The following is a 56,299-nucleotide window of genomic DNA, read 5'->3' as shown; positions in this document are numbered from 1 at the left end:
GCCCGCGCAAGTCAGCCATTCCCGACGAGCAAAAGGAAGCGGCATGAGCGAAGTGCTTCTCAGCGCCAGGGGCCTCACCAAGCGATTTGGCGGGCTCGCGGCGGTCAATGACGTGTCCATCGATCTCTGGCGCGGCCGTATCCATGCGGTGATAGGTCCCAACGGCGCCGGCAAGTCCACGCTGACCAATTTGCTCTCGGGCGACCTGCCGCCAACATCGGGCACCGTCGAACTTGGCGGGCACGACATTACCGGCTGGAGCCCGGAACGGATTTCTGCTCAGGGACTCGGACGCAGCTACCAGAAAACCAACATTTTTTTGCCCTTCACTGTCTGGGAAAACGTGCGGCTGGCGTCGCAATCGCGCCAGCCGAATGCCTTCAGGTGGATGCAGCGCGCTTCTGATTTTGTAGCTATCAATGCCCGCGCAGAGAGCGCCATTGAGCTTTCCGGCTTGCAAAACAGGGCCCGGAGCATTGCCGGCACGATCAGCCACGGCGAACAGCGCCAGCTGGAAATCGCCATGACGCTGGCAACCCGGCCACTGGTGCTGCTGCTCGACGAGCCGCTGGCCGGCATGGGCGCACAGGAAGCCGAACGGATGATCGGCCTGCTGCAGCTGCTGAAAAAAGACCACGCCATGCTGCTGGTGGAACACGACATGGATGCGGTGTTCAGCCTGGCCGACCAGCTGACCGTGATGGTCAACGGCCAGGTCATCGCCAGCGGAACGCCTGCGCAAATCCGGCTGGACGCAGGCGTGCAGGCCGCCTATCTGGGCGAAGATATCGGGGAAGAAAGCGCATGACGACGCATCGCACCCATTTGCCGGAGCTGCTGGTCAATGCCCAAAATATCAACACCTATTACGGCGCCAGCCACATCCTGCGCGACCTCAGCTTTTGCGTTGCGCGCGGCGAGACCATCGGCCTGATGGGCCGCAACGGCATGGGCAAGAGCACGCTGCTCAAAAGCATCATGGGGCTGGTCAAGCCGCGCTCCGGCTCGGTCGAGATTGCAGGCCGGGTCATGACCGGGCGTTCTCCTTATGAAATTGCCCGCCTTGGTATTGCCTATGTGCCTGAAGGCCGGGGCATCTTCGGCAACCTGAGCGTGGTGGAAAACCTGAAGATGGCCGCGCGCGCCGGCACCCGGGGCCAGCGCGACTGGACCTATGAGCGGGTGCTGGACACTTTTCCCCGCCTCAAGGAACGGCTGAGCCACGGCGGCCAGCAGCTCAGCGGCGGCGAGCAGCAGATGCTGACCATTGGCCGCGCGCTCATGACCAACCCGGATGTGCTGATCCTGGACGAAGCCACCGAAGGCCTGGCGCCGCTGATCGCCCGTGAAATCTGGCGCATCTGCCAGCTGGTGCGGGAAACCGGCATCAGCAGCGTCATCGTTGACAAGAACTGGAAGCATGTCAGCCAGATCACTGACCGCAACGTGATTTTGGTCAAGGGCGAAGTGGTGTTTCAGGGCCGCTCGCAGGAACTGCATGACCGGCCGGAGTTGCTGCAGCAGTACCTCGGCGTCTAGCGCGCATTCGTCCTGAGTTGCAAAAACAGGTGCCAAGCTCATCAAGGGCAGGCTGCCCTGCTCGTCATTCCCGCGAAAGCGGGAATCCAGAGGTTCAAGAGTGGCGATGGCTTATGGCGCCTGGATTCCCGCCTTCGCGGGAATGACGGTAGCGCAAAACATGTTATTGCTATTTAATTTATAGCGTATTGTGCATGCTGGGCTTGCGCAAAAGGCCTTTTTTGATGCTGAAACGATTAATATCGCTGCAGCAGCCAAGCCTTTCAGTCAGGAGTCACCCTTCCCGTTGCGCTGCGGCGCTGCTGCAAGAATGCCGGCAACCCCTCCAGCAAGCGCCGGCCATACGACGTGTTCACCAGCCGGCGGTCGTAGCAATAGACGAAGGCGCGGTCGGTCTCCAGGCGAATGGCGCGCCCGGCCCACTGCGCCAGACGGATCGCCGTGGCCGGCACCACCAGTTCGCTGAACGGATCGCGGCCCACCGAGCGCAGCCACTCGGCACGCGCCTCGCCCACCGGATCGTCCGGCGACGCGAACGGCAGCTTGGCGATGAACACCGACTCGCACAACTGCCCGGGCAGGTCCAGGCCCTCACCGAAGGACTGCATGCCAAAGATGATTGATGCTGCGCCGGCCTCGACACGCGCGCGATGACGGCTGAGCAGCAGCGCGCGCGGCAGTTCGCCCTGCACCAGCACCGTGCCCTTCAGCACGCTTGAGAGCGCCGCCACCGCGACGCGCATCTGCTCGCGCGAGGTAAACAGGCACAGCGCGCCGTGCGCGACCAGCGCCAGATCGACCAGCAGCGACTGGACCATTTCAGCGGTGAAGGCTTCCGCCTGCCGGGGATCGGCCACGGTTTCCACTGTCACGAAGCGCCCCTGGCTGGCGTAGTCGAATGGACTGGCGACTTCCAGCACGCTGGCTGCCGGGTCCTGGTCCAGACCGGATTCACGCAGGTAAAAGTCGAACTTCCCGCAACTGGTCAGCGTGGCCGAAGTGACCACGGCCGCACGCACGCGTGACCAGAAATGCTGGCGCAGCGTGCTGCCCGGCAGGATCGGGCTGGCATGCGCCTTGATGACCACCAGGCCGCTGTCGAGCCCGCCCTGGCAGGTTTCAAAGGTGAACCATTTGGCCACCGGCACGCTGTCTTCATCATTCGCAGCGGCTTTCAGCAGCAACTCGGTCGTCGCCTGGACTTTTTCCAACCGGGGCGAGAGCATGCCCAGCTGCGCATACAGGATGGACAGCCGACGCGCCTCGTCGGGCTGGTCGCGCATCGCCGTGCGCAAGGCCTTGGCAATCGTACTCAGGATGGCCAAAAAGCTTTCGGCCAGCACATGCAGCAGCCGTAGCGGCTCGTCCAATGCTTCGGGCAGCACGCCGCGCGGCAGGCGAAAGCGCACCGGCCCCTGCTGGCTTCGCGCTTCCTGAAACGCCTGGCCGTGCAGATCCATCAGCAGGCGGCTCAGGTCGACCATGCCCTGGCGCAGTTGCGCAGCGAGGCGCGGCACGTCGGCGGATTCAGACACCGTCATCAGCCCACCGATGCGGCGTGCGCGGTTGGCCAGCGTTTCAATCCACAGCGTGCGGCTCAGGTCCATGGACGCAGCGAAATGGTCCAGCGCCACGGCCGGCAGGTGATGACCTTCATCCAGCACCAGCAGGCAGTTGTCCAGTTCCGGCAGCATGCGCGAACCGAGCGAGGACATCAGCAAGTCATGGTTCACCACGATCACCTGCGCGCCGACCAGCTCCTTGCGCTTTTCGTAATAGGTGCACTGGTTGAAGACCGGGCAATGCTTGCCGGTGCAGGAACTGGCTTCAGCCGCCACGGGCGACCACAACTCCGAATCGGGCGGCTGCACCAGGTTGTCGCGGTCGCCGTCCCAGGCGCCACTTGCCAAATCGCGCACCAGCGCGGCATAGAACACCGCGCGTGCCTCCATCACATGCAGCGGTGCAGCGGCGGCGAGTTCGTCGGCAAACAGGTCATCATCAGCCTCTACCGTATCGTCGGCATCGCCTGCATGGCGCGACAACTTGAGCTTGCAGACATAGCGCCCGCGTCCCTTGGCCAGGCCGAAGCGAAAGTCCTGCGGCAGGATAGCCGCCAGCGCAGGCAAGTCCTTGTTGACCAGCTGCTCCTGCAGAGCCACGGTGGCGGTCGAAATCATCACGCGGGTATTGCGCGTCAGGGCAGCAGCAATGGCCGGCGCGCAGTAGGCCAGCGACTTGCCCACGCCGGTGCCGGCCTGGACCACGGCAATCGCGCGAATGGGTTCATCGCTGTCGTCTTCGGTCTTGCCCAGGGTGGCAACGCTGAAGGTGTGGGCCACTTTTTCGGCCATCAGCCGCTGGCCTGGACGGTCGCGAAAGGAGCCGGAGGCGTCCACGGCGTGGTCAAAGGCAGCAAGCGCCAGCCGGGCAATGTCGTCAGGGGGCATGAAAAAGGAGGTTGAAAGCAGCGAAAACTGCCTGACCGATGAGTTTACCCCGCCTGTTTTTCAGCCCCGCATCCAGGGCGCAGGCTTGGCTCAAAGCAGCGGCCGCAATTCGCGTGCGGCGTCCAGCAGCAACGGCAGCAGCTCACGCCTTAGCGTTTCGGCCGTCAGCCGCTGCGGAGAACTCACGACATTGAGCGCCGCCACCGTGCGCCCCTGCATGTCGCGCAGCGGCACGGCCAGGGCAAGTACATCGAGCTCATGCTCTTCGCTGATCACGCTGAAATCATCAATGCGTACACGGTCAATCAGCTGGCTGAGCTGGGACGGGTCGGTCACCGTGTGCAGCGTCAACCGGGCCAGTCCGCCGTTTTCAGACCTGTTTTTGAGCCAGGCGCTCGCCTCGCCTTCAGGCTTGGCGGCCAGCAACACGCGCCCGGTCGAGGTGGCATGCGTCGGCAGGCGGGCACCCAGGTGCAGGCCGTAGGCGAGCAGTTTGGCAGAGACCGTTTTTTCATCCGGTGAACGCCGCCATTCAACATCGCTTCGGGCCACGATGACCACCTCGTCGCCATCAAGCACCACCACTGAAAAAGAAGCCCGGGTCTGCACGGCCAGCCGGTTGAGCGTCGGCTGCACCGCGCGCGGCAAGCGTGAAGTGGCCAGGTAGCTGCCTGAAAACCGCAGCACCTTGGCCGCCAGCCAGAAGTAACTGCCATCGGTTTCCAGATAGCCCAGGTGCGCCAGCGTCAGCAGATGGCGGCGCGCCGCAGCGCGCGTGATGCCCGCCCGTTCGGCGGCCAGCGTGGCATTGAGACGCTGGCGCTGTGTGTCAAAACTCTCCAGCACGGCCATGCCCTTGGCCATGCCCTCGATCATGTCGGCCTTGGCAATCGGCAAGGCGCCAGGAGATGTCAATCGTGTCGTTTTCACAGGCATTGCGCGATCATCGCACAACAATAACGCACATCGCACAAAGCTGGTCCCATGGGCTTGCGGCACGCACCATGCCGATTTAATCTCGAAGGCTGACGAATCAGCCCCAGAGGGCATTCCAGCCACTGGCAAAAATATTTATTTTCAGGAGACAAACCCATGCGTACCCAGGTTGCCATCATCGGCGCCGGCCCTTCCGGCCTGCTGCTCGGCCAGTTGCTGCACAAGGCCGGCATTGACGCCATCGTGCTTGAACGCCAGACCGGCGACTATGTGCTGACGCGCATCCGTGCCGGCGTGCTGGAGCAGGTCTGCATCGACCTGCTGGACGAGGCCGGCGTCAGCGAGCGCATGCACAAGGAAGGCCTGGTCCATGGCGGCTTTGACATGCTGTTCAAGGGCGAGCGCCACCGCATCGACATGAACCATCTCACCGGCGGCAAGAATGTCATGGTGTATGGCCAGACCGAAGTCACGCACGACCTGATGGATGCGCGCAAGGCGGCTGGACTGACCACGATTTATGAAGCAGGAAATGTCACGGTGCATGACTTTGACAGCGCCAGCCCCAAGGTTCGCTACGAAAAAGACGGCCAGACGCACGAAATCGAGTGCGACTTCATCGCCGGTTGCGACGGATTTCACGGCGTGTGCCGGGCCAGCGCGCCACGCAGCGCGATCCGGGAATACGAAAAAATCTACCCCTTTGGCTGGCTCGGCATCTTGTCGGACACGCCGCCGGTACACCACGAACTGATCTACGCCAACAGCCCGCGCGGCTTTGCGCTGTGCTCGCAACGCAGCCAGACGCGCAGCCGCTACTACCTGCAGGTGCCGCTGACCGACAAGGTCGAAGACTGGTCGGACGAGGCCTTCTGGCAGGAATTGCGCCTGCGCCTGGACCCTGAAGCCCGCGCCAGACTGGTCACCGGCCCGTCGATCGAGAAAAGCATTGCCCCGCTGCGCAGTTTTGTCACAGAGCCGATGCGCTTTGGCCGTATGTTCCTGGCCGGCGACGCCGCGCACATCGTGCCGCCGACCGGTGCCAAGGGCCTGAACCTGGCGGCCACCGACGTGAAATACCTGTCGAGTGCACTGACCGAGTTTTACCAGGAGAAAAGCGAAGCCGGCATCGACGCGTATTCTGAGCGCTGCCTGCGCCGCATCTGGCGCGCCGAGCGTTTTTCCTGGTGGTTCACCAGCCTGATGCACCGCTTTCCCGAAAACGGCGAGATTGGCCAGAAGTTCCAGGAAGCCGAACTCGACTACATCATCAACTCCGAAGCCGGCGCGCTGTCGGTGGCGGAAAACTATGTCGGCCTGCCATTGGATTTTGGCGAATAAGGCAGCGCCGGACCGGCGTCTGCCGGCTGTTCACGGGCGGCGTTGTCGCCCGTTTTTCATGGTGGATGCGCTTTTGCGGTAAATTGGATGTCGTTTAGGCCTCTTGCGCTTATCCATCCTGCACAAGCAGCTACTATTTTTATAGCACATGACACCTACCGCCATCCCCGCTTTCCTGCCCCTTCGCGGCGTTCGCATCCTGAGCCTCGCGCTCAACCTTCCCGGCCCGGCCGCGCTGATGCGACTGCGCCGGATGGGCGCGGACTGCCTGAAGCTTGAACCGCCCGGCGGCGACCCGATGGGCAGCTACAACCAGGCCGCCTATGACCAGTTGCACGAGGGCATCGCGGTGCGCAAGGCGGACCTGAAAACGGCAGAAGGCCAGGAAGTTTTGCACCATGAACTGGCTCAAACCGATGTGCTGCTGACCTCATTTCGTCCCTCGGCCTTCAAGAAGCTGGGCATTGCGTGGGAAACACTGCATGCGCGCTACCCCACCCTGTCGCAAGTCGCCATCGTGGGCAGCCCCGGCGGGCGCGCTGAAGAACCGGGTCACGACCTGACGTATCTGGCTGAAAAAGGCCTGGTTCCCGGCCTGGAACTGCCCGCCACGCTGTATGCGGACATGGGCGGCTCCCTGATGGCCACCGAAGCCGTGCTGCAGGCCTGCCTGCTACGGCACAGCGCAGATGGCGCGGTCAATGCGGCTCATGGCATGTTCATCGAAGTCGCACTGTCAGTCGCCGCCGGTTACCTGGCGCTGCCCCGGCAATGGGGACTGACGCAACCGGAGGGCTGGATTGGCGGCGCCCATGCCGGTTATCGGGTCTATGCGTGTAAGGATGGTCGCGTGGCGATGGCCGCGCTGGAGCCGCATTTTGCAGCAGCGCTGTGCACGGCAGCCGGCATGGCTTCTTGCGACATCAGGACCCTGCTGACACCGGCCTCGCGTCAGCACATCGCCGATTTCCTGCTCACGCAAACGCGTCGGGAACTTGACGCACTGGCGGTGGCAAAAGACATTCCACTGCACACCATGCGTTGAAGCACTCCATTTGCCGACAGCCATCTTTTGTTCAGCAGCCGTGCCTCATAACATGGATGGCAGGCTCAATCGGCAGGTTTTTCTTCCAAGGTTGACTAATGTCAAGGTGCGTTGATTCTTTGATTCGCGCGTGTGTACTTTTGTAAACATACGTTAAGAATATACATTATTGACTTTATATTGAGGCACAACCAAGAAAGAGACGCTCATGGAAAAATGGATCGGTCCGCTGAAAATATTCAGCCATGTCGTGGTGCTGCTGATCTTGCTCGCCATCTGCTATGCGGCCTTCATTTCGATCAAATACTGGTCCGGCATCAGTGTCTAGGAACACCGCACCATGAACAAAAAACAAACCCGGCTGTTCGCCATCGGTTCTTCGGTGATTGCTGCCGTGGCATTCATCGGCATGACCATTGACAGCCACCGTCAATTCGGCAAGCTCACCAACGCCGACAAGATCACCACCTCTGTCACGCGCGGCAAGGACGTCTGGCACAAGAACAACTGCATCAACTGCCATACGGTTTTTGGCGAAGGCGCCTACTATGCGCCCGACCTGACCAAGATCACCAAGCATCGCGGCGAAGCCTACCTGACGGCCTACATGAAGGACCCGTCGAAGTTCTACGACGAAACCCGCCATCGCCGGCTGATGCCCAAGCAGGACCTCAGCGACACCGACATCGCCGACCTGATTGCATTTCTCGACTGGATCAGCAATGTCGACAACCAGGGCTGGCCGCCGCGGCCTATCCTGGTGACGGGCGCGACGCTGGCGGGCTCCGACATGGCTGTCGGCCAGCAAGGCACTGGAGCAGGCGGCGCTGCAAGCACAACGCCGCCGGGGGCGCGACCGGTTGCAGGCGACGAAAATCCGATTGCCCTGGGTGAAAAAGTGTTTCGCAGCGCCGCGCCGGCCTGTACCGCCTGCCACTCGATTGCGCCAGGCGTGAACATGGCGGGGCCTTCGCTTTCGGGCTTGTCGGCGCGCACGGAAAAGCTGCTGGCCTCGAGTGAATACAAGGGCAAGGCCAAAGATCTGGCGGGCTATATCCATGAGTCGATCGTTGAGCCCAGTGCGCATACCGTGCCAGGGCCGATGTACTCGGCCAACGGCGTGTCGTTCATGCCGACGACCTATGCCAAGGACCTGACGCCCGCGCAGATCGACCAGCTCGCTGCCTATCTGTCGTCGCTCAAATAGTGGGCTTCGCCTTGTTGCCAAGCGCTCTTGGCGCACATTCATCCAGACAAACACCCTCCCGCCGGAGATCGCCATGAGATACAAATCCCAATCCGTCGCCTACTGGTACTTTGCCGTGGCCGTTGCCCTGTTCGGCCTGCAACTGGTGTTCGGCCTGCTGTCGGCCGCCAAGTACCTGGGCCCCGACCCGCTGCTCTACATCCTGCCGTTTGACGTCACCAAGGTCATCCATACCAATTTGCTGATTGTGTGGGTGCTGACCGGCTTCATGGGCGCGACCTACTGGATGGTGCCCGACGAATCCCGCACCGAGCTTTACAGCACGAAGCTGGCCTATTTCCAGCTTGTGTTGTGGACCGTCATGGGCGTTGCGACCGTCACCGGCTATCTGTTTCGCTACGGCACCGGCAACAAGCTGCTCGAGCAGCCCCTGCCCTCCAAGATCGTGATCGTCATCGTGATGCTGATGTTTCTCTACAACATTGCCATGACCATCAAGAAATCGGGTCGCTTCACCACCACCGAAGGCGTGCTGATGGGTGGCCTGGGACTGGCCGCGCTGCTGTACCTTCCGGCGCTGCTGGAGTTTGAAAATTACACCGTGGCGATTTTTTACCGCTGGTGGACGATTCACCTGTGGGTCGAGGGTGTGTGGGAAATGATCCAGGGCGGTTTTCTGGCCTACCTGCTGATCCGCCTGTCGGGCGCTGACCGGGAAGTGATGGAAAAGTGGCTGTATGTCATCGTCGGACTGGTGTTCATCGCAGGCATCATTGGCACTGCGCACCATTACTACTGGGTTGGCGTGCCAAGCTACTGGCTGCCCATCGGCGGCTTGTTCAGCGCGCTGGAACCACTGGCGCTGATCGGCATGGCGATTTATGCCTATTCGGCCATTCGGCGTTCGGGCCTGGCGCACCCCAACAAGCTGGCGTTGCACTGGACGGTCGGCAGCGCGGTGTTCACACTGTTTGGCGCCGGCCTGCTCGGCCTGGCACACACCTTCCCCAGCGTCAACAAATGGACGCACGGCACCCTGATCACCGCGATGCACGGCCATGCCGCGTTCTATGGCGCCTACGCGATGATCGTGCTGGCCATGATCACCTATGCCCTGCCGTCGATCACCCGCCGGCCCGAGGAAGGGACTGCGATGGGCTACGTGTCGTTCTGGATGCAGATTACCGGCATGTTCGGCATGACCTTGTCGTTTGCCACCGCCGGTATCGGCCAGGTGTACCTGGAACGCATCATGGGCATGGGCTACCTTGACGCACAGCTGAAAATCCAGATCCACTTTGTGATGCTGATCATCACGGCTTCCATTTTTGCCATTGGCGTCGCCTTGTTCATCATCGATTTTTTCCGGCACGCACCGCGCTTCGAAGTTTCGAGTGAGCCGGAGCCGGGGCTGCAACCTGTCCGCCGGGTGCGTCCCGCGATGGCTTGAGCCGCGAGGTGGCACCACACACGACGGCGCAAGCGGTACCGGCCGACGCGCCCTACTACCTGCCCACCAGCGACGAGGTGGCGGTGTTCGAGCAATGCCATGCGCGCAACCTGGCGGTCATGCTCAAAGGCCCGACCGGCTGCGGCAAGACCCGATTCATCGAGTTCATGGCCTGGCGGCTGGGTCGACCGCTGATCACCATTTCCTGCCATGACGACCTCACCGCCAGCGATCTGGTTGGCCGCTTCCTGATTCGCCATGACGGCACCGCCTGGCAGGACGGCCCGCTGACCCGCGCAGTGCGTGAAGGCGCCATCTGTTACCTCGACGAAGTGGTCGAGGCGCGCCAGGACACTGTGGTGGTGCTGCATCCCCTGACCGATTACCGGCGGATTTTGCCCATCGACAAGACCGGTGAAACGATCCACGCGGCCGAAGGTTTTCAGCTCGTGGTGTCGTACAACCCCGGCTACCAGCGCATGCTCAAAGACATGAAACCCAGCACCCGCCAGCGCTTTGTCGCGCTCGACTTCAGCTTTCCGCCGCCCGGGCGCGAAGCCGACATCGTTGCGCACGAAGGCGGGGTGGACCCCACGATTGCACGCGGCCTGGTCGGGCTGGGCCAGCGCCTGCGTGGTCTGCAGGACCGTGGCCTGGCCGAAGTGCCGAGCACGCGCCTGCTGATTGCAGCAGCACGGCTCATCACGTCAGGCATACCGGTGCCGCTGGCCTGCTACGTCGCCATCGTGTCGCCTTTGTCTGACGAGCCGTCACTGATCGGCGCCATGCGCGATCTGGTGGACGCCACGTTCGTCTGAACCCGGCGCAAGACCGGCATGGCCGAGGCAGAAGACGTCATCACCGACGCGGCGCGACACGCGACGATTTTTGCGCAGGCGCTGTGGCGGCGCCACCGTCCCCTGCCGACCGGCCCAGCGCCGCTGCAACTGGCCGATGTGGCCCAACGGCTTGACCTGCTGATTGCCGCTGTATTTGGCCGCAGCTTTGCCTTGCGTGTGGCCCAACTGCCGGCGGCGCCCTCCTGGATTGGCCGCATGCTGCTGCGCCATCAACTGCCACCGGTGCGCGACGCTGTTCCGGCCACCGACGGGCGCAGCATCTGGCTGCCCGCCCGCTTTGCAGCAGGCGAAGACCCCGCCATGGCCACCGCGCGTTTTCGCACCATGGCGCTGCAGCAGGCCATGCGCGCCCAACGCGGCAGCGCCGCGCATCTGCCTGCCGAAGCACCGCCATTGGAACGCGAGCTGTATTTATTGCTGGAAGCGCGTGCCGCCGAGGATGCGCTGGCCCGGCTTTTGCCCGGCATGGCCACCCCGCTGGCGACGCTGCGGCGTGAGGCTCTGCAACGGCGGCCCAAGCTGGGCGTCTTTACCGCGTCCTTGCAGCCAATGGAAGAATTGGTGCGTGCGCTGCTGGGCGTTGACGGTGATGCCGCATTCATCGCCAGACTGCCGGGCGGCCTGGCCTCCGCCTTATTTGCGCTGCCCGCCACGCCAGAGCAAGTCCGACAGCACGCCCGGGCGCTGTCAACGGCGCTGGGCGGCACAGCCGCCGGGGCGCTCAAGGGCACGCGGCTGTTATGGCGCGACGGCTGGACCGGCGACCTGCGCGTGCCGCCCGCCAGCGTGCGCGCGTCCGGCCAAACGTCTGAAGATGAAGACGACAGCACGGACGCCAGCAAGCCCCGCAGCGCCCGCCTGCTGCGAAGGCCCGAGGTGCGCGAAAGCGACGACGATGAGGACGACGAAAAACCCGGCGCCTGGATGATTCAAACCGCCCAGCCGCATGAACAGGCTGAAGACCCGATGGGCCTGCAGCGCCCCACTGACCGCGACCAAACCACCGCCGCCGAAGATTTTGCCGACGCCTTGTCCGAGTTGCCCGAGGCGCGGCTGGTGTCCGCCCCCGGCAAGCCCAAGGAGGTGCTGATCTCCGATGACCCACCCGATTCCCAGACGAAGCGCGCCAAGCGTGAACTGACGGGCCAACCGGGCGATGCACCGGACCGGCGGCATTACCCCGAATGGGACTGGCGCGCAGGCGCTTACCGTGATCCCGGCGCGACCGTGCTGCTGCTGCCCGCGCCCAACGGACCGCAAAAATGGGTCGATGACACGCTGGATGCACGGCGCGGCATGCTGCATGAAATCCGCCGCCGCTTCGAATTGCTGCGCGCCCAGCGCGTTCGCGTGCGCAAGCAGCTCGACGGCGAAGACATTGACCTGCAGGCCTATACCGAAAGCTATGCCGATTTTCGTGCCGGCCTGCCCATGGCGCAGCGCCTCTACCAGACCGAACGGCGCAGCCGGCGCGACATGGCCATCATGCTGCTGGTCGATGTCAGCGGCTCGACCGACGGCTGGATTGCCGCCGACCGCCGCATCATCGACGTCGAGCGCGAAGCGCTGCTGCTGGTGTGCATTGCGCTGGACGGCATGGCAGAGCCCTACAGCGTGCTGGCGTTTTCAGGCGAAGGCCCGCAAGCGGTCGTGGTGCGCAGCGTCAAGCGCTTTGACGAGCGATACGACAACGCCGTGGCGCAGCGCATCGCCGGCCTGGAGCCAGAACACTACACCCGCGCCGGTGCCGCCCTGCGTCATGCCGCTACCCTACTGATGAAAGAGCCCGCCGGGCACCGATTGTTGCTGCTGCTGTCAGACGGCAAGCCCAACGACATTGACGACTACGAAGGCCGCTATGGGGTTGAAGACCTGCGCCAGGCCGTGATTGAAGCCAAGCTGCAGGGCATTTCACCGTTTTGCCTGACCATCGACCGCCAGGCGGCCAATTACCTGCCCGCCGTGTTCGGCCCCAACCATTACGCGTTGTTGCCCCGTCCCGAATTGCTGCCGAGCGTATTGCTCGACTGGCTGCGGCGGCTGGTGGCGGCATAAGCGCAAAAGCTGGCTTGTGCAATGCGCTGCAGCGCTTTTTTCACCGGCGACAAGTTTGCTATCAAACATATAGCTGGACACGCCCATCCATCTTGCGCAGAAGGCTTTTTTCACCATTAAATGGTAGCGACTCGGTGTTTTCAGACGGCCATCGCTACGTCACTTGCTGTTTCAAGGCTCCCCCGACTTTGGGAAAGGCAGGTTTCAAGCCTCAGAACGGATAGTGGCGCGGAGCCGTCTGCATCGTGATCCAGCGTAGTTCGGTGAAGGCCTCGATGCCCGCCTTGCCGCCGAACCGGCCATAACCGGAACCCTTCATGCCGCCGAAAGGCATTTGCGCCTCGTCATGCACGGTCGGGCCGTTGATGTGGCAGATGCCGGCCTCAATGCGCGAGGCAACCTGCCAGGCGCGTGCCGTATCGCGGCCAAAAACCGCAGAAGCCAGGCCAAATTCGTTGTCGTTGGCAACAGCAATGGCTTGCTCGACCCCCTTCACGCGCACGATGGCCTTCACCGGGGCAAACGACTCTTCGCGGTAAATGAGCATCTCGGACGTGACATGGTCCAGCAGCGTGGCCGGCATCAGCGTGTTGGTCGCCTTGCCGCCGCACACCAGCGTGGCGCCCTTGGCCAGCGCGTCATCGATCAGTGCGTTGCAATGCGCCACGGTCGTCATGTCCACCACGGAACCCAGCACAACCGGACCCTGGCGCGGGTCGCCCAGCGGCAGGCTTTGTGCCTTGGCGGACAGTTTGGCGACAAACTCGTCAGCCACGGCCACATCGACCACGATGCGCTCGGTGGACATGCAGATTTGCCCCGAATTGGCAAAAGCGCCAAACGCGGCAGCGGCGACAGCTGCATCGATGTCGGCGTCGTCCAGCACCAGAAACGGCGCTTTGCCGCCCAGTTCCAGCACCGCCTGCTTGAGGTGTTTGGCGCAGGTCTGCGCGATGATCTTGCCGACGCGGGTGGAGCCGGTGAAGTTGACGCGGCGCACCGCCGGATGCGCCACCATGGCCTCGACCACAGCGCCGGCATCGGCCGGGGCGTTGGTGACAAAGTTGACCACGCCGGCCGGAAAACCGGCTTCCTGCAACGCTTCGATGATCAGGCCGTGCGTGGCGGGGCTGATTTCCGAGCCTTTGAGAACTACCGTGTTGCCGCAGGCCAGCGGCGTGGCAATGGCGCGCACCGCCAGAATGATGGGCGCGTTCCAGGGCGCAATGCCCAGCACCACGCCGGCGGGCTGGCGCACCGCCAGGGCCAGGTTGCCGGGCACATTCGACGGGATCACCTCGCCACTGATCTGCGTCGTGATGGAGGCGGCCTCCAGCAGCATGCCGGCGGCCAGATGCACGTTGAAGCCGGCCCAGAGGCCGGAGGCACCGGTTTCGGCGGCCATGGTGGCGGCAAAGGCGTCGCCTTTGGCTTCCAGCGCCTGCGCAGCTTTCATCAGCAGCGCACGCCGCTCGCCCGGACCCATGGCGGCCCAGGCAGGAAAGGCTTTGGCGGCGGCGTCCACGGCGGCCCTGGCGTCGTCTGGCGTGGCGGCCGGCGCGCGCGTGGCGACGCTCTGGTCCAGCGGGTTGCGGCGCTCGAAGGTCGCGCCATTGGAGGCGCCACGCGGGGCGCCGCCCATCAGCATTTGAATATCGTTCATGAGGGTCTTTCTCAAAAAAAGGGTTGTCGGGTCAGCCAGCCCTACCGTACGTCAAAACGGCCCGTTGATGCCGCAAAAGGCGATCAAAGGGCAGACGCGTGGCAGGACTCAGATGCGGATGCCGGATTTTCCGGGTGCCAGAATGCCGTTCGGGTCCAGCGCCCGCTTGAGCGTTTGCTCGACCTTGCGCTTCACCGGGCCGTAGCTGTCGGCCACTCGGTCCTGGAAGGCGGTGTTGACGCGGTACACCGCATAACCCTCTTTTTCAAACTCGTCCAGCAGCTCACTGAAGCAGGCATGGGCGGCCTTGGTTTCTTCAGGGTTGGTGCGGTCGTACAGCACGTCGATGACGTGGTGCATGTCGCGCCATCCGACGATGAATTCGCCCACGTAGTCCAGGCCATGCTTGTTCAGGATGGTCTTGGCAAGCTTGGCCTGCTTGTCGCACTCGCTGCCGCGCGCCTGGCTGACCGGGGCAAACCACATCGAGCCGCCGCCGCCACGCCAGTTGTAGAGGCCAAACTCCTGCAGGTTGGGCACGCCCGACATTAATTGGGCGCGGTACTTGAACGGCTGGGTGTTGCCGGCCTGCTCCTGCGTGATGATGGTGCCCTTGCCGGAGGCCTTGACCACGCTGGTGATGATGTTCCAGTTCACGTCCACCTGCTCTTGCGTGCCATACAGCGCGGCGTAGACGTTCCAGGCACCCAGGCCCTTGTCTTTCTTGATTTGCTCGACCACGCTGTCGGGCGTGGCGCCTGTGCCTTTGTAGTAATCGGTGCGCTTGACATTGGCTCCGCCGGCTTCCCACAGCGCGCCGGCAATCACCACCGCGTTGGGAATGATCTGGGCAATGCGCAGCGGGCGCAGGATTTCCACGATTTCGTTGATGTCGGCTTCGTTTTCGTACTTGATCGAAAACGGCTTGAACACCGGCGGCTTGGGCATCAGCCAGAAACCCATCTTGGTACAGATGCCGTAGTTGGACTGGGTGAAGATGCCGTCCAGCGTCGGGCCATAGCCCCACTTGAACACCTGCCAGGCCTTGTCGCCCTTGACGCTCCCCATGCCGGTGCGCAGCACATCGCCGTTGGCCAGCACCACTTCCATGCCGCACTGCATCAAAAAATGTTCGCCGTAAGGCGTGTAGCCCACGCCGCGGTCCATGGTGTTGCCGACCGGGCCGGCAATGCTTGATGGCGCAGGCATCGACAGCATCAGCGGCAGCTTGTGCTCCTCGATGTAGTCGTAGAGCTGCTGATAGGTCACGCCGGGCTCGACCAGCGCCGTGCACAGGTCCGCATCGATGTGCAGGATCTTGTTCATCTTGCGCAAATCGAGCACCACCTGGCCGCGCTCGCCGGGAGCCGCCGAGCCGTAGCCAAAATTTCGGCCGGTCGAGATGGTCCAGATCGGCACCTTGTAGGTGTTGCACACCTTGACAATGGCCTGGATCTGCTCGACCGTCGTGGCCAGCAGCACAGCGGAAGGCGCGTGCTTGGCGTCATCGACCGGCATCATGATCTTGTTGTAGGAGACCAGCCGTTCGGCGCTGGTCAGCACCTGCTCGGCGCCGACGATCTCGCGGAATTTTTGCAGGGCAGCGTCAAAATTGCGCTCGGACACGCCCTTGGGCAACACAGAATATTTGGGATTGGCCATTCATGGCTCCTTTAAATGATGCAGCAAAATGAAACGTGGGCAGTGCCGGCGGTCTGCTTGTCGCTGACGGCCGTGGCCGTGCCGGGCTGTAGCACCAGGGTGCTGCCCAGTGCCTGGACGGCCGGGCCTGCGCTCAGGTCGCTGGCGAGGCGATGGTGCCCGGTCGAGATCACGCGTCCCCCGGCCGAGCGCACCAGGTCCAGAATCAGCGTGGCGGAGGCGTCGTCCGCCAGGCCCACCAGCGTGGCGGGCTCGCCCGCTTGCAGCATGCGGCGCAGACGGCTGAACACCGCCGCATCCAGCCCGCGCAGGTGAATCACCTCGTTTTGCGCCAAACCCTGCGCTTTGGCGGCGGCTTGCACACCCGCCAGAAATTCACTGTCATGTGCGCTGCCCGTCACGAGCGGCGTCACGGCTGCCAGCGTCTGGCTTGCCGTCAGAGGAATGCCGGCGCTGCTGCCGCTGTCAGCATGGGCAAAGCGCAGGCTCGTCATGGCAAAGCCAACGGCCGCCAGACCTTTTAATACCAGGCGTCTATCGATACTCATGGCGTCTCCTCGGGTTCAGGGTTTGGCGGGTGACTTGGACAGGTAAGCGGCCAGGTCCTGCAAGGTGGCGTCGTCAATATCCGTCACGCGAAAGGCCGGCATGGCACGGTTGCCATGGCGCACGATCGTGGTGAAGACAACCGGGTCCAGGCCGCGCCCCGTGATGACCGGGCCAATGCCCGCCTCATGGCACTTGGCACACACCTTGTTGAAGAAGCGTTGTCCCTGCCCCTCTACGCTGGGGCTTGTCGGGCTGGGCTGGGCTTGGGCGGCGGCCCCACCGGCGGACAGTATCAAACCCGCGCCGAGGGCGCTGGCCAATAAAAGACGCTTGAACGCGTGCAGAGGCGATGGATGAAAGCGCGCCTCGCGAGGCGCGGCGGATTTGTCTCGAAGCATGGTTGTACCTTTCCAGGTCTGGTCTTGATGATTGACTTGCAGACAAGCTGGTTTGCAAGTGCAGTGCCAGCCTGCCGGCTTTTTTTCTTCATTGCTGACAAGCACTTGGCGCTGCCAACACTGGAAAACCCTGAGTTCAAACACAATCTTCTGATGAACTTATGATTAACATTTGATAAATACTTGATCAACAATACAGCCTCTGGAGACACGCCTTATGAAAACCCAGCCCCGCCGCCTGTCGCTGGCTGAGTTGCAACGCACCGCCGGTTTGATTCGCACCAGCGCCGACATTGATGAAGGCGCCACGCCGACACTGCGCGACCTGACCGAGACCCTGATGTTTTCACCCGGCGACGGGCGAATCTGGCTCAACGACCAGCGCATGGTCTTGCTGCGTTCGTCAACTTACGGCGCCATGCGCAGCGAGCTGATCGCCAGCATGGGTCAGGATCAGGCCCGGTCACTGCTGACGCGCGTGGGTTACTCGGCCGGCGCCCGTGATGCCGAACTGGTGCGGCGGATGTGGCCAGACAGCGACCCTGCCAACACCTACCACGCCGGGCCGCGCATGCACAAGATTGCCGGGTTTGTGCGACCCGAGACGATTCGCCTTGAATTTGACATTGAGCGTGGCGACTTTCTGGCCGAATACACCTGGAACGACTCAGTCGAAGACGAAGAACACATTGCAACCTTCGGCATTGGCACCGAAGCCGCCTGCTGGATGCAGATTGGTTATGCCAGCGGTTACGCCAGCGCCTTCATGGGCAAGATGATCATTTTTCGCGAACTCGCCTGCCAGTCAATGGGTGCCGAAGCCTGCCAGATCACCGGCCGTCCAGCGGACCAGTGGAACGATGCCGAGGACGACCTGCGCTACTTTGCACCAGCGCTGTCGGCGCAGCGCACACGCCGCAGCATTGCTCCGGCCTTCTCGGAAGTCAGCCGGATATCCGCCTCGCTTGAGGCCGCCAAACCGGTTGACACCAAAGAGCTGATTGGCATTTCAGCGGCCTTCAGCACGGCACGCCATTTGATTGAGCGCGTCGCGCCAACGCAGGCAACGGTGCTGTTCACCGGCGCATCGGGCGTTGGCAAGGAACTGTTTTCCCAAACGCTGCACAAAATCAGCCCGCGCAGGGATGCGCCTTTCATTGCACTCAATTGCGCAGCCATTCCCGAAACGCTGATCGAGTCCGAGCTGTTCGGCGTGGAGCGTGGCGCCTACACCGGCGCCACCACGTCCCGCCCGGGGCGTTTTGAGCGCGCCGACGGCGGCACGCTGTTTCTCGATGAAATTGCGTCGCTGAGTTTTGTTGCGCAAGGCAAACTGCTCCGGGCGCTTCAGGAGCGGGTGATAGAGCGCGTGGGCGGCATCAGGACCATCGCCGTCAATGTGCGGGTGGTGGCCGCCAGCAATGTCGATTTGCGCGAAGAAGTTCGTGCCGGGCGTTTTCGGGAAGACCTGTTTTTTCGCCTCAACGTGTTCCCCATCAAACTGCCCCCGCTCAAGGAGCGGCGCGACGACATTCCGCTGCTGATGGAAAGCTTTTTGCGCCGCTACTGCGAACTGCATGGTCGTGAGGTCGCCGGTTTCACCCCCCGGGCCGTGCGCACGCTGCTGCAATACGACTTCCCCGGCAATATCCGGGAACTGCAGAACCTGGTGGAGCGCGGCGTCATCATGGTCGAAGACGATGAGCCCATTGATGTACACCACCTGTTTCGCAGTGGTGAATTGCCGGTGGGCGAATCGCTGGTCTTGAACCAGGGCGGCAAACTGGCAGGCGCGTCACACCATGTCACACCGCCTGAATCATTAATTGCTACCGGTGTCAGCGGCGGACGTGAAGCCAGTGACTACCGCAAGGCGCTGGCCAATGCGCGCTACAACGTGGCCGAAGCAGCGCGAAGTCTGGGCCTGACGCGGCCCCAACTGGCGTATCGGCTGAAAAAAGCCGGAATTGTGTGATGGGGTGAAGCCACAGGCAGTGTGGCAACGGCTGGAGCCGGTTCAGGATGGCCGGTTAAGCTCCTTGAATGCAGGCGCAGGCAGCGCTTGGCGCTACCTGTAAATAGATCGCAAGACACATGAAAAAACAAGGAAAAGTCGTTCGCTGGGACAGCGCTCGCGCCTTTGGATTTATCCGCAGCCCCCAAACACCGGCCGACATTTTTTTCCATATCAGGGACTTTCGGGGTTTGGCCGCTCCTTACCAGGGCATGCCGGTGACTTTCGAGGAAATCCACGTGGGCGGAAAGAGACCGCGTGCCGTGACGGTTCTGGATGCGATGTCTTTGCAGGATGCGCCAGGCAAACGCCCCATTGAACGTGCAGCCATGCCGTCAACTCAAGCGCGCAGCCGCACGACCAGAAGCGACCAGCCGTCGAATCGCACAGTGCCGTCCAGGCCGGCGGGTCCCGCGCTGCTGTTGATGCTTGGCTGGGTCGTGCTGCTGGGCCGGGAAAGCCTGACGGGTCGTTTGCCGGTCATGCTGCTGCCTGTCGCACTGCTGCTGAACCTGGTGACATTTTTCATCTACTGGGTGGACAAGCATGCGGCGCAAACCGGCCGGTGGCGCACCGCTGAAAGCACATTGCTGGTGCTCGGCTTGCTGGGGGGCTGGCCCGGTGCCTGGTGGGCGCAAGTGCTGCTGCGGCACAAATCGAGCAAAGCCTCGTTTCTTGCCGTCTATTGGGCGACCGTGGCGCTGCATTGCATCGTGCTGGCTGGCTTTGTCTTCAGCCCGCAACTGCAAAACCTGCTCACCAATAGATAGCCATCTGAACTCGCTGGCTGTGCATCACAGGTCGATTCGGCTTCAAAAAAAAGCCCTGCGCATCCGCAGACACACAGGGCCATCCAAAACAATGAAAGTATCTCAGCGCGGCTTGCGCGCCAGTTTGCCCGAGACCTTGCCCGAACCGTTGTCCCGTGGCGGCAATCCGGTGTGCTGCGTCAGCATCCGGCCCTTGACGACGGGCGTAGCCTTGGCCGGCGTGGCGGTTGAGTTCTTGCGCCGCGCGCTGGTGTAGGTGCCATCCGTCATCGGCTGGAAGGTCGGGATCAGATGGTGCTTGCCGTTGCCAATCAGGTCGGCGCGGCCCATGGTTTTCAGCGCCTCGCGCAACACCGGCCAGTTGTTGGCATCGTGGTAGCGCAAGAACGCCTTGTGCAGGCGGCGGCGCTTGTCGCCCCGAACGATGTCCACGGTTTCACTGTCACGGGTGATGCGGCGCAGCGGGTTCTTGTTGCTGTGGTACATCGCCGTGGCCGTGGCCATCGGGCTGGGGTAGAAGGTTTGCACCTGGTCGGCACGAAAACCGTTTTTCTTCAGCCAGATTGCCAGGTTCATCATGTCTTCGTCGCTGGTGCCGGGGTGGGCGGCGATGAAGTAGGGAATCAAAAACTGCTTCTTGCCCGCTTCCAGGCTGTACTTGTCAAACAGCGTCTTGAATTTGTCGTAGTTGCCGATGCCCGGCTTCATCATCTTGGTCAGCGGGCCGGCTTCGGTATGCTCCGGCGCAATCTTCAAGTAGCCGCCGACATGGTGCTGCACCAGTTCCTTGACGTACTCGGGGCTTTGTACGGCCAGGTCGTAACGCAGCCCGGAACTGATCAGGATTTTCTTGACGCCCCTGAGTGCGCGGCCGCGCTTGTAGATCTTGATGAGCGGGCCGTGGTCGGTGGTCAGGTTCTGACAGATGCTGGGATAGACGCAACTCGGCTTGCGGCAGGCGGCTTCAATTTCGGGGCTCTTGCAGCCCAGCCGGTACATGTTGGCCGTGGGGCCGCCCAGGTCGGAAATGGTGCCGGTGAAGCCTTCCACCTTGTCGCGGATGTCTTCAATTTCGCGGATCACCGAGTCTTCAGAGCGGCTCTGGATGATGCGGCCTTCATGCTCGGTGATCGAGCAGAAGGTGCAGCCGCCAAAGCAGCCGCGCATGATGTTGATCGAAAACCGGATCATTTCCCAGGCCGGAATCTTGGTCGCGCCGTCGTGGCGTCCGTTGTCGTCGGCATAGCTCGGGTGCGGGCCGCGTGCATACGGCAAGTCGAACACATAGTCCATCTCGGCCGTGGTCAGCGGGATGGGCGGCGGCGTGATCCAGACATCGCGCGCGGTCGTGCCTTCGCCATGCGCCTGCACCAGGGCTCTAGCGTTGCCGGGATTGGTTTCCAGGTGCAGCACGCGGTTGGCGTGGGCGTACAGCACCGGGTCGGCCTTGATCTGCTCGTAGCTCGGCAGGCGGATCACGGTGCGGTCGCGTGGCGGCACCTTCAATGTGCCCTTGCCATACAGCGCCGGGTTCGGAAAGAAGGTCAGCGGCCTGATGGCCGGATTGGCCTCGGTTTTCAAGCCGGATTGGCCTGTAGCGCTTGCTGGCAGGGTGCCAGCAGCTACATTTTCAGCAGCAGCCTTCTCAGCGTCTTCCTTGGCGCAGGTGCCGCCCTGTTCGGCCGCCTGCTCGCTGGTGGTCATGTAGGGATTGATGTGCGATTCGACGCGGCCCGGCTCATCGACCTGCGTGGAGTCGATCTCGAACCAGCCCCGGCCCGTTTCGTCGTCCTGGCGTCGCACGAAGGCCGTGCCGCGCACGTCGGTGATGCTTTGCACCGGCTCGCGCGCGGCCAGGCGGTGGGCAATCTCGACCAGCGCACGTTCGGCGTTGCCGTAGAGAAGCAGGTCGCTTTTCGCATCGACGACGATGGAGCGGCGCACCTTGTCGGACCAGTAGTCGTAATGGGCGATGCGGCGCAGGCTGCCCTCGATGCCGCCCAGAATGATCGGCACGTCCTTGTACGCTTCGCGGCAGCGCTGGCTGTAGACGATGGCGGCGCGGTCGGGCCGCTTGCCACCGATGTCGCCGGGCGTGTAGGCGTCGTCGCTGCGGATCTTGCGGTCGGCCGTGTAGCGGTTGATCATCGAGTCCATGTTGCCGGCGGTCACGCCCCAGAACAGGTTGGGCTTGCCCAGCGCCTTGAAGGGTTCGGCGCTTTGCCAGTCAGGCTGGGCAATGATGCCGACGCGAAAGCCCTGGGCTTCGAGCACCCGGCCGATCACCGCCATGCCGAAGCTGGGGTGATCGACATAGGCGTCGCCGGTGACGATGATGATGTCGCAGCTGTCCCAGCCCAGCGCGTCCATCTCGGCGCGGCTGGTCGGCAGGAATTTGGCGTTGCCAAAGCGCGCAGCCCAGTACTTGCGGTAACTGGTCAGCGGCTTGGCGGCGCGGTTGAAAAAGGAGACGTCGATAGGGGCGTTCATGGCGGGCGATTCTTGGTTGAAATCGCGCGGACTGCCGAATGACAACGCCTGCGATTTTTGCTTAACCCGCGATTTTAAGGTTTTAACGGCATCAGGGTCAGCCCGCGATGACATACGCCCTGAAAATGAAAGCCCATGGCGTCCCGCCCGGAGCGATTACAGGCGCCGATGGAGCGCTGGAAGCGTTGCATGGCAGTCGTTTATGGGTAAAAACCGGCCTTTGCGCAATACCGGCGGTCGAAGGCAGCTATCAAAGCAGGAGCAGCCTGCCGGATTGTCATGAGCCGGGTATCGCCAGCCTTCAGTCGAGCTGGTCCATCAGCATCGGGCTGACTGCTTCAAGCAAGGCAATTTCGCTGTCGGGAATCTCCATGGGCAGGACGTCGAAATGGCAAAACGTGCCGTAGATCGTACCGGCCTTGCGCGACAGCGGAAGGCCGTAATAGGAATTGAGAACACCCTGGTATGGATTGCCGAGCAGCCGCACATCGTTTGCTGAATTGGCCGTATTGAAACCGTTGTCCCGGAGCACGAACTGGCAAAAACTGTCGCCCAGTGGCACTTCTGACAGGCTGGTCGGGTTTTCACCCTGGCGGTCGTATAAAAAAATATTGCGCATCATCTGCCCATCCAGCCGGTAGATGGCGGTGTAGCGAAACGAGGTGCGGGCGTTGAGGTAGTGGAGCGCACCGTGCAGGCCGCCGCACTCGAAAGCCCGATGAAACTGTGCGAGTTGCTGGTCGAGTTCTTGCTGATGTTCCTGCAATGCCATGTCGGGACTCCGGTACGGTTGAGAAATGCGGGCTTGACGGCGAAATCCTGCATGCGCGCTTGGATATACCAGGCCAGGGCTGATTTTCAAGCCATTGCGGAAAGACCCCGGCCCTGGCAGTCACCAAATCAGACGCGCGGGTTCGCACGGTCGGCGTTGTGCAGTCCCTGTCAGCAATCCGTCCTTCAGCGTCCGGACAGGAGGCATTCATGAACGCTGATGCAACCCTATTTTGTAGTAAAACAGGCCCCCAGCGCACGCTCCGCAGGTATTGTCAGCTATGTAAAAAATAGCAGAATGGAATATTCCGGATCAGTTCCGTACCATCATCTGGCCGCGAATTTCACCGCCCGGGTTGGCGGCGGTGTGGATGTTGGCATACCAGCGGCCAGCCATCAGTTCGGCTGCCTGCGCAGGGGTCAGGGTGGCGCTGCCTTCCATCGGGCTGGCGACGGGACTGGGCCACGGCAGCACCACGCCGGCATTGGCACCGGCAGCGGCCGGTCCATGGAAATGCGCCGCTGTGGCAGGACCGCTCAGGCCGGTGTAGCTGACCTTCCAGCGCAGCAGGTTGGTGTCCTTGTTCAACACGGCATCAACGCTCCCGCTTCCCTGACTGGCATTGGGCGGCACCTCGTTGGCAGCGCGCAGCTGGGTGCTCAAGGCCACCAGATTGGCGCCCGACATGGAGGTCGATGACGGTTTCATCATGCCGCAGCCGCTGATGACGGCAAGGGCAGACACGGTCAGCGTGGCAAGGGAAAGGCGGAGGGCTTGACGGCGTGGAATCATGGTGTCTCTCGATGGATAAAAAAACGATTGTGGTCCTGCGCACAGGTTGTCGCGCTAGGATAAACCCGATTATTGCCAGGTTGCAGCTTCTGGGCCTGCACGGGCTGCTTTTGCGCTTTTCTCCTACGCCATGGACCCCGGCGCGCCGACAAACAGTCCTGGCGGTGCGGATCAAAGTCAGGCCATGTTCAGCAAGAGAGGAATTCATGTCCAATCCACCACAGCACCGGCTGGGCGGCCTTTGCATTGGTATTGTGCTGACCGACGGTTTCGAGCAGGCAGAGATGACCGAGCCACGCGCGGCACTTGAAGAATCCGGCGTGCTGATTCGCATGCTGTCGGATAAAAAGGGCCGAGTCCGTGGCGTTCACCACGACCAGCCGGGGGATCTTTTCGACGTGGACACTACCTTCAACCAGGTCACGGCCGACGAATTCGATGCTCTTCTGCTGCCCGGCGGCAAAGTCAATGCCAACAGTCTGCGTAGCAATGCCGACGCGCAGGCGCTGGTCCGGCAGATCGACGCGCAGGGCAAACCGATTGCCGTGATCTGCCATGCGCCGTGGCTGCTGATTTCAGCGGGCCTGGTGCAGGGCCGCAAGATGACCAGTTCGCCCGATGTGCAGCAGGACCTTGAAAAAGCCGGCGCGCACTGGGTTGATGAAAAGGTCGTGGTGGACCGCAACTGGGTCAGCAGCCGCACGCCAGAGGACATACCCGCCTTTAACGCAGCGTTCAAGGGCATCCTGGCGCAGCGCACGCGCCAGCACACCCGGGGCACGGCCGACGACATGCCAGCGTCTGCCGGCGAAGGCGGCTGAGCCACTCTTGCAGCGTCCCGGAACAAGCCAAAAGGAAACCCCATGGCAACACGCGCTGTCTGGAAAGGTGCCATCAGCTTCGGGCTGGTGCATGTCCCGGTGGCCTTGCATTCGGCCACGGTCAACACCGGACTGGACTTTGACTGGCTGGACAAGCGCACCCTGGACCCGGTGGGCTACCGGCGCATCAACAAGGTCACAGGTGAGGAGATAGAGGCCGAGAACATCATCAAGGGCATCGAATACGAAAAAGGCCGTTACGTGGTGCTGACGGACGAGGAAATCCGCGCCGCCTACCCGAAGACGACGCAGACCATCGCCATTGACTGCTTCGTGCCGAATACCCGGATTCCCTTCGTTTACCTGGAAAAGCCGTACTACCTGGAGCCGATCAACAAGGGCGAGAAGGTCTATGCGCTGCTGCGTGACGCCTTGCTGCAGACCCGGCGGGTGGGCGTGGCGCGGATGGTGCTGCAAAACAAGCAGCACCTGGCAGCGCTGGTGGCCTCGGGCCAGGGCTTGGTGCTGAACCTGCTGCGCTGGGGCGATGAAATCCGCTCCTGGGAAGACCTGGACCTGCCGCCCGAAGGCCCGCAGGCAGCCGGGGTCAATGAGAATGAACTGGCCCTGGCCAAGGCGCTGATCGAGGACATGCGCGGCAAGTGGGACCCACACCAGTTCAGGGATTCCTTCAAGGACGAAATCCTGGCGCTGGTCGAACGCAAGGTCAAGGCCGGACAGTTGCAACCCGTGGCGCAGTCCGAAGCTGCAGCAGAAGAAGCGATTCCTTTCGGCGCGCAAATCCTGGACCTGAGCGACCTGCTGCAGCGCAGCCTGCGCAAGGATGGAACGTCCGACACCTCGCCCGACGGCGACGGCCCCAAGGAAAAATCCAGGGCGAGGGGCTTGCCCGGCAAGAAAAAAACGCCCTCGCCTGACGTGAACGATGACACGTCTCCGCACTCGCCCGGACGCCGCAAGACCGCGTAAACACACCAGGCCCGACAGCGCCAGCCATGGTCACCCCCAGAGCGCTGACTTTCCAGCCGCTGCGTTCGCCAACAACGCCCGATGAACCACCGGCGTCGAAGCGCGTGAGGCGCATCGCGCGTTGACCGGCAAGGCGAGCGTAGGCGGGCTGATTCAGCATCAGCCAGGCGATGTGGCAGCCTTTCGGGGTGACGCCAGTCAGGTCGACTGGCTTGTAGGCCTTGGCCGCAACATTGCTTTGGCATCTGGCCGGCCCGCAAATGACCGCCTATGATTTGCCACTGCAGAAGGTCTGCGCCTGGAGAACCCGATGAAGCCCCTTTTTTTAGTGCTGCCACTGGCCTGCTCAGTCCTGCTGCTTTCAGGATGTCCCGATGCAAAGCTGCCGACTCCGCCGCCGAAAGTGCCTACGCCAAAAGCGCAGGAGGCGGCACGTCACGGCTTGCCGGAAGTCTTTGCATTGCATCAGCCTTCAGGGACCCTGCGGGTCACGGCACGCCATTCATGAAACACTGCGTCCTGTGGCTGCTGGCAGTGAGCAGCCTTGGAATGAGCGGCTGCGCCATGCTTGCAGCGAATGCCGAACCCTCGGCACGCAAGGTGACCGTGAGCGGCGAAGCCTATCTCGTCAGACAGATCACCGAAAGCACCTGGACCGCCAGCGCTGCCGCAAGCCAAAAAATCGTGGCAAAAACACCCGTCACCACCGCATCCCTTCGGCAAGCGGTGGAGAGCGTTTCCGGCTGCCGCGTGACCGACAGCGATTACTCACGCCAGGGAACGCAATTTGATGCGCAGGTCAGCTGCGCAGGAGATCTGGGCAACTAAACGCCCGTCAAAAGCAAAGGGGCCGCAACAGGAAATCCCGCTGCAGCCCCTGCCTCGCCGCATCAAAAGATGACGGCTAGGCAACTGAAAAACACCGGCTTGCTCAATGCCTGGCTTTGTACGAATCGCGCAGGGCCTTGATCTCGTCATGGTTTTTCTGTGCGCCCTGGGCCTGCTTTTCGACAACGTTGCGAATGGCTGGCGGCAGGTCCTGCTTGAGCGCCTTGCGATAACTTGCCACAGCGGCATCCTCGCCGCGCTCGCATTCATCGAGCATGGCCTGGTCGCTGTGGCCGCTCAGCACGCCGCGCACCGACACCCATCCACGGTGCAGCGCGCCGGACATCGAACCACCCTCGTCAGGCTCGCCGCCAAGTTGGCGTATCAACGCCTGCAGTTCCTGGCCTGCGGTCTGGCATTCGTTGGCGTGGCGCATCAGCAGGCTTTTCAGGTCAGCCGTCTCGGTGTGTTCGGCAGAGATGGTGAATCCATATTCACCGTCGCGGCAGGATTCGAGCAGGTCGTTCAGTGTGCTGATCACGTCTTCGTTGCTGTCTGTCATGAGGTTGGCTCCATCAAATAAGGGGTTGAAAAAAGTTTGCCAAATTTGGCCCTGGCTGAAGACCTGCAAAACCAATCAGTCCGATGACCACAGCCATGCATGCAATGACTGAATACAGGAAGGCAAATTTTCAGCAGGTCTTTTCAGCTCAAGGCTCATGTTCGCCCGGATGAAAGACAGCCACGGTCAGGCAAGCACAGTCAGGGCTGTAGGCGAAAACCGTTCTGGCGTTGCGGACAACACCCAAGCCATGGCATCGCGCACACCGGATAAAACCCACCGTTTTGATGTCAAATTGACGGTTTACGCACAATCAGCATGCGCGCGCAGCTATCAAACCCGTAGCAGTCAGGGTTCAGGTGTCAAGTTCCGGGTAATGCCGGAAGATGCCGTCTTCGTTGAACGCGATGCGCCGCTCGCTCTGCAGATAAGGCGCGATGCGTTTTTGCTGCGCCACGGCGTCGTGCAGCGTGGCCACATGCGGTGCTTTTTTCAGCGCACGGCGCATGTTTTTCGGAAAGGCGTACAGCAGCCCGTCCACCAGCTGAAACAGCGACAGGTCGGCATAGCTCAGCCGCCGGCCCACCAGGTGCGTGCTGCCCTTGGGGTTGCGCAGCAGCACGTTTTCAAACCAGGCCAGGTATTTGGGCAGGCGGTTCTGGCAAAAATCCTTCGCGCGCCGGGCGGCCTCGGGCTTCTGGTCGGCGTAATACAGGCTGGTGGCGACCGGATGGTGGCTGTCATGCACCTCGGCCACCACGTCGGCAATGGTGAGCTGCAACTGATGCGTCCACAGGCGCCGGGTTTCCTTGCGGCTGACCAGCCCCAGCCGGGGGCCAAGGTAGAGCAGGATGGCAGCGGTCTGGGCCACCACCACCTTGCCATCGACCAGGAAGGGCGGCGCGAAAGGCGGCTGCGCCAGGCCCGGCTTCTGCATGAACTCCAGCAGGGCGGCAACGCCCTGCCCGTTCTGTTCGTCCCCGCGCGCCACATCGACATACGAGGCGCCAGCCGCTTCCAGCGCCAGCCGCACGAATTCGCCGCGCCCCTGAATGCCGGGCCAGTAATACAACTGGTAAGCCATGTGCTGCCTTTCAATGGTTTTGTGCAAAATGCCACTTTAGCGCATAAGCTGCCTGCGCACACAGCTATTTATTCGATAGCAAGCAAAAACCCGGACGGCTTGCCCGGGAGTCAGCTCGCCGCAGCGATCTGGCGCAGCGCCTGCTCGAACACCTCGACCGGCTGGCCGCCGGAAATCAGGTGGCGGTCGTTGATGATGACCGCCGGTACTGAATGGACGCCCTGGGTCAGGTAAAAAGACTCGCGCTCACGCACTTCCTTGGCATAGGCGTGACTTGCCAGCACTTCGGCGGCCTGCACCGGGTCAAGGCCACTCTCGCCGGCAACCCGGACCAGCACCGCATGAGAAGCAGGGCTCTGGCCGTCGGTGAAATAGGCCTTCAGCAGGCCTTCCTTCAAGGCCTTTTGCACGCCGCTGCCCTGAAGCCCGGCCCAGTGAAGCAGGCGGTGGGCGTCAAACGTGTTGTAGATGCGGCTGCGCCCTCCTCCGGGCTGGTCTGCCCGGCTGAAGACAAAGCCGACCTTTTCACCGCGCTGGCGAATGTTTTCCCGGTTGACATCGGCCTGTTCGGGCGTGATGCCGTACTTTTCGGTGATGTGTTCAGTGATTTCCTGGCCTTCGGGCGGCATCTTCGGATTGAGCTCGAAGGGCTGGAAGTGCAGTTCGGCTGTGATGTCGCCGGCCACGCGCGCCAGCGCCTGGTCCAGCGCCTTCAGGCCGATGGCGCACCAGGGGCATGAAACGTCGGAAACAAAGTCGATCTTGAGGAAGGTGGTCATGGGTTTTTGCCGTCATTCAGGTCTGGCCAGCCAGGGAACGGCCAGTTTGCTGGTTTTTGTGCGGATATGAATATTCAAGCATTGTCCACCGGCCGATGGAGTTGATGCATATCAAGCCGGAGCTTTGCCGGGCTTCCTAAACTCGGGCATGCAACTCCAGTTCCTTGGTGCGACCGACACCGTCACCGGTTCCAAGTACCTGCTTCGGCAGGGCCCGTCCAGCGTGCTGGTCGATTGCGGGCTGTTCCAGGGCTACAAGCAGTTGCGCCTGCGGAACTGGGCGCCGATGCCGGTCGATCCGGCCAGCATCGACGCCGTCATCCTCACCCATGCGCACATCGACCACAGCGGCTACCTGCCACTGCTCGCCCGGCAGGGTTTCAGGGGAAAAGTGTATTGCAGCCCCGCCACCGCAGACCTGTGCGGCATCCTGCTGCCCGACTGCGGCTACCTGCTCGAAGAGGAAGCCGAGTACCTGAACCGGCACAAACTGTCAAAACACGCGCCGGCGCTGCCGCTTTACACCCGGGACGATGCCCAGCGCTGCCTCAAGCTGTTCGAGCCCGTCGGCTACCGCACCGAATGGCAGCCTGCCGCAGGCTTGACAGCGACGCTGGCGCCGTCGGGCCACATGCCCGGCTCGTCCTTTGTCCGGCTGGACAACGGCACGCGATCGATCCTGTTTTCCGGCGACATCGGCCGGCCCAACGACCTGGTGCTGGCCGGGCCGTCGCCCATGGACGGCGCCGACTACCTGGTGGTGGAGTCCACCTACGGCGACCGCCTGCACAAGCAGACCGACGTGCTGCTGGAGCTGGCCCATGTGATCCAGCGCACGGCGGCGCGCGGCGGCGTGGTGGTGATCCCGGCGTTTGCCGTCGGGCGTGCGCAAAGCCTGCTCTACTGCATCCACCTGCTCAAGGCGCAAGGCGTCATCCCTGACCTGCCGGTCTACCTGAACAGCCCGATGGCCGCCAACGCCACGCATGTCTATGAGCGGTACCGCGCCGAGCTGCGGCTGACGCCAGCCCAATGCAGGGCCATGGCGCACACCGCGCAGATCGTGCAAACGGCCGAGGAGTCGCGCCTGCTCAATGCGCGGCACGGGCCGATGGTCATCATTTCGGCCAGCGGCATGGCCACCGGCGGGCGGGTGCTTCACCATATCAAGGCGTTTGGCCCGGACAAGCGCAACACCATCCTGTTCGCCGGTTACCAGGCCGGCGGCACGCGCGGCGCCACCATCGCCGGCGGCGCACAGACGGTGCGCATCTTTGGCAAGGACGTGCCGATTCGCGCCGAAGTGGCCATGCTGGGCAGCCTGTCGGCCCATGCAGACGGCGCGGAAATCGTCGACTGGCTGCGAAACTTCAAGTCGGCGCCGCGCCAGACCTTCATCACCCACGGCGAGCCGGCTGCGGCCGACGCGATGCGCCAGCGCATCGAGCGCGAACTCCACTGGAATTGCCACATGCCCGCCTACCTTGAATCCATCACACTGGACTGAAGCCGGGCGGCCCTAAGGCGTGACGCCTTGCTCAGGCGCGCGAACCACCAGCACGGGGACCGGCGCGTGCCGCACGATCTGCTCGGCATCGCTGCCCAGCAAAATACGGCCGACGCCATGCCGGCCATGGGAACCGACGACGATCAGGTCAGCCTTGGCCCGCATGGCCTGCGCGGCCACATGGTCGCAAATGCGCCCCGGGCCTTCGTCGATCAGCACGCTGTCCGCCTCGACGCCCTGGTCCGTGGCTTTCTTCAGGTAGTGCGCCAGCAACTTTTCCCCGGCCACGCGCATCAGCGGGATGATTTCGTTCAGGTAGTTAGCCGCCGATTCGAACCCATTGACATAGCCAAGTTCATCGACCACATGCAGCAGCCGCAGGCGGGCGCCGTTCAGCCGGGCCAGGCGAATCGCTTCATCGAGCGCCTTTTCCGACGTGGAACTGCCATCGACCGCTACAAGGATCTGGTGAAAACTGGGCATGAGGTGGCTCCTGCATTGAAAAATCCATCTTTTCGGCTTTTTGCCCGATGGCATTTGCGCAAGGTCAAGAAGAAAGCTGAAATCTTCACGCGCCGGCGGCCCCTTGCGTACCATGAGTCCATGTTGCCGACCACCATGTTCGCGATGACCGCAGACCCTTCAGGGCGCAGGCTGCTGGGCGGTTTCAAACCGGCGCCGCAGGCGGGGAAACATGACGTGGTGGTGCGCGTTCTGGCCTGCGGTGTGTGCCGCACCGACCTGCACATCATCGACGGCGACCTGCCGCCGCACCGCCCCGGCGTGGTGCCCGGCCATGAGGTGGTCGGGCAAATCATCGCCCGGGGCGCGCAGGCCAGACGCTTTGCCGTCGGCCAGCGCGTGGGCATTCCGTGGCTGGGCGGCACCTGCGGCGGCTGCGCGTTTTGCGCCATGCAGCGCGAAAACCTCTGCGACTTTCCGGTGTTCACCGGCTATGACCGCGACGGCGGCTTTGCCGAATACGCCGCCGCCGACGAGCGCTTCTGCTTCGCCCTGCCCGAGCGCTATGACGACTGCCATGCGGCGCCCCTGCTGTGCGCCGGCCTGATCGGCTTTCGCGCCTGGCGCCTCGCGGGCGAAGCTGTGCCGCGCCGGCTCGGCCTGTACGGCTTCGGTGCCGCCGCGCACATCGTCTGCCAGATCGCCGTCAGCCAGCAGCAGCAGGTCCATGCCTTCACCCAGCCAGGCGACGCGACCGGGCAGCGTTTTGCCCGCAGCCTGGGCGCGGCCTGGGTCGGCGGCTCGGACGAAATGCCGCCCGCGCCGCTGGACGCGGCACTGATCTTCGCGCCGGTCGGCGCCCTGGTGCCGGCAGCCCTGGCGGCGACCCGAAAGGGCGCAACGGTGGTCTGCGCCGGCATTCACATGAGCCCGATCCCGTCCTTTGAATACCGGCTGCTCTGGGGCGAGCGTGTCCTGAAGTCGGTGGCCAACCTCACGCGCGAGGACGGCGATGCCTTTTTCGCCCTGATCGATGAGCATCCGGTGCAAACTCACGTACAGGCCTTTGCGCTGCAGGATGCCAACACGGCCGTGCAGGCCTTGCGCGACAGCCGGGTCAACGGGGCGGCGGTGCTGGTTCCCTGAACACGGGACCAACGCACCTGCCCACTGTGCGGTGAAAAGGGCCAGGCCCTGAAATCAGTGCGCCATCAGGACCGGCAGCGTCATCGATTCCAGCACGGTGCGCGAGGTGCCGCCCAGCACCCACTCGCGCGCCCGGCTGTGGCCGTAGCAGCCCATCACCAGCAGGTCGGCACCGATGTCGAAGGAACGCGAAAGCAGCAACTCGCCCAGCGCCGACGGCTCGCTTCCCTGTTCCTGCCAATCTGCCTGGACGCCGTTCAACCGGAGGTAGCCACGCAGGTCGAGCCGCTTGCCCGCCACCTTTTCATCGTCGCCGGACCACGACAGGATGACGACGCGCCGCGCGCGCTTGAGCAATGGCATGGCCGCGCTCACGGCGCGGGCCGCTTCTCGCGACGGTTTCCAGGCAATCACCACAGTGTCGCCAATCACGGCGGGCAACCTGCCGGCGTACGGCAGGATCAGGGCCGGCTTGCCGCTCATGACCATCACGTACTCGGCAAAATCGGACGGCACGCCGGACGATGAAGCGGAGGACGGGTCATGCTGGCCCAGCACCATCAGATCGGCATACAAAGCCTGCTGCGCAAACGCCGCCATCATCGGATCGTTGTGGACCTCGGCCCAGTCAACGGCCATTCCGGGCGTTGCCAGCGTCTGGTCGAAGGCGCTGCGCGCCAGCCGCCGCTGCTGGTCGTCTATGTCGTGCAGGGAGGCAGCGATGCCGGGGCCAATTTCCGGCGCGAAAGGCAACTCCACGAAACTTGACATCACCGCGTACAGCGCCGTCACTGCAGCGCCTTGCGCCTGTCCGAGTTGCCTGGCGGCCTCCACGCGCTGCTGCGCCCGCGGCAAGGCGTCCATGTGTACCAGCAGTTGTGCAAGTGATCCGTTCATGGCGGGCTCCTTCAGGAAGTGGTGATGCTGCAACCCTACAGGCTGGCAAGCCACTGCGGCTTGACCCAGATCAAGCGGCGACTATTGCTGGCGCCTGGCAACTGCCGGCAAGTCTTTTGGCAACCGGCCTTTGCTGCCGGCCGCTTGATGCACGTCAACCCGGCAGGGCTCAGACGGGCCACAATGACCTTCCCAGTTTGAACAAGGAGCAGCCCATGTACCAGCGAATACTTGTCCCGGTCGATGGAAGTGAGAGTTCCAACAAGGCGCTGGTCACCGCGCTGCAGATAGCCAGGGAATCGGGCGGCCGGGTGCGGCTTATCCACGTGATGGAACAACTTGAATTCGTGACCGGCTACGAGCAATTCGGCAGCTATTCGGGTGAGCTGGCTTTGGCGATGCGGGAAGCCGGCACCAAGGTGCTCGACGATGCCATGGCGATTGCACGGTCGGCCGGCAGCGAAGCCGACAGCCGGCTGTACGACAAGCCAGGCGAACGGCTGGCCGAAGTGGTCGCCGAAGCCGCAGGGGAATGGAATGCCGACCTGGTGGTGGTCGGCACCCACGGACGGCGCGGCTTGGGGCGGATGCTGCTGGGCAGCGGCGCCGAGCAGATCCTGCGGCTGTCGCCCCTGCCCGTGCTGGTGGTTCGCTGAGGCGAACGGCGGCCCCACAGCTTGCGACAGGAAAACAGCCACCTGGCGGACAGACCAGGCCACTGGCGCGCGGCTACGATAGACGAATGAATCCGCCCGCACCGGCCCATCGGCTGGCGCCCTCCACCTTCCCATCAGTAACCCAGAAAAAATCTTCATGCCAAGACTCCAGAACAAGGTCAGCCTCATCACCGGCGCAGCGCAGGGTATCGGCCTGGCCACCGCGCTCAAGTTTGCCAGCGAAGGCGCCATTGTCATCCTCTGCGACATTCACCCGGCCGCGATTGACGAGGCGGTCAGCCAGTGCAAGGCGCTGGGCGCACAGGCCGTGGGCCATGTCATGGACGTGACCCAGCGCGACGTGGTCGATGCAGTCGTTGCCAAGGTCAAGGCGCAGTTCGGCCGCATCGACGTACTGGTCAACAACGCCGGCATCACGCAGGACGCGCGGCTGGTCAAGATGACGCTGGAGCAGTTCGACCGCGTCATCGACGTCAACCTGCGCGGTGTGTTTCATTGCGCGCAAGCGGTCGCGGACACCATGGTTGCGCAGGGCCAGGGTGTGATTCTCAATGCCAGTTCGGTGGTCGGCATCTACGGCAACTTTGGCCAGACCAACTACGCGGCCACCAAGTTTGGCGTCATCGGCTTCACCAAAACCTGGAGCCGCGAACTTGGCCCCAAGGGGATTCGCGTGAACGCCGTGGCACCCGGCTTCATTGCCACGCCGATTCTTGCCACCATTCCCGACAACGTGCTGAAGGAAATGGAAACCCGCGTACCGCTCAAGCGGCTGGGCCAGCCGGAAGAAATCGCCAACGTGTATGCCTTCCTGGCCAGCGACGAGGCCAGCTATGTCAATGGTGCGGTGATTGAAGTGTCGGGCGGCATGACGGTTTGACGCCAGCCCGGACAAACTGATTGGCTGCCTGCCACAAGGCGCGATGGGTGATGTCGTGAATGGCGTGGTCGGCAAGCCCCGTATGGCTCGTCCAGCCAATTTTTTCTGTTATTTTAGGCCTTTTGCGCTTGCTGGACGGGCATAAGCAGCTATCATTTTTGATTTTTGCAGTACCCCTTCAGCTCACGCCACCCCGCCCTGGTTTTCCAGGCCAGCAGCGATAATTCCTGCATGCCTTCCCTGCCGGTACAAGACCATCCGCAACCCCGATCCTTGAGCGACCTGTTCGTTTCCTTCACCTTGCTGGCGCTGCAGGGTTTCGGCGGCGTGCTGGCCGTGGTGCAACGCGAACTGGTCGAGAAAAAGCGCTGGATGACGCGCGAGGAATTCATCGAAGACTGGGCGGTGGCGCAAATCATGCCGGGGCCCAATGTGGTGAACCTTTCCTTGATGATTGGCGGGCGATACTTTGGCCTGAAGGGCGCCATGGCGGCGCTGGCCGGCATGCTGACCGTGCCGCTGATTTTGGTGTTGCTGCTGGCCCTGGCCTATGCCCAGTTTGCCGACCATCCCGGCGTGGCTGGCGCGCTGCGCGGCATGGGCGCCGTGGCGGCCGGGCTGATTGCGGCGACCGGCCTGAAACTGTTTGGCGCACTGCTGAAAAATGTGCTTGGCCTGCGTCTGTGCATCGCTTTTGGCGTGATGTGCTTTGTGGCCATCGCGCTGCTGCGCTGGCCCTTGTTTTATGTGCTGTTCGGCCTGGGCAGCGTGGCCTGCACCCTGGCCTATCAAAAGCTCAAGCGATGACTGAACCGCTCACCCTGGTGTTCGGTCTGCACGACTGGATCAACCTTTTTTTGCATTACCTGACGCTGTCCTTGCTGTCGGTGGGTGGCGCCATCACCACCGCACCCGACATGCACCGCTTTCTGGTTGACCAGCAGCACTGGCTCACCGACGCACAGTTCAATGCCTCGATTGCCATCGCCCAGGCCGCACCCGGCCCGAACGTGCTGTTTGTCGCCCTGCTCGGCTGGAATGTCGGCCTGAATGCCGGCGGCATGTTGACGGGCCTGCTCGGCGTTGTGCTGGCGCTGGCAGGCATCCTGATTCCCAGCACGGTACTCACCTACGCAGCCGCCCAATGGGGACAGCGAAACCGCGATTTGCCGGCTGTGCGCGCCTTCAAGCAGGGCATGGCGCCCATCGTCGTGGCACTGCTCATTGCCACCGGATGGATTCTGGCGAGCGCCAATGGCAGTTCACTGACAGACTGGCCGGTGTGGCTGGTGACGGTCGTCACCGCCGTGATTGTCTGGCGCACCAGGACGCACCTGCTCTGGCTGCTGGGTGCGGGCGCCCTGCTGGGCTGGTACGGCTGGATTTAATGTCAAAACCCAGCAGCCGTCCTGGTCAGGGATTGCACCTGTCGCATTGGGAAGGATCGGCATACCGTACATTGGGCCGGCGTTTTTCTTCACCATGGCCGCAATGCCAACAAGACCAGGTATCGGCCAAAGGCTGTCGGGTGGCGCGCGCACAGATGGCGCATGGCAGACCGGTGACCGTCCGGGTCATCCAGTAACCTGGCGCTGCGCAAACCGGGCAGGATGAACCGAGCTTTTGCGCCAGATTGTCTGTTGCGGAAGCAATGATCTTCTGGCGCGTCGGATTGCAATACGCGCGCAGGTCGTTTTCAACAACGACAACGCCTTTGCTCGACAGGCTGACGGCATGGTCGTAGGCTTTTTGCAGCGCAGTCCAGTCGCTGATGCCTTTGCAACTACGCGAATCGTGTTCGTCGTTTGGCATGAGAACGAGGTGATGGGACGGAAATTCAGCCTCTTCGGCAAAAGTCACCACTTCTTTCCAGTTGTTCACCGCGCGATGTCCACTTTTTGCTGGCCCCTGTGCCATACCCGTCAGTTCCAGTCCCTTGTCATCGTCGATGAAAACGACCAGCTCGACATTCCAGGGCATCAGACCGGTGTAAGGGTCGGCAACAAAAGCGCCTTCGCTTGCCAAACCGAGGCGCGAATCGGCCAGACGCATGCCGATCCGCGCTTTTTTTATGGCAGTCTCCCGTTGCGAGCCGGTGCGGGGAATATCGCGTGTGAAAGTGCCAAGTTGATCGGTATCAAAACCCCCGACAAGGTTGACATGGCAGCCGATTGCCGCCTGTAAGACAGGCCCGATGATGGCTTCCTTGCCGTGCTGGGTCAGCAAAACAGCATGTCGGCCCTGGTACATGCTGCGAGCATCTGTAAATTCATGCATTGCCTGCCCCTTCAAGAGGCGGGTGCAGCATCCGGAGCCGCCACCCAGGTTTGCCAGCGGCTGTCAAGCCAGGCCTCAACGGCACTCGATTCCGGGTCAATGCGAAAAAGATAAAGCCAGCGGTTGTCCACCAGCTGGCGTACCGTTTCATGCTTGTTCATGACCACTTCAATGCCGGCTCGCGGTGCTTCAATAAAGACCGACAGGCGCAATGGCGTGTGCATCCATTTCTCGCCGTCATGCAGCGATTGCAGAGGCAGGCCAATGCGCAAGTCGCCCCCATTGCCTTCAAACACGCCAATACGGCCGCCGACCACGTTGTGCAGCACCTTGTTGCCGCTGCCATAACGCGCGTTGTCCACCGTGGAGGCAAAGTACTGCATGTTGATCCAGTGCGTCACCACCATGGGTGCGGTCATGATGAGTTCAAGAATGCTGCCGTCGGCATCGCCCTGCCAGTCGTAGTCGTGCAGGAAGGACCGGCCGGCCAGGTTGAGGGCCTGGGTGCGCGATCGTGGCGCGACGATGAAGGCGGCATTGTTGGCCAGCCCCCATTCGGGGCGCGTTTGCGCCCAGTCATTGGCCCTTTTTTTCACGCTCTGCAGCAAGGCTTCAGGCCTGGCGCAAAGCCCCCCCAGACCGAGCAAAGGCGCGCGCTCGGCACGTGTTTTTGCTCCAGCCGCCTGCAAGGTCTGGCGCAGGCGCGTCAGGTCTTGCGCATGGCTTGCAGGAACGAGATCGACATCAAAAAGCTGCATCTCATCGGTGGTGGTGTTGTGCAGCCCGGCCAGAAAATGCGTGGTGTCGGGAACCACCAGATGGCGTTCGGCCAGGGCCTGCCGCAGCGCCGCATCGTTCAGCAGCGCCGCCAAAGCGCGGGCATTGACTTCACCCGTCTGGCCGCAGCAGGCGCCGCAGTCCAGGCCAGCTGCATGCGGGTTGTTGGCGCTTTGGCTGCCATGGCCTGCGAGCAGCACGATGCGCGCAAAGCCGGAGCGAAGGCCCATCGCTTTCAGCACCCCTTCGGCCAGAGAAACACGCTGCGCGAGCGTGTCATCAGCGCGCGCCACCAACGCTGGTCGCGCCTCGTAGCGCGAGCCCAGGCCATCATGATCGGCAGCCGGCGCTGCGCGGCTGGAGGGCAGGCTGCGCTTGAGCAGCTTGCCCAGGTAGCCCAGCCCTATCGACTCCACCAGCGTGAAGGCCGAGCCCGGCAGGCGCTGAAAAGGCTGCCACCCTTGTTTGGCGGCAAAACCTGTCTGCCTGGCCTTGACCATCGCTGCGTCCTGGCCGTCGCTGCCGCACGTTTCGGTCACGCACAGCGTGGGAGCCAGCAACCCTGGCAGCTGAGGGCGCGTAGCCGTCGTTCCCAGCGGCGTATAAGAAATGGGCAGGCCAAAAAAGCCGGCAAAACCCATGGTCTGCAAGTCGGGTGATACGCTTTCCAGCGCACGCCGGAAAACTTCGGAACGCACATCGATGCAAAACACCGCCTGAACTGCCCAAGTGCGCCCGGTTGACGCGGCGCAAGGCTGCGCCAACGCGGCGGCCAGCGGCTTTTGGTACGCAATTTCCAGCGCGCGATGCAGCAACGCGCTGTGGTCTGGTGCGCTGTCAGTGCTGTTGTTTTTGCTGGCAATGCCCGGCCTGTTCAAAGCGCGCTGCCAGCGCATCCAGAGAGATTTTTCACCGCGCAGGCCATCGTCCAGCAAATATTCCCATGAAAGCCGAATCGCCAGCAGCTCGACGATTTGGGTGTCGTCGCCGCCTTCAAGGCGCGCTTGCCAGCGCAGGTAGGCGCACCAGGACGCCCATCCGTTGATTCGATGCAAAACAGCGCACAGGAAGTCGCTCAGGCCATCAGCAGAAACGCCCAGTTTGTCGAGTACAAACGTGATCGCCTGCTGCGCATCAGCAGGCAGCGCTTGTGAACGTTGCAGCACGTCAGGCGCCTTCATCAGCAACGTGATGCCATGGTCATGCGCTATCGAATGGCGCCACCCGTCATACAGCCCACGGCTCTGCGCAGGATGCCAGTCGGCCTGCTCGGCATCAAAGTAGGCGGCACAGAACTGGCTGATCTGGTGCGTGATGGTTGAACGCCAGGCAGGCTCGCGTGCCAATTGGCGTTGTGCGTCGAGCAGGTCGGACAGCAAGGGCAGCGCAATGGACGTCGCCTGCGCACCATCCAGCGTGGCGATCACTTCCGTTGGGTTCACCGGCACCCCCGCCTCTGCCATTGCCTGCGCCAGGTGCCCGGACTGGAAAGCCTGCGTATTCCACGCATTGCGATAAAACGCCTGTGGCATGTACATGCGGCTGCCGCCGAGCTGTTCCAGCTGCGCGGCCGCCTTTTCAATCGGACGGTCGACCCATCCCCAGTAGGGATTGACCGCAATGAAACGGTCCAAAGGCCAGGTGGGCGCGATCAGGCGGCAGGCCGCATCGATGGCCAAATTGACAGCCAAATCAATGGAGGACTTGACCGGAGGGAGCAAGGAGGAAACAGCGTTCATGATTTTTCGCTCAGCAGGGCAGCAATTGGATGAGGGGACCGCAGCGAGACTGCGGGCAGCGATATCGGCCAGATACGGAACGTCAGCCGCGTGAAACGCTCGTCAAGGTAAAAACCGGCATAAGCCCATGGATAAAAGGCCTTGGCAAACTGACCGCGCGGGAAGGCGAGCAACCACACTTGCAGCAGATAAAGCAATGCAAGGCAGCCGCCGGCCCAGAGGGTCAATGGCAACGATGCAGTAGCAGCAGGCGTCTCTACCAGAGCGCCAAAAACAAGATGCCCGGCGATGTAGAACTGCCCCAGCACCAGGATGGCGATGACGCCGCGCACGGTGCCGATACCCCACCCATCGGCGCGCCACAACAAGGGAGCCAGTCCCAGCCCGACGATCAAGACGGCCACAGGTGAAATCGTCAGGCCAGGCAGGCCCATTTGCCAAACCGCAACACTGCCAGCCAGTAGCCCAATGGCCAACGGGACGCAAAGAAGACGCATCACCACGCTGGCAGCAGACGAACGCCGGGTTTCTGGCGGAAAAAACGCACGGCGGCGGCTGTCCAGCACCGCTTCGCCCGCAGCCAGAAAGGCGTAGGCCTTGTAGAGCGAATGCGCCACCAGATGCAGGAAAGCGAGTTCATAAAGGCCGAGGCCGCACTCCAGCAGCATGAAGCCCATTTGCGCGCAGGTTGACCAGGCCAGACGCACCTTGATGCTGATGCGCGTCATCATCACCAGGCCGGCCAGCACCGCACTCAGGCTGCCAACGACGACCAGCAGGGTTTGCGCCGTGGGCGAAGCCGAAAGCATCAAGGCCAGGCGAATCAGCAAAAAACCGCCTAGATTGACGATGCCCGCATGCAGCAGGGCCGACACCGGCGTGGGCGCTTCCATCACCTGAATCAGCCAGCCATGGACAGGCAACTGGGCTGACTTGAGAATCACCGCCAGCACCACCAGCGCCATGGCGGTGTTGAGTGCCGCAGACAGGGCATTGGCCGACTGAACGTGGTCGGCAATTCCTTGAAACGCCAGCGTGCCGGTTTCCAGATAAATCAGCGTCAACGCGGCCAGCAGGCACACCTCGGCAAGGCGGCTGGCAATGAATTTTTTATGCGCGACGACCAGCGCGGCAGGACGGTCGCGGTAAAAGGTCAGCAAATAGTGCAGCGCAACACTGCTGGCGATCCAGGCAAGCACCAGCACTCCGAGGTTGTGGGTCACCACCACCACGCCAATGGATGCCAGAGTCAGCAGCATGGCGAGCAGATAGCGCTTTTGCCCTGCTTCGCCGTTCAGATAGCGCCGGGAGTAGCGGAGCACCACCCAGCCCAGCAGGCTGACCAGCATCAGCATGGCAAGCCCCAGCTTGTCGGTGAGTGCGCTGCTGAATGCCTGCTGTGCAATGGCCGCCAGCGCCATCACGAGCGCAGCAAGTGCGGCGCCTTCGGCAACCGCCCATGAACGTGAAATACCGGCGCCGAGCGCGACCGGCAAGCAGGCCAGCACATAAGCCAGCGGCACACACCAAAGCAGTGCGCCATTGTTGAATTCGGTCATCCAGACCCCTCTGTTGATTGAGATGACACGACTTTGCCCGCAGTTCAACAATAAGTAAAATAGATAAATTCCTACAAATCATTCTTTAAAACAGAACCATGCCATTTTCCCGACTCAATTACCGTCATCTTTACTACTTCTGGATGGTTGCGAAGGAAGGTCACCTGACACATGCCGCCGAGCAGTTGCATGTGTCGCAGTCAGCGCTTTCCTCCCAGATCCGCCAGCTCGAAGAGCAGATGGACCATGCGCTGTTCCTGCGCCAGGGCCGGACCCTGCAGCTGACAGAAGTGGGCCGTGTGGTGTTGGGCTATGCCGACGGCATCTTTGCGCTGGGCACGGAACTGGTGGCGGCGGTGGCCGCTGGCGGGGGACAGAAAATGCAGCGGCTCAAGGTGGGTGGCGTGGCCAACGTATCGCGCAATTTCCAGGAAAACTTTCTGCGTCCCATCATGGGCATGGAAGATGTGCAACTGGTGCTGGAGTCGGGCAGCCTGGACGAATTGTTGCCGCGCCTGGCGGTACACAAGCTCGACCTCGTGTTGTCCAATCGCCCGGTCAGCGCAGATGCCGAACAGCCCTGGCATTGCCGCCGTATCGCGCGCCAGCCGGTTTGCCTGGTGGGCAAGCCGCGACCGGCTTCGCGTGCGTTTCGCTTTCCGGAAGATTTACCGGATGTGAAACTCCTGCTTCCAGGCCACAGCAGCGACATCCGCACCGAGTTCGACATGCTCTGCGAGCATCTTCAGATCAAGATCAAGGTGTTTGCGGAAGTCGATGACATGGCGATGCTGCGTTTGCTCGCCCGCGATTCGGGCGGCGTGGCACTTCTGCCGGCCGTGGTGGTGCAGGACGAGTTGCGCAGCGGTGTATTGCAGCAGTACTGCGTCGTGCCGAAAGTTTATGAAAATTTCTATGCCATCAGTGTCGAGAGGCAATTTCAGTCGGCAGTGCTGAAAAAGCTGCTGTCCAGCACTTCAGGCTAACTGCTTGCCTGGCCGTACCGCTGGCTTTCAGAGGCGCTGGCGCAGCGCTTCGTACAGGCAAACACCGCTGGCAACCGACACGTTCAGGCTTTCCACCGCGCCATTCATCGGAATGCGAACCAGCTCGTCGCAGGTCTTGCGGGTCAGCTGGCGCATGCCTTCGCCTTCCGCGCCCAGGACCAAGGCCACGGGGCCGGTCAGGTCCACGTCGTAGATCGTCTTTTCAGCGTCGTCGCTGGTGCCGATGCACCAGATGTTGCGTTCCTTCAACTCACCCAGGGTACGCGCCAAGTTGGTCACCATGAAATACGGCACGGTTTCGGCCGCGCCGCTGGCGACCTTGGACACCGTAGCATTGATGCCGGCGGCATGGTCCTTGGGCGCAATCACCGCCTGCGCTCCGGCGCCGTCAGCCACCCGCAGACAGGCGCCCAGGTTGTGCGGATCGGTCACGCCGTCAAGCACCAGCAGCAGCGGCTGGGCGGTGCCTGCAGCTTCCAGTTGCTCCAGCAACTCGTCGAGCGAGGTGACCTGGGCGACCGCATCAACCCGGGCGACGACGCCCTGGTGGCCGTGGCTACCGCACATCTTGGCCAAGCGCAGGCCGTCGCACTCGACCATGCGAACGCCGGCTTCGCGAACGCGGTCGGTGAACTGCCGCATGCGGGCATCACGGCGCGAGACATCATAAAAAACTTCAAGAACCGACTTGGGAGCAGTCTTGAGGCGGACACCGACGGCATGGAAGCCGAAAAGAACTTTTTGGGGAGAAGAAGACATCCGGCAATTATCGCTGCTCGGATTTTGAAGGATGCGCGCAGGCCAGCCGGGGCCAAATTTCCGCTGCCCTGCTTGCTATTTTATTCGTAGCGCCTAGCGTACGCCAGACAAGCGCCAGGGCCTTTTTGGCTCAAGAAACAGCGATCTGGCCTGCCTCGATGGTGATGCGCCGCTCACAGCGCGCGGCAATGGCCGGATCGTGCGTGACCAGCACCAGCGTGGTGCCGAGTTCCTGGTTCAGCTCGAACATCAGCTTCATCACGGTTTCGCCGGTGGCAAAGTCCAGGCTACCGGTCGGCTCGTCGGCCAGCAGCACCGCCGGCTTGACGACAAAGGCCCGCGCCAGCGCCACCCGCTGCTGCTCGCCGCCCGACAGCACCTTGGGATAGTGGTTAAGCCGCTCACCCAGGCCGACCCGCTTGAGCATGTCGGTTGCCAGCGCCCTGGCGTGCTTCATTCCGGACAGTTCGAGCGGCAGCATGACATTTTCCAGCGCCGTCAGGTTGGCCATAAGCTGAAAGCTCTGGAACACGAAGCCGACCTTCTGCGCCCGCAGGGCGGCGCGGTCGTCCTCGCTGATGGCAAAGATGTCCTGGCCCGCCAGCCGTACGGTTCCACTCGTGGGCGTGTCGAGCCCGGCAATGATCGTCAGCAGCGTGCTCTTGCCCGAGCCCGATGCGCCGACAATGGCGGCGGTTTCGCGCGAATTCAGCGAAAAGTCAATATCGCGCAAAATGGTCAGGGTGCCGGTCGAGTCGGTGACCGACTTGAAAACATGCTCAACGGAAACAATTGGAGAACTGGCAGGCTTCAATGACCCCGACAGCCTGGAAGCAACTTCACCCATCCCGGAAACCACAGGTTCAAACATGACAACCCTCTTTGAAAACGTTAAATCGATTGCTGCCGACTGTAGCAAGCCTGGCCTGGCAGCGAGAAACCGCTGCGCCAAGTCCTTGGGAAGCCTGTTGATGAGCGCCGTGCTGGCGGTACCCGCCTTTGCCCAGACGCCGGCCGAGGCCAGGTCGCAGCCGACCGTGCTGATCGTCGGCGACTCGCTGAGCGCCGAATACGGCCTCAAGCGCGGCACGGGTTGGGTCCCACTGCTTGAAAAGCAGCTGGCCAGCGACAACAAGAACGTCCGGGTGGTCAATGCCAGCATCAGCGGCGACACCACCTCGGGCGGGCGGTCGCGCCTGCCGGCCTTGCTGGCGCAGCATCGACCCGCCACCGTGGTGATCGAGCTGGGCGGCAACGATGCGCTGCGCGGCCTGCCGCTGGACATGACCGCGAAGAACCTGACCGCCATGACGCAGGCGTCCAAGAAAGCCGGCGCCCGCGTGCTGCTGTTGGGCATGGAGGTGCCGCCCAACTATGGCAGCGCCTACGCCGCCACCTTTTCAGGCCTGTTCTCAAAAGTTGCCAAGGAAGAAAAAGTCGCGCTGGTGCCCTTTTTCCTCAAGGGTATTGCCGATGGCGACAATGCCGCTGCCAATTTCCAGGCCGACCGCATCCACCCCAACGAGTCTTCGCAAGCCAGAATGCTGGCCAATGTCTGGCCAGAACTGAAGAAAATCATCCCGTGAGCCTTGACCGCATTTCCGCCGAAGACGCCCTGGCCAGACTGGGCCAGTTTTCCACCGTGATCGACGCCCGCTCCGAGGGCGAATACGCCGAAGACCACCTTCCCGGCGCTGTCAACTGGCCCAGCCTGCATGACGATGAGCGAAAGATCGTTGGCACGCGCTACAAGCAGATCAGCCAGTTTGAAGCCAAAAAGCTGGGCGCGGCGCTGGTCGCCAAAAACATCGCCGAGCACATCCAGCGAGAAGTGCTCGACAAGCCCCGGGAATGGCAGCCGCTGGTTTACTGCTGGCGCGGCGGCAAGCGCAGCGGTTCGCTGGCGCTCATTCTGGACCAGATCGGCTTCAAGGTGACACTGGTTGACGGCGGCTACAAGGCCTTCCGGGCGGCGCTGGTCGCGGACCTGCCGCAACTCGCCGCGCAACACCACTATCGCGTGGTGTGCGGCCCTACGGGCTCGGGCAAGACGCGGCTGCTGCAGGCGCTGGCTGCACAGGGCGCGCAGGTGCTTGACCTGGAAGCGCTGGCGAACCACCGCAGTTCAGTGCTTGGCTTGATCCCGGGCGTGGCCCAGCCCAGCCAGAAAGCCTATGACAGCCGCATCTGGACGGCACTGAGCAGCTTTGATGCAGCGCGGCCGGTCTATATTGAAAGCGAGAGCAAGAAAGTCGGCAATGTGGCCGTGCCCGAAGGGCTGATTACTGCTATGCGCACCAGCCCCTGCCTGCAGCTGGACCTGCCTGAGCGCGAGCGGGTGGCGCTGTTGCTGGAAGACTATGATTTTTTTGTCCGCGACATCGAATTTTTCTGCGACCGGCTAGGCGCCCTGACCGAGGCGCGCGGCAAGGCCACGGTGCTGGACTGGCAGGCACGCGCGCGCAGCGGCGACGTGGCTTCGGTGGTGCTCGAACTGCTGCTCAATCATTACGATCCAGGCTACCTGCAGTCGATGAAGCGCAATTTCACCCAGTACGAATCGGCGCAATCATTGTCGCCGCGCGACCACAGCGTGCAGGCCATGACCGAACTCGCCGGTTCGATGCTGGCCAAGGCTTGACGCAAAAAACCCGGCATCACCAGTGGCGGTGATGCCGGGTCAGTTGTCAATTCGCTGTTAAATCAATAGCGTCCTGCGCACATCCCTGTTGCGCCAAAAGGCTATTTTCTTGAATTCACCGCTCAGGGTGGGGAGCCGGCGGGCGGTATGCCAATCTGGGCTTCACTGATGTTGTCCTGATCCGGCACCCCGTCATTGGATGCATCGCCATCGTCCGGCTTGCCTTCGCCCTTGCGCTTGAGCTTGTCTTCTTTCTTGCGTTTTTTCGCCAGCTCCTTCTGACGCTTTTCATAGGAGTAATTGGGAGTTGCCACAGCTTGCTTTCGTGAATAGGTAACCCTTACTGTAATGCATTGCCATCGGGCAATGCGGACAAGCCGGCCAGCGCCTGGGCCAGGTCGGACTGCAGGTCGGCAACAGCTTCCAGGCCCACGGAAAAGCGCACCATACCGCCTGGGTAGGGCCAGGGGCGTACGACTCGCAGGGCCGGCATGTCATAGGGCACGCACAGGCTCATCGGGCCGGCCCAGCTGTAGCCCAGCCTGAAAAGCTGCAGGCTGTCGCAAAACCGGTCGATTTGCGCAGACGTGAATTCTGGCTTGAAGACAGCGCTGAACAGGCAGGCCGCGCCCTGGCAATCGCGCTTCCATTCGGCATGGCCTGGCGAATCGGTCAAGGCCGGGTGCAGCACGGCGGCAATCGGCGGCTGGCCCTGGAGCCAGCTGGCGAGCTGGCGCGTGGCGGCATCCTGCGCGGCATAGCGCAGGGTCATGCTGTTCAGGCCGCGCAGCACGAGTTCGGCGTCATTGCCGCTGACACCGTAGCCGACGCGCATATGGCAGAAATGCACCAGGTGGTGCAACGCTTCGCTGTTCGTCACCACCGAGCCCATCAGCACATCAGCCCCGCCGCTCGGGTATTTCGTCAGTGCCTGCACCGAGATGTCTGCGCCCAGCGTGAAGGCATTGAATGCCAGGCCCGCGCCCCAGGTGTTGTCGAGTGCCGTGATGGCGGCCTGGGGATGCGCATTGCCCGTTGCGTTGTGCGCCTTGACGGCGGCCACCAGCGCCGGAATATCGGGAAACTCCAGCGTGATCGATCCGGGCGCCTCCAGCCAGACCAGGCGCGTCCGGCCGTTCAGCCGCGCGGCCAGGTCGGCCGGGTTCATCGCGTCGTAGAACTGGCAGCTGATGCCCCAGGACGCCAGTTCGGCCTGCGCGAAGGCCTTGTTCGGGCCGTAGGCATTGTCCGGAATCAGGACTTCGTCACCGGCCTTCAGCAGGGCCATGTCCACCAGCACCACAGCGGCCAGGCCGCTCGGAACCAGCGTGCAGAACCTGCCGCCTTCCAGCGTCGCAATGCGTTCTTCCAGCGTGAAAGTGGTCGGCGTGCCATGCAGGCCGTAGGTGTAGCCGGTCTTGTGCTTCCAGTCGCGGCTGCGCAGGGCAGCCACAGAGGGGAAAAGGATCGTCGAGGCCTTGTGTACCGGAGGGGCAACCGACTCGAAGCCTGCTGGCGGCGCGTAAGGATGGTGAATCAGTGTGGTGGAGAGTTCGCTCATGCTCCAATAATAGCGACAAGCCCAAGTAGCCGAAGTGCCCTCCCGACAACCACGCAGAGTAATGCAGTGGGAGCAGGGCCTCCGGCTTCATTTCAGCAGCGGCCGCGGATCTGGCTTTGCCGGGCTGCAGGCTGAAGGCTGCGGCTCCGAGCACGCCTGCGCGTGCTTGGACAGCCTTCAGATGCGCCGCCTCTGGCGGCGTGGCGCCCTGCAAGGGCAGTGGCCCCCTCGGAGGGCAGGGAGCTGCGCGTTGTGAGCGACCGTGGGGGCAACTACACCTTCCACTTGTTCATCAGCTGCTCCGGCGAAAGTGCATCGTAGCTTTCGAAGGGCTGGTGAATCCATGGGTTGGTGCGCAGCGTGTCAACCGAGTAGTCGGCCTGGAAGGTCGAAACGCCCTTGGTCCAGATCACGGCGCTGCGCAGTTCGGTAATCGGCTGGTAGTTGTTGCGAAGCTGCTGAATCACCGCATTCAGGGTATGGCCCGAATCGGCCAGGTCATCGACCAGCAGCACCTTGCCGGCGATTTCGCCCTTGGGCGTGGTGATGTAGTGGGCAATGTCCAGCTTGCCCTGCACCGTGCCTGCGTCGGCGCGGTAGGAACTGGTGGACATGATGGCCAGCGGCTTGTCAAAGATGCGCGACAGGATGTCGCCGGGACGCATGCCGCCCCGCGCCAGGCACAGGATGGTGTCGAACTGCCACCCGGACTGATGAATCTTGATGGCCAGTTTTTCAATCAGGTTGTGGTATTCGTCATAGCTGACGTAGAGATGCTTGCCGTCTTCGGTCAACATGAAATTGCTCCTGATTTAATAGCTGCCAGCACCCGTATTCATGGCGCAAGCAGCATGTTTGGCTAAAATTTACAGGCTTCAGAGCGCGTAGGGGTTGCGCAGCAGGATGGTGTGGTCACGGTCCGGGCTGGTCGAGATCATGTGCACCGGTACGCCGGTGACTTCTTCAATCCGCTGCAGGTAGCGCTGGGCAGCGGGCGGCAGCTGATCGTATTGCGTCGCGCCCACGCTGCTCTGGCTCCAGCCCGGCAGGGTTTCGTAAATCGGCACGCAGCGGGCAATGTCGTCGGCGCCCATCGGCAAAATGTCCGTGGTCTGTCCGTCAAGCTCGTAGCCGGTGCACAGCTTCAACTCGTCCAGGCCATCAAGCACGTCAAGCTTGGTGATGCACAGGCCCGACAGGCCGTTGACCTGCGCCGAGCGCTTGAGCAGCGCCGCATCAAACCAGCCGCATCGGCGGCTGCGTCCGGTGGTCACGCCTTTTTCGGCGCCCACGGTGCTCATGTGGTAGCCCGGCGTGCCTTCGGCTTCCCAGTCGAGTTCGGTCGGGAACGGCCCGCCGCCCACGCGGGTGCAATAGGCCTTGGTGATGCCCAGGATGTAGTGCAGCATGCCCGGCCCCACACCGGCGCCGGCCGACGCATTGCCGGCGACGCAATTGCTGGAGGTCACATAAGGATAGGTGCCGTGGTCCACGTCGAGCAGCGTGCCCTGCGCGCCCTCGAACAGCAGGTTGGCGCCGGCCTGGTGCGCGTCATTCAGTTCGCGCGAGACGTCGGCCATCATCGGTTTGAGCATTTCGGCATGGCGCATGGCTTCCTCGTACACCGTGTCGAAGTCAACAGCCGGTGCGTGCAGATAGCCGGTCAGCACGAAGTTATGCAGGTCGAGCAATTCGCGCAGCTTGGTGGCAAAGCGCTGGGGATATTTCAGGTCCTGAACGCGCAGCGCGCGGCGGGCAATCTTGTCTTCGTAAGCCGGTCCGATGCCGCGTCCGGTGGTGCCGATTTTCTCCGTTCCGCCTTTTTCGCGGAAGGCTTCGCGGGCAATGTCGATGGCCGCGTGGAACGGCAAAATCAAGGGGCAGGCTTCGCTGATGCGCAGGCGCGAGCGCACTTCGACGCCAGCTTTTTCCAGCCCTTCAATCTCCTCGAACAGTTTGGCCGCCGACAGCACCACGCCATTGCCGATATAGCACTTCACGCCGGGACGCATGATGCCGCTCGGAATCAGGTGCAGGGCGGTCTTGACACCATTGATGACCAGCGTGTGGCCGGCATTGTGGCCGCCCTGGAAACGCACCACGCCCTGTGCCATTTCGGTCAGCCAGTCGACGAGTTTTCCTTTGCCTTCGTCACCCCACTGGGTACCCACGACCACGACATTGCGTCCGGGGGCTGCGCTTGGTTTGTTTGTCATCTTCAGTTCTCGTTAAGGATCAAATGGATAAAGCCGTCGCCGGGCCAGTCCCTGCGCAGCATTGCTTGTTGATGATCAATGCGTCTCAGGCGCGGGCCTGCACCACCCAGTGGCCGGCGGTCAACGTCAATTCCCGGTCACAGTCAAATTCATTGACTTCATTTTCATGGCCGGGCAGCATGCACGTCACGGTTTCGCCGCCGGCCCGCAGCCGGGCAATGGCGGCATTGAGCGTGGCATCGTCGCCCCAGGGCGCACAAATCGCCGCCCTCAAGGGACGAGGCGGCAGCACGCTGACCAGCTCCTTCAGGTCAAGGCTGAAACCCGCAGCCGGCCGGTTACGGCCGAAGACAGCGCCTACCTCGTCGTAACGGCCACCGCGCGCAAGTTCGGCGCCCTGGCCGTAAATGGCAAACCGCGTGCCCGTGTAGTACGCATAGCCGCGCAGGTCGGCCAGGTCAAAACTGACCCGGACATCCGGTGCATGGGATGCAAGCCACTTCAAATTTTGTAGCGCCTCATGCACGCCCGGCATGCGCGGGAGGGCTTTTTCAGCCTCGAGCAAGACTTGCTCGTCGCCGTAGAGCTGAAGCAGAGCCTTCATGCCTTCACGGGCCTCTGGCGACAGGCTGCCCTGGAGTCCGGCCAGCAGCGCGTCCAGTTCGCCTGCGTCCTTGGCTGCCAGCGCGGCATGGATGCGCTCAAGCGTCGATGCACCCAGGCTGGAACCCGCGAGCAGGCTGGAAACAATGCGCACGTCGGCCATGTCCACCATCAGGTCGGTGACGCCGGAGGCCTTCAGGCAGTCCAGGGCCAGCCGCTGGGCTTCCAGATCGGCTTCCAGGCCTGCATGGCCATAAATTTCGGCGCCGAATTGCAGTGGTTCACGGGTGGCATGCGGCCGGTCGGCACGCGTATGCAGCACGGGACCGCAATAGCAAAGGCGGGCCACGCCACTGCGGTTGAGCAGGTGCGCGTCGATGCGCGCGACCTGGGGCGTGGTGTCGGCGCGCAATCCCAGGGTGCGGCCCGACAGCTGATCGACCAGCTTGAAGGTCTGCAGGCCCAGGGCTTCGCCGGTTCCGGTCAGCAGCGATTCCAGGTGTTCCAGCAGCGGCGGCATGACCAGTTCGTAGCCGTAGCTGCGGGCGGCGTCCAGAAACAGGCGGCGCAGTTCTTCGATGTGACGCGCCTCGGAAGGCAGGACATCGGCAATTTGATCAGGCAATTGCCAAGATGACGACCAGGCGGGCATTGTGGATTTCGTAGGCTGTTAAAAACAGGATTTTACCGGCACAGGATGGATCAAAAAAACAGAAAAAGGGCCGACCGCCCTTTTTCTGATGAACACCGCCTGTGGGCGAAGGGCATCCAGATCGCCTGGATGCCCCGAAGCTAACCGTTTTTAACGGGCAGCAGTACCTGATGCGCTGCCGCTGTTGGCTCCGCGCATGGCCTTGAAAAAGTCCGACGAGGGATCGACCACCATCACGTCGCTTTTCTTGCTGAAACTGGCCTTGTAGGCTTCCAGGCTGCGATAGAACTGTGCAAACTGCGGGTCCCGTCCAAAAGACTGGGCAAAGGTGCTGGCCGCCTCGGCATCACCCTCGCCCTTGATCTTCTGGGCATCACGGTAGGCGTTGGCGACAGTGATCTCGCGTTGCCGATCGGCGTCAGCGCGAATTTTTTCACCTTCTGCCGCACCGGTCGAGCGCAATTCGTTGGCCACCCGCTTGCGCTCGGCCTCCATGCGGCGATAGACCGACTCGGTAATAGCTTCTACGTAGTCGACGCGCGTAATCCGAACGTCGATCACATCAATGCCCCAGGGCTTGGCGCCCCGCACTACGCTAAGAACTTCTTTCTTGACATCAGCCATCAGTGCCTCGCGTTTGAGCGAGAGCAGATCCTTTACGGTGCGCCGGTTGATTTCTTCCTGGAACGCATTGCGAACCACGCGATTCAACTGGTTGGCACCGGCCTTTTCATCAAGCCCGACGTTGCGGATGTATTCTGAAGGATTGATGATGCGCCAGCGAACGTACCAGTCGATCACGACGCGCTGCTTTTCAGCTGTCAGCATCGGCTCGGAATCAGTGCTGTCCAGCGTCAGCAAACGCCTGTCGATGTAGGAAACGTTCTGAAACGGAGGCGGAAGCTTGAAATTCAGACCCGGCTCAAGAACCACCTCCTTGATTTGTCCAAGGGCATATACCACGCCAAACTGGCGCTGGTCCACCACGAACAGCGTGGAACTGAGCAATGCCAGAAGCACCAGCAATGAAGAAACGACGAGTCCAACTCTATTCACTTTTTTTCCTTAGCGGGTTTCACGTTCGCGGGTGCGGGAAGTATCCCGGGCCCGGGAGTCCAAAGGAACTCCATTAGGCGGGGCTTGTGCTGCAGGCACCGTCGACAGCGGCAACGTCGCATCGCTGCCTGCCGCCGTGCCGCCCGTTCCGGTCATCTGCATGATCTTGTCGAGTGGCAGGTACAGCAGGTTGGATCCCTGACGGGATTCAACCAGCACCTTGGTCACGTTGGTATAAACCTGCTGCATGGCATCGGTATACATGCGGTCGCGGGTAACCTGCGGGGCTTTCTGGTATTCGGTCAGGACCGAGGAGAAACGCTGCGCGTCACCCTGCGCCTGCGCAACGATACGGGCCTTGTAGGCATCGGCCTCTTCCTTCAGGCGCGACGCCGAACCAACGGCGCGGGGAACCACGTCATTGGCGTAGGCCTGGGCTTCATTCTTGGCGCGTTCACGCTCCTGACCAGCCTTCAGCACATCATCGAAAGCCGCCTGGACCTGTTCGGGGGGACGCACACCGCTTTGCTGCAAATTGATGGCGACCACTTCGACACCAACCTTGTAACGGTCCAGGATCGTCTGCATGAGCACCCGGACACGCGGGCCAATCTGGTCACGCTCTTCAGCAAGCGCCATGTCCATTTTCATCTTGCCGACAACTTCGCGCACGGCAGTTTCTGCAGCCTGGACCACTGCGGCGGCAGGATCCTTGCTTTCAAACAGATAGGCGCGGGCATCGTTCAGGCGGTATTGCACTGCAAACTTGATCTCGACGATATTTTCGTCTTCGGTCAACATGGCCGAATCGCGCAGGCCGGTCGCCTTGAGAACCGTGTCACGCCCCACATCGACCGAACGGATCTGGGTGACCACGACGATCTCGTGACGTTGTATCGGGTAGGGCAAACGCCAGTTGAAGCCGGCGCCGACAGTGGAGCGGTATTTGCCAAACTGGGTGATGACCGCTTGCTGACCTTCCTGAACGATGAAAAAGCCGGTGCCGAGCCAGATCAACGCCACCACGGCGGCAATCAGGCCCACGCCGATACCCGCATTTTTCATGTCAGGCTGAAAGCTGCCGCCGCCTTTGTTGCCTCCACCGCCAAAACCATCGCGGTTGCCGCCGTTCTTTGCGCCGCCAAACAAGTTGCCCAGTTTTCGGTTGAAGTCGCGCCACAACTCGTCCAGGTCGGGCGGACCCTGATTGGAGCCTTGTGGACGATTTGGCGGCTTGGGCGGCTGGCGGTCATCCCGAGGCGTGTCGGGCTTGGCGCCATCCGATGCTGACTTGTCTTCATCCCGGCCCCAGCGCGGATCATTCAGATTGAATATGCCTTGGGCGCGTTGTCTAAGCCGACCCGGAAAGTTTGTCAGCGTTTGCAGCACGGGATTCAAATTCATGAAAAAAACTCGCTTTTTTGTTACACCGACATTGTGCCTAATGAAACTACCCGGGAGGGCAATATCATTGGGGTGTTTGGGGGCTCTGGCCTGACTGGATGCGTGAACCCTGAATCGCCAGCAATTCGCGCAGAAGGTTCAGGCCTTCGCCGGTCTTGGCACTTACAAATACACGCTCGACACTCCGGCTGGCGCCTTCAAATGCATCCCTGAGCTCAAACCTATCCTGCAGGTGCAGCGGCCAACTGCTTTTTTCAATAGCGTCGAGTTTGTTGAATACGAGTATTTGCGGAACATCCTCGGCACCGATCTCGGAAAGCACGCGCTGTACCTGCTCGATCTGCTCAAGGTAGTCAGGATTGGAGGCATCGACCACATGCAGCAGCAGATCCGCATCGACCGCTTCTTTCAGGGTTGCCGCAAAGGCATCAATCAACCCATGCGGCAAGTCGCGAATGAAGCCGACGGTATCCGACAGCGATGCGAAACGTCCAGTCTCGCCCAGGTAAAGCTGGCGCGTGGTGGTGTCCAGCGTTGCAAAAAGCTGATCGGCGGTATAAGCCGTGGCCTTGACCAATGCATTGAACAGCGTGGATTTTCCGGCATTGGTGTAACCCACCAACGAAACCGAAAATGAATTGCGCCGCTCGCGCTGCTTTCGCTGCGTCTGGCGCTGCTTTTTGACCTTGGTCAGGCGTTCCTTGGTACGCTTGATGGCATCGCCAATCATGCGCTTGTCGAGTTCAATCTGTTTTTCTCCCGGACCGCCGCGCACGCCTGCACCGCCCGTCTGGCGCTCAAGATGCGACCAGCGGCGGACCAGCCGTGTTGAGACGTACTGCAAGCGGGCCAACTCCACCTGAAGCTTGCCTTCGTGACTGCGGGCGCGTTGTGCGAAGATTTCAAGAATCAGCAGCGTTCGGTCATTGACCGGCATTTCGAGATGTCGCTCAAGATTTCGCTGCTGCGCCGGGCTGAGCGACTGGTCGAACAGAACCTCTGTGGCGCCGGTGTCAAGTGCAAGCATCTTGATCTCGTCGGCTTTTCCGGAGCCGATGAATAAGGCCGCGTCTGGTGCCCTGCGTTTGCAGGTGATGCGTGCCACAGGCTCCAGGCCGGCGGTTTGCGCCAGCAGGCCCAGTTCCAGCAAATCCGTATCAAAGTTGGGCAGGCCCAGATCAACCCCTACCAGAAGGGCGAGTGCTTGTGTTTTCACCGGTGCGTTGTGGCTTCTCAGGGAGTCGGAGATTCTTCAGACTCTGCCGTCGAAAAATTCACGGCGCGGCCTGGAACAATGGTTGATATTGCGTGCTTATAAACCATCTGGGTGACGGTGTTGCGAAGCAGGACCACATACTGGTCGAACGATTCAATCTGGCCCTGAAGCTTGATGCCGTTGACCAGATAGATCGAAACAGGAACATGCTCGCGACGCAAGGTGTTGAGAAATGGATCCTGCAAAAGCTGGCCTTTATTATTGCTCACGATATTTTCCGTGTTCAAAAGTTGATAAGGGATTGACCATACCACAGCAGTTTCCATGGCCTTGTAATATTAGGTCTATTCCTTGTCCGTGAAGGGATTGTGCGAGCTTTTCAGCTGAATACGCAAAGGCGTTCCGACCAGATCAAACTCCTTGCGTATGCGGCCCTCAAGGTAGCGCTTGTAGGACTCGGTCACGTGGTCCAGAGAGTTTCCATGAATGATCACAATGGGCGGATTCATGCCTCCCTGGTGGGCGTAGCGCAGCTTGGGCCGGAAAACGCCCGAGCGCTGCGGTTGCTGGAACTGCACCGCCTCCATAAGCAAACGGGTCAGCACAGGTGTGGACATCTTGCGGTTGGCCGAAGCGTGCGCCTGAATGATGGATTTCCAGACAGGCCCCAGTCCCTGGCGCTTGATGGCCGAAATATGGTGGATGGATGCAAACTTCAGAAATCCCAGCCGCGTTTCAATCGAACGCTGCAGCAATTCACGCTGATAGGCATCAACCGCATCCCATTTGTTCACGGCCAGCACCACTGCCCGGCCGCTTTCAAGAATATACCCGGCAATGTGTGCATCCTGGTCCGTTACACCCTGGGTAGCATCGAGCAGCAGCAGCACCACATTGGCGTTCTCGATGGCCTGCAGCGTCTTGACGACGGAGAATTTCTCGATGGCCTCAAAAACCTTGCCCTTGCGTCGCAGTCCGGCAGTGTCGATGAGTTCAAACCGCTGTCCGGCATGCTCGAAGGGCACCGAGATGGCATCGCGGGTGGTCCCCGGCAGGTCAAAGGCCACCAGGCGTTCTTCGCCAAGCCAGGTATTGATCAGTGTTGATTTGCCAACGTTGGGACGGCCTGCCACCGCCAGCTTGATGACTGCAGGGTCTTCCTGCTCGATGGATTCCGACGGATCGGGCAGGTTCAGGGGCGCCAGTGCCAGGTCAACCAGCATTCTCATGCCCTGCCCGTGCGATGCGGACACCGCCAGCATTTCACCCAGCCCGAGTTCGAAGAATTCCGAAACCTGCGTGCCTTCGGGCAGGCCCTCGGCCTTGTTGGCCGCCAGCACCGTCGGTTTTCCGAGCTTGCGCAAATACTTGGCAATGTCGTAGTCCTGCGCGCTGATGCCGGCACGCGCATCGACCACGAAAATCACCACATCGGATTCGGCAACGGCCTGGCGTGTCTGCCTGGCCATTTCCTTGTAGATGCCGGTGACGGCATCCGGCTCGAAACCTCCGGTGTCGATGACGATGTACTCATGGGGGCCGAGCTTGCCGTTGCCGTAATGACGATCACGCGTCAGTCCGGCATAGTCGGCCACGATCGCATCCCGCGTCTTGGTCAGCCGGTTAAAAAGGGTTGACTTGCCCACATTCGGGCGGCCAACTAGGGCAATGACAGGTTTCATCAAAATGAGTAAATCAGTTTCTGGCGAGAGTGCCGTTATTCGGGCTGAAAACCGTAAATGCCGCCGTTGCGGGTGACGGCAACCAGGGTGTTACCCGCCAGGACTGGAGCAGCAGAAATGGGCGAGCCATCGGTGCTCAGGCGGTTGAGCAGTGAGCCGTCTTCACGCGACAGCAGATGGATGAATCCGGTGGCATCGCCGATCACCACGGAACGGCCCGCCAGCAAGGGAGCGGTCAGTCCCCGGTAGCGCAGCCGCTCGCTGGACCAGACCCGCTCGCCATCACTGCGTTTCCAGGCCAGCACGGTGCCATCGGCTTCCGTGCCGAACAGCAGCCGGTCATCGCCCTGAATACCCTGTACGCCATTGGCAGGCCGGGTCCAGAGCACATTGCCCCGGGTGGTGTTCACGCAACCAATGCTGGACTGGAACGCCCTCACGCAAACGCTGTCACCGACCCGGCTGACGCTGCCGACCAGGTCCACGAGCCGCTCGATGTCATTGATGCCGCGCGGCGTGGCAAT

52 protein-coding genes and 1 pseudogene (1 of these 53 cut by a window edge) are annotated in these 56,299 nt (G+C 62.1%); 23 read left to right on the top strand and 30 right to left on the bottom strand.

What is annotated here, in order from left to right:
* The 3 genes in view from GZ092_RS06080 to GZ092_RS06070 are tightly spaced (each overlapping or abutting the next) and all read left to right on the top strand, a layout consistent with a single transcriptional unit that may run on beyond the window.
* On the top strand, positions 1-47 hold the end of the coding sequence (locus GZ092_RS06080; RefSeq protein ID WP_293635355.1) for a branched-chain amino acid ABC transporter permease. Its footprint begins 988 nt before the window's first position; the window shows 47 of its 1,035 coding nt (coding positions 989-1,035); its start codon lies beyond the left edge, outside the window; the stop codon is at positions 45-47.
* Positions 44-808: an ABC transporter ATP-binding protein gene (locus GZ092_RS06075; RefSeq protein WP_293635353.1), complete on the top strand. Its 765-nt coding sequence runs from the start codon at positions 44-46 to the stop codon at positions 806-808. Before GZ092_RS06080 ends, GZ092_RS06075 begins: the two co-directional genes overlap by 4 nt.
* Positions 805-1,539: an ABC transporter ATP-binding protein gene (locus tag GZ092_RS06070; RefSeq protein ID WP_293635351.1), complete on the top strand. Its 735-nt coding sequence runs from the start codon at positions 805-807 to the stop codon at positions 1,537-1,539. Before GZ092_RS06075 ends, GZ092_RS06070 begins: the two co-directional genes overlap by 4 nt.
* 263 nt (positions 1,540-1,802) lie before the next feature.
* Here GZ092_RS06070 and dinG read toward each other — a convergent pair whose 3' ends face one another.
* Positions 1,803-3,989: an ATP-dependent DNA helicase DinG gene (gene dinG, locus GZ092_RS06065; protein ID WP_293635349.1), complete on the bottom strand. Its 2,187-nt coding sequence runs from the start codon at positions 3,987-3,989 to the stop codon at positions 1,803-1,805.
* A 90-nt stretch (positions 3,990-4,079) separates the two neighbouring features.
* Positions 4,080-4,886: an IclR family transcriptional regulator C-terminal domain-containing protein gene (locus GZ092_RS06060; protein ID WP_293635614.1), complete on the bottom strand. Its 807-nt coding sequence runs from the start codon at positions 4,884-4,886 to the stop codon at positions 4,080-4,082.
* 195 nt (positions 4,887-5,081) lie between these two features.
* Between GZ092_RS06060 and pobA the strand changes: the two genes are divergently transcribed.
* From pobA to GZ092_RS06030, 6 genes are all read left to right on the top strand, one after another.
* On the top strand, positions 5,082-6,266 hold the full coding sequence (gene pobA, locus GZ092_RS06055; protein WP_293635347.1) for a 4-hydroxybenzoate 3-monooxygenase: 1,185 nt from the start codon (positions 5,082-5,084) through the stop codon (positions 6,264-6,266).
* A 148-nt stretch (positions 6,267-6,414) separates the two neighbouring features.
* Complete coding sequence (locus GZ092_RS06050; RefSeq protein ID WP_293635345.1) at positions 6,415-7,311, top strand: CoA transferase; 897 nt, start codon at positions 6,415-6,417, stop codon at positions 7,309-7,311.
* Between the two features lie 340 nt (positions 7,312-7,651).
* Positions 7,652-8,518, top strand: coding sequence for a cytochrome c (locus GZ092_RS06045; protein WP_293635343.1), 867 nt, complete (start codon positions 7,652-7,654; stop codon positions 8,516-8,518).
* 73 nt (positions 8,519-8,591) lie between these two features.
* Positions 8,592-9,968: a cbb3-type cytochrome c oxidase subunit I gene (locus GZ092_RS06040; protein WP_293635341.1), complete on the top strand. Its 1,377-nt coding sequence runs from the start codon at positions 8,592-8,594 to the stop codon at positions 9,966-9,968.
* A gap of 8 nt (positions 9,969-9,976) precedes the next feature.
* On the top strand, positions 9,977-10,786 hold the full coding sequence (locus tag GZ092_RS06035) for a CbbQ/NirQ/NorQ/GpvN family protein (RefSeq protein ID WP_293635339.1): 810 nt from the start codon (positions 9,977-9,979) through the stop codon (positions 10,784-10,786).
* A gap of 18 nt (positions 10,787-10,804) precedes the next feature.
* Positions 10,805-12,883 carry a VWA domain-containing protein gene (locus tag GZ092_RS06030; RefSeq protein ID WP_293635337.1) on the top strand — a complete coding sequence of 693 codons (2,079 nt, stop codon included), beginning with the start codon at positions 10,805-10,807 and terminating at the stop codon, positions 12,881-12,883.
* Positions 12,884-13,094: 211 nt separating this feature from the next.
* Here the strand turns inward: GZ092_RS06030 and GZ092_RS06025 are convergent, their stop codons facing one another.
* The 4 genes from GZ092_RS06025 to GZ092_RS06010 all read right to left on the bottom strand — a co-directional run bounded on the left by GZ092_RS06025 (position 13,095) and on the right by GZ092_RS06010 (position 17,155).
* The gene (locus GZ092_RS06025) at positions 13,095-14,546 is read right to left on the bottom strand and encodes an aldehyde dehydrogenase (protein WP_293635335.1); all 1,452 of its coding nucleotides are present in this window, start codon (positions 14,544-14,546) and stop codon (positions 13,095-13,097) included.
* 108 nt (positions 14,547-14,654) lie between these two features.
* The gene (locus GZ092_RS06020; RefSeq protein ID WP_293635333.1) at positions 14,655-16,208 is read right to left on the bottom strand and encodes an FAD-binding oxidoreductase; all 1,554 of its coding nucleotides are present in this window, start codon (positions 16,206-16,208) and stop codon (positions 14,655-14,657) included.
* 11 nt (positions 16,209-16,219) lie between these two features.
* Positions 16,220-16,756, bottom strand: a complete 537-nt coding sequence (locus GZ092_RS06015) for a hypothetical protein (RefSeq protein WP_293635331.1) — start codon at positions 16,754-16,756, stop codon at positions 16,220-16,222.
* Between the two features lie 15 nt (positions 16,757-16,771).
* Positions 16,772-17,155 carry a cytochrome c gene (locus tag GZ092_RS06010; RefSeq protein WP_293635329.1) on the bottom strand — a complete coding sequence of 128 codons (384 nt, stop codon included), beginning with the start codon at positions 17,153-17,155 and terminating at the stop codon, positions 16,772-16,774.
* 217 nt (positions 17,156-17,372) lie between these two features.
* On the opposite strand from GZ092_RS06010, the gene GZ092_RS06005 reads away from it, so the two are divergent.
* Together GZ092_RS06005 and GZ092_RS06000 are read left to right on the top strand one after the other, a co-directional pair.
* On the top strand, positions 17,373-19,130 hold the full coding sequence (locus tag GZ092_RS06005) for a sigma-54-dependent Fis family transcriptional regulator (RefSeq protein ID WP_293635327.1): 1,758 nt from the start codon (positions 17,373-17,375) through the stop codon (positions 19,128-19,130).
* 119 nt (positions 19,131-19,249) lie between these two features.
* Positions 19,250-19,939, top strand: a complete 690-nt coding sequence (locus GZ092_RS06000; RefSeq protein WP_293635325.1) for a cold shock and DUF1294 domain-containing protein — start codon at positions 19,250-19,252, stop codon at positions 19,937-19,939.
* A gap of 102 nt (positions 19,940-20,041) precedes the next feature.
* Here the strand turns inward: GZ092_RS06000 and GZ092_RS05995 are convergent, their stop codons facing one another.
* The 3 genes from GZ092_RS05995 to GZ092_RS05985 form a co-directional block, all read right to left on the bottom strand.
* A complete protein-coding gene (locus GZ092_RS05995) occupies positions 20,042-22,429 on the bottom strand; it encodes a YgiQ family radical SAM protein (RefSeq protein WP_293635323.1) in 2,388 nt (795 codons plus the stop codon).
* Between the two features lie 301 nt (positions 22,430-22,730).
* A complete protein-coding gene (locus tag GZ092_RS05990; protein WP_293635321.1) occupies positions 22,731-23,201 on the bottom strand; it encodes a guanylate cyclase in 471 nt (156 codons plus the stop codon).
* A 312-nt stretch (positions 23,202-23,513) separates the two neighbouring features.
* A complete protein-coding gene (locus GZ092_RS05985; RefSeq protein ID WP_293635319.1) occupies positions 23,514-23,993 on the bottom strand; it encodes a CHRD domain-containing protein in 480 nt (159 codons plus the stop codon).
* Between the two features lie 206 nt (positions 23,994-24,199).
* Between GZ092_RS05985 and GZ092_RS05980 the strand changes: the two genes are divergently transcribed.
* From GZ092_RS05980 to GZ092_RS05970, 3 genes are all read left to right on the top strand, one after another.
* Positions 24,200-24,814, top strand: coding sequence for a type 1 glutamine amidotransferase domain-containing protein (locus GZ092_RS05980; RefSeq protein ID WP_293635317.1), 615 nt, complete (start codon positions 24,200-24,202; stop codon positions 24,812-24,814).
* 42 nt (positions 24,815-24,856) lie between these two features.
* Positions 24,857-25,804, top strand: a complete 948-nt coding sequence (locus tag GZ092_RS05975) for a Ku protein (protein WP_293635315.1) — start codon at positions 24,857-24,859, stop codon at positions 25,802-25,804.
* A 504-nt stretch (positions 25,805-26,308) separates the two neighbouring features.
* Positions 26,309-26,632 carry a hypothetical protein gene (locus GZ092_RS05970; protein WP_293635313.1) on the top strand — a complete coding sequence of 108 codons (324 nt, stop codon included), beginning with the start codon at positions 26,309-26,311 and terminating at the stop codon, positions 26,630-26,632.
* A gap of 103 nt (positions 26,633-26,735) precedes the next feature.
* Here the strand turns inward: GZ092_RS05970 and GZ092_RS05965 are convergent.
* From GZ092_RS05965 to GZ092_RS05955, 3 genes and pseudogenes are all read right to left on the bottom strand, one after another.
* Positions 26,736-27,182 (bottom strand): annotated as a pseudogene (locus GZ092_RS05965) (PA2169 family four-helix-bundle protein); the annotation flags it as partial.
* A 367-nt stretch (positions 27,183-27,549) separates the two neighbouring features.
* Positions 27,550-28,278: a glutathione S-transferase gene (locus GZ092_RS05960; protein ID WP_293635311.1), complete on the bottom strand. Its 729-nt coding sequence runs from the start codon at positions 28,276-28,278 to the stop codon at positions 27,550-27,552.
* Positions 28,279-28,388: 110 nt separating this feature from the next.
* Positions 28,389-29,057 carry a DsbA family oxidoreductase gene (locus GZ092_RS05955; RefSeq protein WP_293635309.1) on the bottom strand — a complete coding sequence of 223 codons (669 nt, stop codon included), beginning with the start codon at positions 29,055-29,057 and terminating at the stop codon, positions 28,389-28,391.
* Positions 29,058-29,205: 148 nt separating this feature from the next.
* On the opposite strand from GZ092_RS05955, the gene GZ092_RS05950 reads away from it, so the two are divergent.
* Positions 29,206-30,564: an MBL fold metallo-hydrolase gene (locus GZ092_RS05950; RefSeq protein ID WP_293635307.1), complete on the top strand. Its 1,359-nt coding sequence runs from the start codon at positions 29,206-29,208 to the stop codon at positions 30,562-30,564.
* A 12-nt stretch (positions 30,565-30,576) separates the two neighbouring features.
* On the opposite strand, the gene GZ092_RS05945 is transcribed toward GZ092_RS05950, so the two are convergent.
* Positions 30,577-31,047 carry a universal stress protein gene (locus tag GZ092_RS05945; protein WP_293635305.1) on the bottom strand — a complete coding sequence of 157 codons (471 nt, stop codon included), beginning with the start codon at positions 31,045-31,047 and terminating at the stop codon, positions 30,577-30,579.
* Between the two features lie 135 nt (positions 31,048-31,182).
* Here GZ092_RS05945 and GZ092_RS05940 point away from each other — a divergent pair, with 135 nt between their 5' ends.
* Positions 31,183-32,172 carry a zinc-dependent alcohol dehydrogenase family protein gene (locus GZ092_RS05940; protein WP_363254328.1) on the top strand — a complete coding sequence of 330 codons (990 nt, stop codon included), beginning with the start codon at positions 31,183-31,185 and terminating at the stop codon, positions 32,170-32,172.
* Positions 32,173-32,226: 54 nt separating this feature from the next.
* On the opposite strand, the gene GZ092_RS05935 is transcribed toward GZ092_RS05940, so the two are convergent.
* Positions 32,227-33,069 (bottom strand): universal stress protein, encoded by an 843-nt coding sequence (locus GZ092_RS05935; RefSeq protein WP_293635302.1) that lies wholly within the window; start codon positions 33,067-33,069, stop codon positions 32,227-32,229.
* Between the two features lie 215 nt (positions 33,070-33,284).
* Between GZ092_RS05935 and GZ092_RS05930 the strand changes: the two genes are divergently transcribed.
* The 4 genes from GZ092_RS05930 (at position 33,285) to GZ092_RS05915 (ending at position 36,014) form a co-directional block, all read left to right on the top strand.
* Positions 33,285-33,725: a universal stress protein gene (locus GZ092_RS05930; RefSeq protein ID WP_293635300.1), complete on the top strand. Its 441-nt coding sequence runs from the start codon at positions 33,285-33,287 to the stop codon at positions 33,723-33,725.
* A 157-nt stretch (positions 33,726-33,882) separates the two neighbouring features.
* On the top strand, positions 33,883-34,626 hold the full coding sequence (gene fabG, locus GZ092_RS05925) for a 3-oxoacyl-ACP reductase FabG (protein ID WP_293635299.1): 744 nt from the start codon (positions 33,883-33,885) through the stop codon (positions 34,624-34,626).
* A gap of 231 nt (positions 34,627-34,857) precedes the next feature.
* On the top strand, positions 34,858-35,433 hold the full coding sequence (locus tag GZ092_RS05920; protein WP_293635297.1) for a chromate transporter: 576 nt from the start codon (positions 34,858-34,860) through the stop codon (positions 35,431-35,433).
* Entirely contained in the window at positions 35,430-36,014 is a 585-nt protein-coding gene (locus GZ092_RS05915) for a chromate transporter (RefSeq protein WP_293635295.1), read from the top strand. Before GZ092_RS05920 ends, GZ092_RS05915 begins: the two co-directional genes overlap by 4 nt.
* A gap of 25 nt (positions 36,015-36,039) precedes the next feature.
* On the opposite strand, the gene GZ092_RS05910 is transcribed toward GZ092_RS05915, so the two are convergent.
* The 3 genes from GZ092_RS05910 to GZ092_RS05900 are packed head-to-tail and all read right to left on the bottom strand — an operon-like array spanning position 36,040 to position 40,978.
* Positions 36,040-36,903, bottom strand: a complete 864-nt coding sequence (locus GZ092_RS05910) for a DUF6671 family protein (protein ID WP_293635293.1) — start codon at positions 36,901-36,903, stop codon at positions 36,040-36,042.
* 11 nt (positions 36,904-36,914) lie between these two features.
* Complete coding sequence (locus GZ092_RS05905; protein WP_293635291.1) at positions 36,915-39,419, bottom strand: DUF2309 domain-containing protein; 2,505 nt, start codon at positions 39,417-39,419, stop codon at positions 36,915-36,917.
* Positions 39,416-40,978 (bottom strand): NADH-quinone oxidoreductase subunit L, encoded by a 1,563-nt coding sequence (locus tag GZ092_RS05900; RefSeq protein ID WP_293635290.1) that lies wholly within the window; start codon positions 40,976-40,978, stop codon positions 39,416-39,418. The genes GZ092_RS05905 and GZ092_RS05900 overlap by 4 nt, the downstream gene beginning before the upstream one ends.
* 98 nt (positions 40,979-41,076) lie before the next feature.
* Here GZ092_RS05900 and GZ092_RS05895 point away from each other — a divergent pair, with 98 nt between their 5' ends.
* Positions 41,077-41,964 carry a LysR family transcriptional regulator gene (locus tag GZ092_RS05895; RefSeq protein WP_293635289.1) on the top strand — a complete coding sequence of 296 codons (888 nt, stop codon included), beginning with the start codon at positions 41,077-41,079 and terminating at the stop codon, positions 41,962-41,964.
* A 27-nt stretch (positions 41,965-41,991) separates the two neighbouring features.
* Here the strand turns inward: GZ092_RS05895 and rlmB are convergent, their stop codons facing one another.
* Positions 41,992-42,744, bottom strand: a complete 753-nt coding sequence (gene rlmB / locus GZ092_RS05890) for a 23S rRNA (guanosine(2251)-2'-O)-methyltransferase RlmB (protein WP_293635287.1) — start codon at positions 42,742-42,744, stop codon at positions 41,992-41,994.
* Positions 42,745-42,874: 130 nt separating this feature from the next.
* On the bottom strand, positions 42,875-43,591 hold the full coding sequence (locus GZ092_RS05885) for an ABC transporter ATP-binding protein (protein ID WP_293635612.1): 717 nt from the start codon (positions 43,589-43,591) through the stop codon (positions 42,875-42,877).
* 124 nt (positions 43,592-43,715) lie between these two features.
* On the opposite strand from GZ092_RS05885, the gene GZ092_RS05880 reads away from it, so the two are divergent.
* Positions 43,716-44,330, top strand: a complete 615-nt coding sequence (locus GZ092_RS05880; protein WP_293635610.1) for an arylesterase — start codon at positions 43,716-43,718, stop codon at positions 44,328-44,330.
* Positions 44,327-45,385: a tRNA 2-selenouridine(34) synthase MnmH gene (gene mnmH, locus GZ092_RS05875; RefSeq protein ID WP_293635285.1), complete on the top strand. Its 1,059-nt coding sequence runs from the start codon at positions 44,327-44,329 to the stop codon at positions 45,383-45,385. Before GZ092_RS05880 ends, mnmH begins: the two co-directional genes overlap by 4 nt.
* Positions 45,386-45,507: 122 nt before the next feature.
* On the opposite strand, the gene GZ092_RS05870 is transcribed toward mnmH, so the two are convergent.
* From GZ092_RS05870 to GZ092_RS05820, 11 genes are all read right to left on the bottom strand, one after another.
* Positions 45,508-45,699, bottom strand: coding sequence for a hypothetical protein (locus GZ092_RS05870; protein WP_293635283.1), 192 nt, complete (start codon positions 45,697-45,699; stop codon positions 45,508-45,510).
* A 26-nt stretch (positions 45,700-45,725) separates the two neighbouring features.
* The gene (locus tag GZ092_RS05865) at positions 45,726-46,946 is read right to left on the bottom strand and encodes a PLP-dependent transferase (protein ID WP_293635281.1); all 1,221 of its coding nucleotides are present in this window, start codon (positions 46,944-46,946) and stop codon (positions 45,726-45,728) included.
* Between the two features lie 272 nt (positions 46,947-47,218).
* A complete protein-coding gene (locus tag GZ092_RS05860; RefSeq protein WP_293635279.1) occupies positions 47,219-47,743 on the bottom strand; it encodes a phosphoribosyltransferase in 525 nt (174 codons plus the stop codon).
* A gap of 78 nt (positions 47,744-47,821) precedes the next feature.
* Entirely contained in the window at positions 47,822-49,162 is a 1,341-nt protein-coding gene (locus GZ092_RS05855; protein ID WP_293635277.1) for an adenylosuccinate synthase, read from the bottom strand.
* 85 nt (positions 49,163-49,247) lie between these two features.
* Positions 49,248-50,417 carry an ATP phosphoribosyltransferase regulatory subunit gene (locus GZ092_RS05850; RefSeq protein WP_293635275.1) on the bottom strand — a complete coding sequence of 390 codons (1,170 nt, stop codon included), beginning with the start codon at positions 50,415-50,417 and terminating at the stop codon, positions 49,248-49,250.
* Positions 50,418-50,567: 150 nt separating this feature from the next.
* Positions 50,568-51,473, bottom strand: a complete 906-nt coding sequence (gene hflC / locus GZ092_RS05845) for a protease modulator HflC (protein WP_293635273.1) — start codon at positions 51,471-51,473, stop codon at positions 50,568-50,570.
* 9 nt (positions 51,474-51,482) lie between these two features.
* A complete protein-coding gene (gene hflK / locus GZ092_RS05840; protein ID WP_293635271.1) occupies positions 51,483-52,877 on the bottom strand; it encodes an FtsH protease activity modulator HflK in 1,395 nt (464 codons plus the stop codon).
* Between the two features lie 64 nt (positions 52,878-52,941).
* Positions 52,942-54,093 (bottom strand): GTPase HflX, encoded by a 1,152-nt coding sequence (gene hflX / locus GZ092_RS05835; protein ID WP_293635269.1) that lies wholly within the window; start codon positions 54,091-54,093, stop codon positions 52,942-52,944.
* 17 nt (positions 54,094-54,110) lie between these two features.
* Entirely contained in the window at positions 54,111-54,419 is a 309-nt protein-coding gene (gene hfq, locus GZ092_RS05830) for an RNA chaperone Hfq (protein WP_293635267.1), read from the bottom strand.
* 18 nt (positions 54,420-54,437) lie between these two features.
* Positions 54,438-55,775: a ribosome biogenesis GTPase Der gene (der, locus tag GZ092_RS05825; RefSeq protein WP_293635265.1), complete on the bottom strand. Its 1,338-nt coding sequence runs from the start codon at positions 55,773-55,775 to the stop codon at positions 54,438-54,440.
* Between the two features lie 35 nt (positions 55,776-55,810).
* Positions 55,811-56,299: PQQ-binding-like beta-propeller repeat protein (locus tag GZ092_RS05820; RefSeq protein ID WP_293635263.1), on the bottom strand; the 489-nt coding region annotated here is incomplete at its 5' end.

It is taken from the genome of Polaromonas sp. (genome assembly GCF_010365105.1).
Taxonomy (GTDB): Bacteria; Pseudomonadota; Gammaproteobacteria; order Burkholderiales; family Burkholderiaceae_C; genus Polaromonas.
Note: the sequence above shows the minus strand (reverse complement) of the source record. Positions and strands in the feature narration are given on the sequence as shown.

What these genes read in the sequence shown, in the direction of transcription:
- GZ092_RS06075 (WP_293635353.1), top strand. Translation starts at nt 44, where the DNA reads ATGAGCGAAGTGCTTCTCAGCGCCAGGGGCCTCACCAAGCGATTTGGC.
- GZ092_RS06070 (WP_293635351.1), top strand. Translation starts at nt 805, where the DNA reads ATGACGACGCATCGCACCCATTTGCCGGAGCTGCTGGTCAATGCCCAA.
- dinG (WP_293635349.1), bottom strand. Translation starts at nt 3,989, where the DNA reads ATGCCCCCTGACGACATTGCCCGGCTGGCGCTTGCTGCCTTTGACCAC.
- pobA (WP_293635347.1), top strand. Translation starts at nt 5,082, where the DNA reads ATGCGTACCCAGGTTGCCATCATCGGCGCCGGCCCTTCCGGCCTGCTG.
- GZ092_RS06050 (WP_293635345.1), top strand. Translation starts at nt 6,415, where the DNA reads ATGACACCTACCGCCATCCCCGCTTTCCTGCCCCTTCGCGGCGTTCGC.
- GZ092_RS06045 (WP_293635343.1), top strand. Translation starts at nt 7,652, where the DNA reads ATGAACAAAAAACAAACCCGGCTGTTCGCCATCGGTTCTTCGGTGATT.
- GZ092_RS06040 (WP_293635341.1), top strand. Translation starts at nt 8,592, where the DNA reads ATGAGATACAAATCCCAATCCGTCGCCTACTGGTACTTTGCCGTGGCC.
- GZ092_RS06030 (WP_293635337.1), top strand. Translation starts at nt 10,805, where the DNA reads ATGGCCGAGGCAGAAGACGTCATCACCGACGCGGCGCGACACGCGACG.
- GZ092_RS06025 (WP_293635335.1), bottom strand. Translation starts at nt 14,546, where the DNA reads ATGAACGATATTCAAATGCTGATGGGCGGCGCCCCGCGTGGCGCCTCC.
- GZ092_RS06020 (WP_293635333.1), bottom strand. Translation starts at nt 16,208, where the DNA reads ATGGCCAATCCCAAATATTCTGTGTTGCCCAAGGGCGTGTCCGAGCGC.
- GZ092_RS06015 (WP_293635331.1), bottom strand. Translation starts at nt 16,756, where the DNA reads ATGAGTATCGATAGACGCCTGGTATTAAAAGGTCTGGCGGCCGTTGGC.
- GZ092_RS06010 (WP_293635329.1), bottom strand. Translation starts at nt 17,155, where the DNA reads ATGCTTCGAGACAAATCCGCCGCGCCTCGCGAGGCGCGCTTTCATCCA.
- GZ092_RS06005 (WP_293635327.1), top strand. Translation starts at nt 17,373, where the DNA reads ATGAAAACCCAGCCCCGCCGCCTGTCGCTGGCTGAGTTGCAACGCACC.
- GZ092_RS06000 (WP_293635325.1), top strand. Translation starts at nt 19,250, where the DNA reads ATGAAAAAACAAGGAAAAGTCGTTCGCTGGGACAGCGCTCGCGCCTTT.
- GZ092_RS05995 (WP_293635323.1), bottom strand. Translation starts at nt 22,429, where the DNA reads ATGAACGCCCCTATCGACGTCTCCTTTTTCAACCGCGCCGCCAAGCCG.
- GZ092_RS05990 (WP_293635321.1), bottom strand. Translation starts at nt 23,201, where the DNA reads ATGGCATTGCAGGAACATCAGCAAGAACTCGACCAGCAACTCGCACAG.
- GZ092_RS05985 (WP_293635319.1), bottom strand. Translation starts at nt 23,993, where the DNA reads ATGATTCCACGCCGTCAAGCCCTCCGCCTTTCCCTTGCCACGCTGACC.
- GZ092_RS05980 (WP_293635317.1), top strand. Translation starts at nt 24,200, where the DNA reads ATGTCCAATCCACCACAGCACCGGCTGGGCGGCCTTTGCATTGGTATT.
- GZ092_RS05975 (WP_293635315.1), top strand. Translation starts at nt 24,857, where the DNA reads ATGGCAACACGCGCTGTCTGGAAAGGTGCCATCAGCTTCGGGCTGGTG.
- GZ092_RS05970 (WP_293635313.1), top strand. Translation starts at nt 26,309, where the DNA reads ATGAAACACTGCGTCCTGTGGCTGCTGGCAGTGAGCAGCCTTGGAATG.
- GZ092_RS05960 (WP_293635311.1), bottom strand. Translation starts at nt 28,278, where the DNA reads ATGGCTTACCAGTTGTATTACTGGCCCGGCATTCAGGGGCGCGGCGAA.
- GZ092_RS05955 (WP_293635309.1), bottom strand. Translation starts at nt 29,057, where the DNA reads ATGACCACCTTCCTCAAGATCGACTTTGTTTCCGACGTTTCATGCCCC.
- GZ092_RS05950 (WP_293635307.1), top strand. Translation starts at nt 29,206, where the DNA reads ATGCAACTCCAGTTCCTTGGTGCGACCGACACCGTCACCGGTTCCAAG.
- GZ092_RS05945 (WP_293635305.1), bottom strand. Translation starts at nt 31,047, where the DNA reads ATGCCCAGTTTTCACCAGATCCTTGTAGCGGTCGATGGCAGTTCCACG.
- GZ092_RS05940 (WP_363254328.1), top strand. Translation starts at nt 31,183, where the DNA reads ATGTTCGCGATGACCGCAGACCCTTCAGGGCGCAGGCTGCTGGGCGGT.
- GZ092_RS05935 (WP_293635302.1), bottom strand. Translation starts at nt 33,069, where the DNA reads ATGAACGGATCACTTGCACAACTGCTGGTACACATGGACGCCTTGCCG.
- GZ092_RS05930 (WP_293635300.1), top strand. Translation starts at nt 33,285, where the DNA reads ATGTACCAGCGAATACTTGTCCCGGTCGATGGAAGTGAGAGTTCCAAC.
- fabG (WP_293635299.1), top strand. Translation starts at nt 33,883, where the DNA reads ATGCCAAGACTCCAGAACAAGGTCAGCCTCATCACCGGCGCAGCGCAG.
- GZ092_RS05920 (WP_293635297.1), top strand. Translation starts at nt 34,858, where the DNA reads ATGCCTTCCCTGCCGGTACAAGACCATCCGCAACCCCGATCCTTGAGC.
- GZ092_RS05915 (WP_293635295.1), top strand. Translation starts at nt 35,430, where the DNA reads ATGACTGAACCGCTCACCCTGGTGTTCGGTCTGCACGACTGGATCAAC.
- GZ092_RS05910 (WP_293635293.1), bottom strand. Translation starts at nt 36,903, where the DNA reads ATGCATGAATTTACAGATGCTCGCAGCATGTACCAGGGCCGACATGCT.
- GZ092_RS05905 (WP_293635291.1), bottom strand. Translation starts at nt 39,419, where the DNA reads ATGAACGCTGTTTCCTCCTTGCTCCCTCCGGTCAAGTCCTCCATTGAT.
- GZ092_RS05900 (WP_293635290.1), bottom strand. Translation starts at nt 40,978, where the DNA reads ATGACCGAATTCAACAATGGCGCACTGCTTTGGTGTGTGCCGCTGGCT.
- GZ092_RS05895 (WP_293635289.1), top strand. Translation starts at nt 41,077, where the DNA reads ATGCCATTTTCCCGACTCAATTACCGTCATCTTTACTACTTCTGGATG.
- rlmB (WP_293635287.1), bottom strand. Translation starts at nt 42,744, where the DNA reads ATGTCTTCTTCTCCCCAAAAAGTTCTTTTCGGCTTCCATGCCGTCGGT.
- GZ092_RS05885 (WP_293635612.1), bottom strand. Translation starts at nt 43,591, where the DNA reads ATGGGTGAAGTTGCTTCCAGGCTGTCGGGGTCATTGAAGCCTGCCAGT.
- GZ092_RS05880 (WP_293635610.1), top strand. Translation starts at nt 43,716, where the DNA reads ATGAGCGCCGTGCTGGCGGTACCCGCCTTTGCCCAGACGCCGGCCGAG.
- GZ092_RS05865 (WP_293635281.1), bottom strand. Translation starts at nt 46,946, where the DNA reads ATGAGCGAACTCTCCACCACACTGATTCACCATCCTTACGCGCCGCCA.
- GZ092_RS05860 (WP_293635279.1), bottom strand. Translation starts at nt 47,743, where the DNA reads ATGTTGACCGAAGACGGCAAGCATCTCTACGTCAGCTATGACGAATAC.
- GZ092_RS05855 (WP_293635277.1), bottom strand. Translation starts at nt 49,162, where the DNA reads ATGACAAACAAACCAAGCGCAGCCCCCGGACGCAATGTCGTGGTCGTG.
- GZ092_RS05850 (WP_293635275.1), bottom strand. Translation starts at nt 50,417, where the DNA reads ATGCCCGCCTGGTCGTCATCTTGGCAATTGCCTGATCAAATTGCCGAT.
- hflK (WP_293635271.1), bottom strand. Translation starts at nt 52,877, where the DNA reads ATGAATTTGAATCCCGTGCTGCAAACGCTGACAAACTTTCCGGGTCGG.
- hfq (WP_293635267.1), bottom strand. Translation starts at nt 54,419, where the DNA reads ATGGAAACTGCTGTGGTATGGTCAATCCCTTATCAACTTTTGAACACG.
- der (WP_293635265.1), bottom strand. Translation starts at nt 55,775, where the DNA reads ATGAAACCTGTCATTGCCCTAGTTGGCCGCCCGAATGTGGGCAAGTCA.